This is a genomic window from Enterobacter cloacae complex sp. HYC033_NIDB (assembly GCF_056673335.1).
Genome location: NZ_CP115123.1, coordinates 4478233 through 4533986, shown reverse-complemented (window position 1 = coordinate 4533986; position 55754 = coordinate 4478233). Strand labels below are relative to the sequence as shown.

Genomic DNA, 55754 nt, shown 5'->3' with positions numbered 1-55754 from the left:
GAGTTCATCAACGAGCTGGGCAGCAAGAAGAATAACGTGGTGCCGATTGGCCCGCTGCACGTTACCTCCGACGAACCGGGCCACTTCCGCCTGTTCGTCGACGGCGAGAACATTATCGACGCCGACTACCGCCTGTTCTACGTCCACCGCGGCATGGAGAAGCTGGCGGAGACCCGCATGGGCTACAACGAAGTCACGTTCCTCTCTGACCGCGTGTGCGGCATCTGCGGCTTTGCCCACAGCACCGCCTACACCACCTCGGTGGAAAACGGCATGGGGATCGTGGTGCCGAAACGCGCGCAGATGATCCGCGCCATTCTGCTGGAGGTGGAGCGCCTGCACTCGCACCTGCTTAACCTCGGCCTGGCCTGCCACTTCGTCGGCTTTGACTCCGGGTTTATGCAGTTCTTCCGCGTGCGCGAGGCGTCGATGAAGATGGCGGAGATCCTTACCGGGGCGCGTAAAACCTACGGCCTGAACCTGATCGGCGGGATCCGCCGCGACCTGCTGAAAGACGACATGATCCAGACCCGCCAGCTGGCGCAGCAGATGCGGCGGGACGTGCAGGAGCTGGTGGACATGCTGCTCAGCACGCCAAACATTGAGCAGCGCACCGTCGGGATTGGTCGTCTTGACCCGGAAATCGCCCGCGACTTCAGCAACGTCGGCCCGATGGTGCGCGCCAGCGGCCACGCCCGTGATACCCGCGCCGATCACCCGTTTGTCGGCTACGGCCTGCTGCCGATGACCGTGCACAGCGAGCAGGGCTGCGACGTCATCTCCCGTCTGAAGGTGCGCATCAACGAGGTATTCACCGCGCTGAACATGATCGACTACGGCCTCGATAATCTGCCGGGCGGCCCGCTGATGGTGGAAGGCTTCACCTACATTCCAAACCGCTTTGCCCTCGGCTTTGCCGAAGCGCCGCGCGGGGACGACATCCACTGGAGCATGACCGGCGACAACCAGAAGCTCTACCGCTGGCGCTGCCGTGCGGCGACCTACGCCAACTGGCCAACCCTGCGCTACATGCTGCGCGGTAACACCGTCTCTGACGCGCCGCTGATCATCGGCAGCCTCGACCCGTGCTACTCCTGCACCGACCGCATGACCGTCGTGGACGTGCGCAAGAAGAAAAGCCAGGTGGTGCCGTACAAAGAGCTTGAGCGCTACAGCATCGAGCGTAAGAACTCGCCGCTGAAATAAGGACTCGCCATGTTTACCTTTATCAAAAAAGTGATCAAAACCGGCGTGCAGACCAGCAGTTATCCGCTGGAGCCGATCCCGGTGGATAAAAACTTTCGCGGCAAGCCGGAGCACAATCCGCAGCAGTGCATCGGCTGCGCGGCCTGCGTCAACGCCTGCCCGTCGAATGCCTTAACGGTGGAAACGGACCTGAAAACCGGCGAGCTGGCCTGGCAGTTTAACCTCGGGCGCTGCATCTTCTGCGGCCGCTGCGAGGAGGTCTGCCCGACGGTCGCCATTCGCCTGTCTCAGGAGTACGAGCTGGCGGTGTGGAAAAAAGAGGATTTTCTCCAGCAGTCGCGCTTCGCGCTGTGCAACTGCCGCGTCTGCAAGCGTCCGTTCGCCGTGCAAAAAGAGATCGACTACGCCATCGCGCTGCTGAAGCACAACGGCGACGTCCGCGCGGAGCATCACCGTGAAAGCTTCGAAACCTGCCCGGAGTGCAAGCGTCAGAAATGCCTGCTGCCGTCTGACCGCATCGATTTAACCCGCCATATGAGAGAGGCCAGCTGATGGAAAACTTACTCGGCCCGCGCGACGCTAACGGCATTCCGGTGCCGATGACGGTGGACGAATCCATCGCCAGCATGAAGGCGTCGCTGCTGAAAAAAATCAAACGCTCGGCCTACGTCTACCGCGTGGACTGCGGCGGCTGCAACGGCTGCGAGATCGAGATCTTCGCCACGCTGTCACCGCTGTTTGACGCCGAGCGCTTCGGCATCAAAGTGGTGCCGTCTCCGCGCCATGCGGACATTCTGCTGTTTACCGGGGCCGTCACCCGCGCCATGCGATCCCCCGCGCTGCGCGCCTGGCAGTCCGCGCCGGACCCGAAAATCTGCATCTCGTACGGTGCCTGCGGCAACAGCGGCGGCATCTTCCACGACCTGTACTGCGTCTGGGGCGGCACCGACAAAATCGTGCCGGTGGACGTCTACATTCCGGGCTGCCCGCCGACGCCCGCCGCCACGCTGTACGGTTTTGCCATGGCGCTCGGCCTGCTGGAGCAGAAGATCCACGCTCGTGAGCCGGGCGAGCTGGACAACCAGCCAGCCACTCTCCTGCACCCGGATATGGTGCAGCCGCTGCGGGTGAAGATCGACCGCACGGCGCGCAGGCTGGCGGGCTACCGCTACGGACGCCAGATTGCCGACGATTATCTGCGCCTGCTGAGCCAGGGCGACCATCAGGTGGCGCGCTGGCTGGAGGCGGAAAACGATCCGCGACTCAATGAGATCGTGGCGAACCTGAACAGCATCGTGGATGAGGCGCGTATCCGATGAGTGAAACGGTGGTGTTCAGCCAGCTGAGCCGTAAGTTTATTGATGAGAACGATGCCACGCCGGCTGCGGCGCAGCAGGTGGTCTATTACAGCCTGGCGATTGGGCATCACCTCGGGGTGATCGACTGCCTGGAGGCGGCGCTGAGCTGCCCGTGGGCCGATTACCTGGCGTGGATCGCCACGCTGGAGGAGGGCAGCACGGCGCGGCGCAAAATGGAAGGCGTGCCGAAGTACGGCGAGATCGTGATCGACGCCAACCACATTGCGATGCTCGCCAACGCCTTTGACGAGGCGCTGAGCAGGCAAACCCCCGAGCAGCAGGCGTGGAGCAAAACGCTGCTTAGCATGCTGCACGATATTCATCAGGAGAGCGCCATCTACCTGATGGTGAGGAGATTACGTGACTGACGTTTTACTGTGTGTCGGCAACAGCATGATGGGCGACGACGGCGCGGGCCCGCTGCTGGCGGAAAAGTGCGCTGCGAACCCGCCGGGCAGTTGGGTGGTGATTGACGGCGGCAGCGCGCCGGAAAACGACGTGGTGGCCATTCGTGAACTGCGCCCGGACAGGCTGTTAATCGTTGATGCCACCGATATGGGGCTCAACCCCGGTGAGATCCGCCTGATTGACCCGGACGACATCGCCGAAATGTTTATGATGACGACGCACAATATGCCGCTGAACTACCTGGTCGATCAGATTAAAGACGACGTGGGTGAGGTGCTGTTTCTGGGGATTCAGCCGGACATTGTCGGGTTCTATTACCCGATGACGCAGCCGGTGAAAGAGGCGGTGGACGTGGTCTATTCACGGCTTGCCGGGTGGGTTGGGGATGGGGGATTTTCTCAGCTCTGAGCAGTGCCGGGTGGCGGCTTCGCCTTACCCGGCCTACCAAACCCATCTCCCTCTCCCTGTGGGAGAGGGCTGGGGTGAGGGCAACAGGCTACTCCAGATCCCCCCCGTTACTCGCAATCACCTTCTTATACCACCAGAATGATTTCTTGCGCTTGCGGTCCAGCGTGCCGTTCCCGGCGTCGTCCCGGTCGACGTACACAAACCCGTAGCGCTTGCTCATTTCCCCCGTTGAGGCCGAGACAAGGTCAATGCAGCCCCAGGTGGTGTAGCCCAGCAGCGGTACGCCGTCCTCAATCGCATCAGCCATTGCGCGAATATGCTCGCGCAGGTAGCTGATTCGGTAGTCGTCGTTGATCTCGCCGTTTTCATCAATGACGTCCTTCGCTCCAAGGCCGTTTTCCACCAGGAACAGCGGCTTCTGGTAGCGGTCGTACATCATGTTCATGGTGATGCGCAGGCCGAGCGGGTCAATGCCCCAGCCCCATTCGCTCACCTGAATATGCGGGTTGCGCAGGGACTTCACGATGTTCGCCGCGCTGGTGTTTCCCGCGTTCATGTCCGCCGACGCGCAGCGCGAGGCGTAATAGCTGAACGAGACAAAGTCGACGGTGTTTTTCAGCAGTTCATCGTCGCCCGGGTCTTTCACAATCACCACGCCTTTCTCGCGGAACACGCGGGCAGAGTAAGCCGGATAGCTGCCGCGCGCCTGCACGTCGATAAAGAACAGGTTCTCGCGGTCTTTCTCCAGCGCCATCCACACGTCTTCCGGCTTGCAGGAGTACGGGTAAAAATTGCCGCCCGCCAGCATACAACCGACCTGGTTTTCCGGGTTCACCTCGTGGGCAATTTTGGTCGCCAGCGCGCTCGCCACCAGCTCGTGGTGCGCGGCCTGGTACTTCACCTGGTCCTCGTTTTCACCTTCTTCAAATACCAGCCCCGCGCCGGAGAACGGGCTGTGCAGCATGATGTTGATTTCGTTGAAGGTCAGCCAGTATTTCACCAGCCCGTTAAACGCCTCGAAGCAGGTGCGGGCGTAGCGGGCGAAGAAATCCACCATCTTACGGTTGCGCCAGGAGCCGTACTCCGTGACCAGGTGCATCGGCACGTCGAAGTGGCAGAGCGTCACCAGCGGCTCGATGTTGTACTTTTTACACTCCTCGAACACCGCGCGGTAGAAGGCAATGCCTTCCTGATTCGGCAGCGGTTCGTCGCCGTTCGGGTAGAGGCGGCTCCAGGCAATCGAGGTGCGGAACACCGTAAAGCCCATCTCCGCCATCAGGGCGATGTCTTCTTTGTAGCGATGGTAAAAATCAATCGCCTCGTGGCTCGGGTAGAATTCGTCGTCCCGCAACGAAAACCGTTTTTCCTTGCCGACTTTTACCGCCAGACGGTTTGCGCCGTGGGGGATCATGTCGACCGTCGTCAGTCCTTTGCCGCCTTCACGGTAAGCCCCTTCACTCTGGTTGGCGGCAAGCGCGCCGCCCCATAAAAATCCTTGTGGAAAAACAGACATTCTTACCTCGCTTTCAGTTTATGCTTCTGCTGCTTTGTTCTGTACCGGTGCGGTTTGCAGGGCGCGTGCTTTTTCGGCTTCGTCTTCTACCGGGATATCCTCAAACCCTAACAGCAGGGTTAGCACAAACGACAGCACTACCGCCAGACCCATCACGCCAAACACCCAGACGATGGTCATCGGGTTGGCCGGGTCGAAGAACTGCACGCTGGTAAACAGCCCCGGCGCCGCCATCGAATGGCTGGCAAGGCCTGCCATGCCTGCCACCGCGCCGCAGATAAAGCCGCTGATCAGGCTCGCAATCAGCGGACGCTTCAGGCGTACCGCTACGCCGTACAGGGCCGGTTCAGAGATCCCCGCCATGATGGCGGAGGCCGCCGCGGCCAGCGCCGTCTGGCGCAGCTCCGGATTTTTGGTTTTCCACGCCACCGCCAGCGACGAACCGCCGAGCGACAGGTTGGCGCCGATCTCCGACGGCATCACCATCCCTTCTTTGCCCGTTTCGGCAATGGTCTGGATGATGGTCGGCGTAAACACGCGGTGCATCCCGGTCATCACCAGCAGCGGCCACAGCGCGCCCATAATGGCAACGGAGAGCCAGCCCAGATAGCCGTGAATGGTGTAGACCAGCGCGGAGATGGCGCTGCCGATCCAGATCCCGAGCGGGCCAATCAGTACGATGGCGAGCGGGGCGGCAATCAGCACGATCAGCATCGGCTTGAGGAAGTTTTTGGTCACCGCCGGGGTAATGCGATCCACCCAGCGTTCGATGTATGACAGGCACCAGGTCATCACCAGGGCGGGGATCACCGTGTAGGTGTATTTCACCGCCGTCACCGGAATGAAGGCGAACTCAACGTGCTCGCCCTGCGCGGCTTTCGCCATCAGCTCGATAAAGCTCGGGTGAACCAGAACGCCCGCGATGGCGATTGCCAGCGACATGTTGGTTTTGAACTTCACCGCCGCGGACGCCGCCACCATCAGCGGCAGGAAGAAGAACGCGCCATCGCCGATAACGGTCAGGATCGTAAGCGTCGGGTCGCCTTTGCCCAGCACGCCGGTCATCTCAAGGATCATCGCCAGCAGCTTGACCATCGACCCGCCGATGATCGCCGGGATCAGCGGAGACATGGTGCCGATCAGCGCATCGAGGATCCCGGCACCAATGCGGCGCAGCGTGAGCTTCTGTGGACCTTCCGCTACGGCAGGTTGCAGGTTAGCGGGCAGCAGGCTCACCACTTCACGGTATGCCTGGGACACGGTGTTGCCGATGATCACCTGACACTGGTTGTCGTTGCGCACCACGCCGAGCACGCCGCTGATGCTTTTCAGGTGTGCGGCGTCGGTGAGGCTTTCGTCTTTCAGGACGAAGCGCAGTCGCGTCATACAGTGGGTGACGGCGACGATGTTCTCTTTGCCGCCCAGCGCGCTAACGACGTCGGTCGCCAGCGCAGCGTAATTTTTTGCCATCGGATGTGATCCTGTTATCGTTGTGAGAAGTGTAGGAAACCGGTTTCACACAATCATCATGAGTTTCTTTTAATGAAACAAGACCACTTTTTATGCATTTTTTCGTTTCGTGATGACGATCACTCGTGGCCGTAAAAAGCGTGATAACGCCGCTGCGACAATTTTTCTGCGGTGCAGTACACTGCGCCCATCAGGTTCAGACGGAATAATAATATGACCACGATGCTGGAAGTGGCGAAGCGGGCAGGCGTATCAAAAGCGACGGTCTCCCGGGTACTGTCGGGGAACGGTTACGTCAGCCAGGAGACGAAAGACCGGGTTTTTCAGGCCATCGAAGAGAGCGGGTATCGCCCCAATCTGCTGGCGCGAAACCTGGCGACCAAACGCACCCAGACCCTGGGGCTGGTGGTGACGAACACCCTGTACCATGGGGTCTACTTTAGCGAGCTGCTGTTTAACGCCGCGCGGATGACGGAAGAGAAGGGGCGTCAGCTGATCCTGGCGGACGGCAAGCACAGCGCCGAAGAGGAGCGCGAGGCGATCCAGTACCTGCTCGACATGCGCTGCGACGCGGTAATCATCTATCCGCGTTTTCTGAGCGTGGAAGCGCTGGACGAGATCATTGAGAAATGCGAGCAGCCGATCATGGTGCTCAACCGCCGTTTGCGGAAAAACAGCAGTCACAGCGTCTGGTCCGATCATAAAGCGTCGTGTCAGGACGCGGTATCGCAGCTGATTGAGAAAGGCCACCGGGAGATTGCGTTTATCACCGGTTCGCTGGATTCCCCCACCGGGGTGGAGCGTCTTTCCGGCTACAAGGACGCGCTGGCGCAGCACGGGATTGCAGTTCGCGACGCGCTGATCGCCGAAGGGAAGTGGAACCCGGCCAGCGGCGCGGCGGCGGTCTCTCAGTTGCTCACCCGCGGCGAAACGTTTACCGCGCTGGTGGCGAGTAACGACGACATGGCGATTGGCGCCATCAGGCAGCTGCACGAGAGCGGCGTCGCCACGCCGGGCGCAGTGTCCGTCATCGGCTTTGACGATGTGGCAATCGCGCCCTATATCGTGCCGTCCCTCTCCAGCGTGCGTATTCCAGTAACGGAGATGATTCAGGAGACCATCAGCCGTATGATTTTCATGCTCGACGGCGGTGAGTTTAAGCCTCAGCAAACCTTTTCCGGCGAGCTTATCCTGCGCGACTCCGTCATTGACGGCCCGCATCGCTGACGTCGACATCTGTCATCGTCACTAATGACGATGACAGATCCTTCTCTTTTAAATTTCCCTATAAAATCAATGAATTAAATATTGGCACGGTTTATGAATAGCTTCGCGCATAACAGTTATGCCGGAGAAGCAGATGAACCGTTTTATTATGGCCGATGCCAGCAAATGCATTGGTTGCCGTACCTGTGAAGTGGCGTGCGTGGTGTCCCATCAGGCAGAGCAGGATTGCGCCTCTCTCACCCCTGATACCTTCCTGCCGCGCATCCACGTCATTAAAGGCGTGAATATTTCTACCGCCGCTATCTGTCGCCAGTGCGAAGATGCGCCGTGCGCCAACGTCTGTCCGAACGGGGCGATTAAGCGCGAGAAAGGCTTCGTGCATGTGATGCAGGAGCGCTGCATCGGGTGCAAAACCTGTGTGGTGGCGTGTCCGTATGGCGCGATGGAGGTGGTGGTTCGCCCGGTGGTGCGCAACAGCGGTATCGGGCTGAGCGTGCGCGCGGAGAAAGCCGAAGCCAATAAATGTGACCTCTGCTACCACCGCGACGCCGGTCCGGCGTGTATGGAAGCCTGTCCGACACATGCGCTGGTCTGCGTCGATCGCGACAAGCTCGAACAGATGAGCGCCGAAAAACGCCGCCGCGCGGCGTTCGACACTTCGTCATCGCTGCTGTTTTAAATTGCGATGAGCGTTAACGGCGTACAGCTTCGGGTACGCGGCAAGGTGCAGGGGGTAGGATTTCGTCCTTTCGTCTGGCAGCTTGCGCAGCAGCTGGGGCAGGCAGGCGACGTCTGCAACGACGGAGAGGGTGTCCTGGTGCGTCTCGCGGGCAGTGGGGGTGACTTTACCGCGAGACTGCGCCAGGACTGCCCACCGCTGGCGCGCATCGATCGCGTTGAAACGCAGCCGTTCAGCTGGACGACGCTGCCGGACGAGTTTGTCATCCGCCACAGCGAGAGCGGGGCGATGGACACGCAAATCGTCCCGGATGCCGCTTCCTGTCCCGCATGCCTGGCGGAGATGCGCGATCCCCGCGAACGTCGCTACCGCTACCCGTTTATCAACTGCACCCACTGCGGGCCGCGGTTTACCATTATCCGCGCCATGCCCTATGACCGCCCGGCCACGTCAATGGCGCCATTCCCGCTCTGTGTGCCCTGTGAAACGGAGTACCGCAACCCGGCTGACCGGCGTTTTCACGCCCAGCCGGTGGCCTGCCCGGATTGCGGACCGCAGCTGGAGTGGCGAGCCGGGGAGGCTGCTGCCACCCGCGAATCGGCTTTAAGCGCGGCGGTGGCGATGCTGGAAGGCGGCGGGATTGTGGCGGTCAAAGGGCTGGGCGGTTTTCACCTGGTCTGCGACGCGCTTAACCCGCAGGCGGTTCGGAAATTACGGGCACGCAAGCAGCGCCCGACCAGGCCGCTGGCGGTGATGATCCCGCATGCGGACGATCTGCCGGAGGCCATCCAGACGCTGTTACGTTCACCCGCTGCGCCGATTGTGCTGACGCCAAAAGCCTGCCTTCCTGCGTTTCCTGAGGAGATTGCGCCGGGGCTGGATACGGTCGGCGTGATGCTGCCTGCGAACCCGCTCCAGCATTTGCTGATGCTGGACTGCCAGCGCCCGCTGGTGATGACCTCCGGCAACCTCAGCGGCCATCCACCCGCCATAAGCAACCAGCAGGCGCTGGAAGAACTCAGTGACATCGCTGACGGCTTCCTGCTGCACAACCGCGACATCCTGCAACGGATGGATGATTCAGTGATGGACCAGGAGGGCACGATGCTGCGTCGCGCACGCGGTTTTGTGCCGGATGCCATCACATTGCCCGCCGGATTCCGCGACATCCCGCCCATGTTATGCACCGGCGCGGAGATGAAAAACACCTTCAGCCTGGTGCGTGGCAACCAGGCGGTGCTGAGCCAGCATTTTGGCGATCTGAGCGACGAGGGGGTAGAGGCCCAGTGGCGCAGTGCGCTCTCGACGATGCAGGACATCTACGCCTTTCAGCCTGAGCGCGTGGTGTGCGATGCCCATCCGGGTTATCACGCCCGACTGTGGGCCCGGGCGCAGGCGCTGCCCGTTGAGACCGTGCTGCATCATCATGCGCATGCGGCAGCGTGTCTGGGGGAGAATGGCTGGCCGCTCGACGGCGGGGATGTTATTGCCCTGACCCTGGACGGGATCGGCATGGGCGAGAACGGTGCGCTGTGGGGCGGCGAGTGCCTGCGGGTGAACTATCGCGACTGCGAACGGCTGGGCGGTCTGCCAGCCGTTGCGCTGCCGGGGGGCGATCTGGCGGCAAAACAGCCGTGGCGCAATTTGCTCGCCCACTGTCTGGCGTTCGTACCTGACTGGCAGCAGTACCCGGAAACAGAGGTGGTACAGCGTCAAAACTGGCCGCTGCTGGCAACGGCTGTGTCGCGCGGTATCAATGCGCCGCGGGCCTCCTCCTGTGGTCGTCTGTTCGACGCCGTGGCCTGTGCGCTGGGCATTGAAACGCAACGCTATGAGGGCGAAGCCGCGTGCCGGCTGGAGGCGCTGGCCGAACGCTGCGCAGGGGTTGATCATCCGGTGACGCTCCAGACGGATAACCTTGCGCTGTTCTGGCAACAGTGGCTTACCTGGCGGGCGGAACCCGGCGAGCGTGCCTGGGCTTTTCACGATGCGCTGGCAAAAGGGCTGAGCGAACTGGCGGCAACGCATGCCCGCCGACGGTCGCTCACGACGGTGTGCTTCAGCGGCGGCGTCCTTCACAACCGCCTGCTGCGCGCGCGCCTTCGTCATTACCTTTCTGATTTCACGCTTCTTTTTCCTTCGCGCCTGCCCGCAGGCGACGGAGCGATCTCCTTCGGGCAGGCGGTGGTTGCTGCCGCCCGATCATGTTCACAAGGGATTTAAAATGTTACGACTTTTACGCAATGAACCTCGTGCAGCGTGCCTGCTGCTGGCTCTCGGGATGGCTAACCTGCTGGCCTGGTGGCTGGCGTGGCACACCTTTAGCGGCAGTACGGTGCTGATGGCGGCCAGCCTGCTGGCCTGGTGTTACGGACTGCGTCATGCGGTGGATGCCGACCATATCGCCGCGATTGATACCGTGACGCGTAAAATGATGCAGCAGGGCAAGCGCCCGTCCGGCGTGGGCGCATGGTTTTCCCTCGGACACTCCACCATCGTGGTGCTGGCCTCCATTGCTATCGCCGCTACCGCCACGGCGTTTCAGAAAAACATGGCATGGTTCCACGAAACCGGCAGCCTGATTGGCACCGCCGTCTCCGCCACCTTCCTGCTGGCGATGGCGCTGGTGAATATGGTGATCCTGCGCGGCGTCTGGCGCAGTTTTCAGGCGCTGAAACACGGCAATCCCGTGCAGGGCGACATCACGCTGCCTGCACAGGGCGGCGTCATGAACTGGCTGTTCGGCAAAACCTTCCGCCTCGTCAATAAAAGCTGGCAGATGTACCTGGTCGGTTTCCTGTTCGGCCTGGGGTTCGACACCGCCACCGAAATCGGCGTGCTGGGGATCTCCGCCGCCAGCGCCTCCAGCGGGATGTCGGTGTGGTCGATCATGATCTTCCCGGTGCTCTTCGCCAGCGGCATGGCGCTGGTGGATACGCTCGATAACCTGCTGATGGTGGGTGCCTACGGCTGGGCGTTTAACAAGCCGCAGCGCAAGCTCTACTACAACATGACCATCACCGGCACTTCGGTGGTGGTGGCGCTGTTTATCGGCGGCCTGGAAGCGCTGGGTCTGCTGATGGACAAGTTCGCCCTCAGCGGCGGCGTGTGGGATCTGATTGGCGCGGTAAACGATAACCTGGGCGATGCCGGATTTGTGGTGGTCGGGCTGTTTGTCGCCTGCTGGCTGATCTCGATGGCGAACTATCGCTGGCGCGGTTATGACGCGCTGGTGGTGCGCTCCTGACGCTGAAAGTGTAGCGATAAAAAAAGCCCCGGGACATCGGGGCGGTGGACAACAAAATCCAAAGGTTAAGTAAGCGTGGCAGTACTGTAGGCCGGGTAAGCGGAGCGCCACCCGGCATGACGAGGGTTAAGCTGGTAGCGATTTCAGCAGCGCGAAGGCCTCCTTCATTCTGTCTTCGCTGACGACAAAGGCGCGCATCTGACCGTCGGTATCGGTGCCGCGCGCCACCATGCCCTGAGGCGAAAGGACAATCTCCCAGTCCAGATCCTGACGCTGCGTTTCACCTGCGAGATGCAGCGGTAGTTCCGGCGTTTTTACCTTCACCAGCATGGCGGGTAATTTCACCGGGGCGTTGCCGCCGAGCAGATTTTTCGCCAGGAACATGGCGCTTAACTGAATCGGTTGCAGGAACGGCAGCACCTGGCCGTTAATTTCCGCGCAGTCGCCCAGGGCATAAATGTCCGGCTGGGTGGTTTGCAGGTAGCTGTCCACCTTCACGCCGCGATTGATCTCTGCGCCCGCGCGGTGCGCCAGCGCGGTTTCCGGGCGCAACCCCGTCGCCGCAATAACCACATCCACTTCAACGCTGCGGTTGCGGTCGAGCGTCGCACAAATGCCGGTTTCGGTTTTGCTCAGGCTCTGTAACTGCGATTTCAGCAGCAGATGCACGCCCATGTCGGTCAGACGATGCTGTAAGCGACTGCTTACTTCTGCTGGCATCAGCGCTGACAGAATGCTGGCCGCGTGGTCAACCAGGGTGACGGATTTTCCCGCCCGGCAGAAGTCCATCGCCAGCTCGGTGCCAATCAGTCCGCCGCCGACAATCATCACCCGCGTGGCGTCGCGTAACAGGGTCTCGCTGGCCTGATACTCCTGCTGGCTGTTGAGCGTGACCATCAGCTCGCGGCCCTCAACCGGCGGCACAAACGCCGATGCCCCCGTCGCCAGCACCAGTTTGTCGTACTGCCAGGTTTTATCTTTCGCGTTCACCACGTGGGCGTCGGCGTCGATATCGGTGACCCAGGTGTACGGAAACAGACGCAGGTTAAACTGTTCGGCAAACTCCCCCGCCGTCTGGCGGGTGAGATCGTCGGCGCGCTGATTCTGGCTAATAACGTGGCTTAAATCAGGCTTGTTGTACTCATCCATGCTGTCGGCGGCGATCACCGTCAACGGCACGTTAGCATCCTGTTTGCGGATATTTTTCACCAGCTGGCGGGCGGCAAAGCCCGAGCCGATAATGACGATGCCGTGGCTCATTTTGCCTCCGTTGCCAGTTCATCAAAGACGTCTTTCCCGAGGGAACATTCCGGGCAGAGGAAGTTGTCCGGTACCTCGCTCCACGGCGTACCCGGCGCGACATCCTGCAACGGCTCGCCCAGCTCAGGATCGTAAATCCACTGGCAGACGCTGCACTGCATGCAAGGGCCGAGGTCGGCAGCGGCAGGAGCGGCTTCTGCTACAGCTTCCGGCGTAACCGCCGCGTCGGGTGCGGTTTCCGGCAGCGGCGCAAGCGCCCACTGGCGGGCAATGTCGCGACCGTGCTGACGACAGATTTCCAGCGCGTCGAGATCCGGACGCCATTTCGCCTTCAGGCTCAGGGACATCTCAAAACCGGCATCCTGTAAACGGGTGGAGAGACGGTCTACCGCGCCGCCGCTCCAGCCGTGTGAACCAAAGGCGCTGGCGCGTTTGTTACGAAAGCGCAGGCCGGTCATCTCTTCCACCAGTCCGGCAATTTTCGGCATCATCACGTTATTCATGGTGGAGGTACCCACCAGCACGCCTTTGGAGCGGAAGACGTTGGTCAATACCTCATTCTTATCGCTGCGCGCCACGTTGAAGATTTTCACCGCCACGTTCGGGTCAACTTCGTTGATGCCCTGGGCAATGGCGTCCGCCATCATGCGGGTGTTGTTGGACATGGTGTCGTAGAAGATGGTGATGCGATCTTCCTGATAGTCCGCCGCCCACTTCAGGTACAGTTCGACGATCTGGGTTGGATTTTCACGCCATACCACGCCGTGGGAGGTGGCAATCATATCCACCGGCAGGTTGAAGCCGAGGATCTCGGTGATTTTTGGCGTGACCAGGCGGCTGAACGGGGTCAGGATGTTGGCGTAGTAGCGCTGGCACTGTTCGAACAGCTCGGTCTGATCCACTTCGTCGTTGAACAGACGTTCGTCACAGTAGTGCTGGCCGAAGGCGTCGTTACTGAACAGCACCGCGTCACCGGTCATGTAGGTCATCATGCTGTCCGGCCAGTGCAGCATTGGGGTTTCCACGAAGATCAGCTGTTTGCCATTGCCGATATCCAGCGTGTCGCCGGTTTTCACGGTGTGGAAGTTCCACTCCGGATGGTGGTGGTGGCCGTTGATGGAGTCAATGGCGTTGGTGGTGCAGTAGATCGGGGTATCCGGAATGTGGGACATCAGCTCGGTCAGCGCCCCGGCATGATCCTCTTCCGCGTGGTTGATGATAATGTAGTCGATCTCATTCAGATCGATTTCGCTGCGCAGGTTCTGCACGAACTCGCGGCTGAATTTGTGATCGACGGTATCGATCAGGACGTTTTTACCTTCACGAATGAGATAGCTGTTGTAGCTGCTGCCGCGCAGCGTTTTGTATTCCGTCCCGTGAAAATCACGTACTTCCCAGTCACGTTGACCCACCCAATGAATGTTATTTTTAACCAGAATAGACATAGCAACCTCAACTTAATACGGCGTTTTCAAATAAGATGACTGTCATATATCAAGTTGCGTGCCAACTTTTTAACTTGTTGAAAATAATGTGTTTTCGTTTCAACGCCCCCTAATGGGTAGTCATTTTGACTATCTTAAAAATTGTCAATATGACACTATGTATTGTCAAAATGACAGTGAGGCAGAGATGAGCTTTTCCGTAGATGTGCTGGCGAAGATCGCCATAGAACTGCAAACCGGTATTGGTCATCAGGACCGCTTTCAGCGGCTGATCTCCACGTTGCGCCACGTGCTGGATTGCGATGCGTCGGCGCTGCTGCGTTACGAAGGGCGGCAGTTTATTCCGCTGGCTATCGACGGTCTGGCGAAGGACGTACTCGGGCGGCGCTTTACCCTGGAGGGCCACCCGCGTCTGGAAACCATCGCCCGTGCGGGTGACGTGGTGCGTTTCCCGGCAGACAGCGATCTGCCCGATCCTTACGACGGCCTGATCCCCGGACAGGAGAGCCTGAAGGTGCACGCCTGTATCGGCCTGCCGCTGTTTGCCGGGCAGAACCTGATTGGCGCGTTAACCCTCGACGGCATGTCGCCTGATCAGTTCGATACCTTCAGCGATGAAGAGCTACGGCTGATTGCCGCGCTGGCGGCCGGGGCGCTGAACAACGCCCTGCTGATAGAACAGCTGGAGAGCCAGAATATTCTTCCGGGTAGCCCGACGGCGTTTGAGCAGGTGGCGCACACCGAAATGATCGGCCTTTCGCCGGGCATGGCGCAGCTCAAAAAAGAGATTGAGATTGTCGCCGCGTCTGATTTGAACGTGCTGATCTTCGGGGAGACCGGCACCGGTAAAGAGCTGGTGGCAAAAGCGATCCACGAAGCCTCGCCCCGTGCGGTGAATCCGCTGGTCTATCTCAACTGCGCGGCGTTGCCGGAAAGCGTGGCGGAAAGCGAGCTGTTCGGACACGTCAAAGGGGCCTTTACCGGGGCGATCAGCAACCGCAGCGGCAAGTTCGAAATGGCTGATAACGGCACGCTGTTCCTCGATGAAATTGGCGAACTCTCCCTTTCGCTTCAGGCCAAACTGCTGCGGGTGTTGCAGTATGGCGATATTCAACGCGTGGGAGACGATCGCAGCTTACGCGTGGATGTGCGCGTGCTGGCGGCGACGAACCGCGATCTGCGCGAAGAGGTGCTGGCGGGGAATTTCCGCGCCGATCTGTTCCACCGTCTGAGCGTGTTCCCGCTCACGGTGCCGCCGCTGCGCGAGCGGGGCGAGGATGTGGTTCTGCTGGCGGGCTTTTTCTGCGAACAGTGTCGGCTCAAAATGGGGCTTTCCCGCGTGGTGCTAAGTCCCGGCGCGAGGACGCACCTGCTGAGCTACGGCTGGCCGGGTAACGTGCGTGAACTGGAACATGCGATCCACCGCGCGGTGGTGCTGGCGCGGGCAACGCGTTCGGGGGATGAAGTGGTTATTCATGCGCGCCATTTCGCGCTGCATGAGGAAACGATGCCGCCCGTGAAGCCGGTGATACCTGAGAGCGTGAACGAAAACCTGCGCGAGGCGACGGATGCGTTCCAGCGTCAGATGATCGCCCGCGCGCTGGAGCAGAATAACCGCAGCTGGGCGGCGTGCGCGCGGGCGCTGGAGATGGACGTCGCCAACCTTCACAGGCTGGCGAAACGTCTGGGGCTGAAGGGTTAAATAATCCCCGCCTGGTAGAAGTCTTGCAGGTTGATCGCGCCGCACAGCCTGCCGTGCTCGTCCACCACCGGCGCGGCGGTGATTTTGCGCTTCATCAGCACCTCTTTGGCTTCAATCGCGCGGCTGTCGGCATTCAGCGTCAGCCCGCCCTGGGTCATTGCTTCGGATACCCGCGCCTCCAGCTTGCCGCCGCCCACCAGCCAGCGGCGCAGGTCGCCGTCGGTGAAGACGCCCTTCACCTGGCGGTCATTGTCGCATACCGCAACCAGCCCCAGCCCGGTGCGGCTCAGCTCCAGCATGGCGTCCATCACGCTGGTGTCGAGTTTGACCTGAGGAATGGCATCGTCCGTGCGCATCAGGTGGTGAACTTTGTTGAGCAGACGAGCCCCAAGCGCGCCCGCAGGATGGGAACGGGCGAAATCTTCCTCATTAAAACCGCGCGCCTGCATCACCGCCATCGCCAGGGCGTCACCCATCATCAGCGTGTTGACGGTGCTGGAGGTCGGTGCCAGGTGCATCGGACAGGCTTCGCGCTCAACGGAAATATCCAGCGTTGCTTTCGCGGCCAGCGCCAGCGGCGAACGGGATTTGCCGGTCATCGCTAACAGGGCCACCGATTTTTCTTGCAGGCGAGGGATGATGAGATCCAGCTCTTTGGCTGAACCGGAGTAGGAGATAAACAGCATCACGTCGCGGCTTTCGATCATCCCCAGATCGCCGTGCAGCGCTTCGGCAGGATGCACGAAGAACGCCGGGGTGCCGGTGCTGGCAAGCGTCGCGGCAATCTTCTTGCCGATATGACCGGATTTACCGATACCCGCCACGATCACTTTGCCCTCGCAGTGGATAATGGTGTTGGCTGCACGAACAAAATCCTCACCCAGACGTTCCGGCAGGCGGCTGGCTTCCTGTAGCTCCAGCAGCAGGGTCTGACGGCCTGCGTTTAACAGAAAATCACTCATTTTTCTCTCCGGTTACGATCACGTCGATGCCCTTCGCTTCCAGCGCTTTTTTAAATGCCGGATCGATACCTGCGTCGGTAATCAGCTTATCGACGCTTTCAAGGCTACAGACAATGTTGGGGCTTTTACGGCCAAACTTCGACGAGTCCGCCATCAAAATCACTTCCCGCGCGGCGTTGCACATCGCTTTGCTGACGCTGAACACCTCGTTGAAGGTGGTCACGCCCGCGTTGAGGTCGATGCCGTCCGTGCCCATAAACAGCTTATCGAAGCTGAAGTGGTCGAAGGCATTCTCCGCCAGCTGCCCGTGAAACGACGCCGATTTTTTACGAAAGGTGCCGCCGGGCATCAGGATGGTCTGCTCGCTGTCGAACTCTGACAGGGCATTGACGATGTGCAGGCTGTTGGTCATCACGGTGATGTTATTAAAGCGGCTGAGCAGCGGGATCATCTGTAGGACGGTACTGCCTGCGTCGAGGATAATGGAATCGCCGTCCTGGATAAATTTGACGGCGGCTTCGGCAATCAGCGCTTTCTGGTGAGTATTGATCAGCGTTTTGTGGTCGATAGGCGGGTCGGCTTCGTCTTTATTGAGCACCACGCCGCCGTAGGTACGAATGACGGCGCCGGAGTTTTCGAGCAACACCAGGTCCTTGCGTATTGTCGTGCCGGTGGTGTCAAAGTAGTGGGCCAGATCCTCTACCGAGCACTTTCCCTGCTTTTGCAGATGCTCAAGTATGGCCGCCTGCCGCTGACGTGGTTTCATAGGCGCTTCGTTCCTTACGTTGCGAAATGATAATTCCGCAAGTTTATAACTTTCACAACGAAATTATCCATGTTTCAGATTAAGCGCTAATGATAGTGCATTCTGACAGAGTGAATCATGGGGGAAGATCACATCAGGTTGTAATTCATGCAGCGAAATGCCGTCGATCGCCTGGATTTTGGTCGGACGGGCAAACACCGTTACGCCGCGCATGATGAGGGAATCGCAAACCATATTGTTTTCATCCAGCGCAACAGCGACGACAACCCGCGGTTTGAAGCGTCCCCCGGAACGCCCGACGCCCACGCGTCCCTTCTGACACAGGGCATCAAAGGCGCGGTTAAACTGACGGATTTGCCAGCCGCCAAACGCCATCTGGCAAAGCCAGGCGAGGGCGGCGACGGTGATGAGTGCAGTGACCATATCGGCTCCTTAACTGCCGGGTGCGTCTTACCCGGCCTACGGGGATTGTAACCCCGGTAAGCGCAGCGCCACCGGGGAATGAACTCAGAACATCACCTGCCCACCGGTAACGTTAATCGACTGCCCGGTGCAGTACGAGGCTTTCGGGCTGGCGTAAAACAGCAGCATGTTCAGCACGTCCTGATAATCGCACCCGCGCTTCAGCGGCACTTTGTCGATGTAGTACTGTTCGACGTCCTCTGCTTTGATGCCAAGTTTGGCGGCATACTGCGGCAGCAGGGACTGGAACATCGGGGATTTCAGCAGATTACCCAGCATCAGCGCGTGCACGGTTATGCCGTATTCGGCCAGATCCAGCGCCAGAGACTGCGTCAGCCCGACGCCGCCAAACTTCGCCGCGCTGTAGCCGGAGTTGTGCTTGCTGCCCACTTTCCCCGATTTTGAGTTGATCTGAATGATGCGACCCTGAATACCGTCGCGGATCATCAGACGGGAAAATTCGCGGGCGCAGAGGAAATAGCCCACCAGATTCACCTGCAACGAGCGATCAAAATCCCCCAGTTCGAAATCGCTGATAAAGGCCGCTTTCGCAATCCCCGCGCTGTAGACCAGCAGATCGGTGCGACCAAAAATCTCATCCACGCCGCGGGCCAGCGCCATCACGCTCTGCTCGCTGGTGGCGTCGGCGCCAAATCCATACGCCATCCCTTCGCCAAATTCGGTGTTGATGGCGTCCGCTACGCGGGCGGCTTTCTCACTCTGAATATCCACGACCGCCACGCGGTAGCCCTCTGCGGCAAGCCCATGGCAGAGGAACTCGCCTAAGGTTTGTCCCCCACCAATGACAACGGCAACCTGACTCATGTGTCTCTCCTTTATTACGAAATAAATTTTAACGTGCAGCCTGGGGTGACAGCCTGCGGAACCGGCCCCTCAACGTGAACCGTGCCGGGATACTCCGCCCGCGGCTGGCCGTCGAAACGCAAGGTGATGTGCCCCAGCTCGCGCAGGTTTTGCTCGGCGACGTCACCGACGGCGGTTACGGCATAGCGCGCCTTGCCCAGCTCCAGCTGGCCACCGGCCTTCAGCTCGCCGTTTAACTCGCCGTGGCAGTGGATAAAGCAAAACTCTTCGATATCTGCCGGGGCGCCTTCGCGGAAGGTGATCAGCATCTGGTCGCTCAGCGCATCGGCCGCGCTCTGGCCGATGCGGGTAATGGTGGTCTGGTAAATCACGGTCATGGCAGGAACCTCTTATTGATAAATAAAGCCGGAGACAAACCAGGCAATTAGCACCGTTGGCGCGCCCGTCAGGAAGCGGCTCACCAGCACGGAGGGGACGCCCACGCGCACGGTCTCCTGGCGCGCTTCCGCCAGCGACAGCCCGACGGGGATGAAGTCGCACGCCGCCTGAGCGTTAATGGCAAACAGGGCGGGCAGGGCGAGGTGCGGGGGAATATTCCCCAGACCAATCTGCACGCCAATCAGCACGCCGATGACCTGGGCAATCACCGCGCCCGGGCCAAGAAACGGCGACAGCAGCGGGAAGGAGCAGATCAGCGCCAGCGTCACCAGGCCGAGCGGGTGGCTGGCGAGCGGGGCGAGGCCGTGGGCAATCCAGTCGCCGAGGCCGGAGGCCATGATGATGCCGATCAGCGCCGAGACGAACGCCATAAACGGCAGAATGGTTTTCAGCACCGTGTCGATGGTGTCGCGCCCGGACTGAAACAGCACCGCCACGGCGGACCCCATCCCCATCCCGACCTTCGCCAGCAGGCCGTCGCTCTGCTCGGTGATTTTTTTGCTGGTGTCGTAGTCGCGCGGGGATGCTTTTTGCGGCGCGGGTGTGCCATTCACCAGCGTGATGTTGTCCTCCTTCACGCCCGAGACATAAATGTCCTCAAGGATGTACTGCGCCAGCGGGCCTGATTTGCCCGTGGAGTGAATATTCACCGTCGGAATGCGGCGCTTCGGGTAGATGCCGCAGCGCAGGGTGCCGCCGCAGTCGATTACCGCCACGCCGATTTCCGCTTCCGGCGGCTCACCCTCTTTGAAGCCGTCGACTGCTTCCCAGCCGGTCAGCTCGCGCAGCGTGTCGACGATCGCCGGGCGCGTGCCCGCGGTGATGTAGACGATCTTTTTGCCTTCGGTAGCGTCGAACTCCAGCGGGCCGCCCCAGCCGCCCGTGCCTTTCTCTATGCGGATCCGGTTCATACTGTGGCTCCCGAAAGCTGGACTTTCTCATCAAGCTGAATGCCCATTTTTTTCTCAAAAATGGCGGTAGTGAGGTCCGTTACCCAGCCGCGGAAGAAGTTGGTCACCAGGCCGACCAGCAGATAGCTCACCGCCAGCGGGCCGAGCGGCAGTCCCAGCGTAGTGAGACCGCTGGCAATCCCGAGGTAAACAAACAGCTCGCCGGGGTTAATGTGCGGGAACAGGCCGTTCATTGAATGGCAGCTGTAGGAGGCGGCGGCGTAATAACTCGGCTTGTACTTCTCTGGCATAAAGCGGCCGAGGCTTAAGGTCATCGGGTTGCAGAACACAAAGGTGCCGATGAAGGGCAGGATCAGATAGCGGGACAGCGGATTGCCGGCACAGCGCTGGGCGAAGCGTTCAATACGCTGCTGGCCGATAAAGTTAATCAGGGCGTTCATGATCACCAGCAGGCTGATCAGCAGGGGCAGGATCCCGGTCACCATGCCGGTGAATACCTCGCCGCCTTTCTGAAACAGCCCGATGAACCACTCGGCGCCGTGGGTGATGGTTTCTATCATTCTTCTCTCCTGTAGGGCGTTTGTTTTTGTCTATCTGCGGCTAATAATAATCACTTTGAAAGGTTTTAAAGTGTTAATCAGATCTCACAATGAAAGAAAAATGTATTATTTTGAAAGTTTATTGGTGAGGTGAATAATTTTTGGTGGAAAAAAGCACGGATTTGCGTCGGGGAGGTGCGTACCGCTTCCTTGAGGAGTTGGGGATGCTTTACCATACTGGGTTCTTACCGAACTCGTTAAATGGATGCCACATGTTCAAGCGTCGTTATGCAGCGCTGTTGCCTGCGCTTATTCTCCTGTCCGCCTGTAGTAGCAAACCCAAGACCGAAGCCGCTCAGCCAACGGCGGGCGCGCCTTCCGGAGGATTCCTGCTGGAGCCGCAGCACAATATGATGCAGATGGGCGGCGACTTCGCGAATAACCCTGCGGCCGAACAGTTCATCGATAAAATGGTGAGCAAGCACGGTTTTGACCGCCAGCAGCTGCATGCCATTTTGTCTCAGGCGAAGCGTCTGGACTACGTGCTGCGCCTGATGGACAGGCAGGCGCCGACAGCCCAGGTGCCGACCGGGCCAAACGGCGCGTGGCTGCGCTATCGCAAACAGTTTATTACCCCGGACAACGTGCAGAATGGCGTGGTGTTCTGGAATCAGTATGAAGACGCCCTGAACCGTGCGTGGCAGGTCTATGGCGTGCCGCCGGAGATCATCGTCGGTATTATTGGGGTCGAGACCCGCTGGGGACGCATTATGGGTAAAACCCGCATCCTTGATGCGCTGGCGACGCTCTCCTTCAACTACCCGCGCCGCGCCGAGTATTTCTCTTCCGAGCTGGAAACCTTCCTGCTGATGGCGCGAGACGAACAGGACGATCCGCTCGATCTGAAAGGGTCGTTCGCCGGGGCAATGGGCTACGGCCAGTTTATGCCGTCCTCCTATAAGCAGTACGCGGTAGATTTTAACGGGGATGGTCACATCAACCTGTGGGATCCCGAAGACGCCATTGGCAGCGTGGCCAACTACTTCAAAGCGCATGGCTGGACGCCGGGCGGCCAGGTGGCGGTGCAGGCGAACGGCGAGGCGTTTGGTCTGGAAAACGGATTTAAAACCAAATACAGCGTGGCGCAGCTGGCAGCGGCAGGCTTAACGCCGTCGCAGCCGCTGGGCAATGTTGACCAGGTGAGCCTGCTGCGCCTGGATGTCGGAACCGGTTATCAGTACTGGTTCGGGCTGCCGAACTTCTACACCATTACCCGCTACAACCACAGCACGCACTATGCGATGGCGGTGTGGCAGCTGGGGCTGGCGGTGTCTCAGGCGCGTGTGCCGGCAGCGTCACCGTTTAGCCAGTAAGTTACCCTGACGGGTAGGCCGGGTAAGGCAACGCCGCCACCCGGCATGGCTGCCCGCACCCTGACCCTCTCCCACGGGAGAGGGAAGTTTGCAGAAACATTTCGCCACACTCCCATTTCACTCCCACCGTTTACATCTTAACCGTCTTTCATTATTGTTATGTTATAACATTATTTTTGAATTGAGATATCCATGTCCCTGTTTTCTCTCTCATCCCCGGTTCGGCTGCTGCTGGCGCTGGTGCTCATTCTGTTTCTCGGCCTGGCCGTGCGCTGGGCGGTGGCGTTGCCATGATCGTGATGAACGACCTGGTGGCGGGTTACGATCGCCAGCCCGTTACGCGCGCGCTGTCCGGCGTGATTGAACGCGGGAGCATGACCGCTATCGTCGGGGCCAACGGCTGCGGCAAATCCACGCTGCTGAAAACGCTCGCCGGCTTTATTCCGCCCGTCAGCGGTACGTTTCGCTGGCAGGGGAGACGTCCGGTGGTGGGCTGGCTGGCGCAGCGTCACGCGCTGGAGGCGCAATTTCCTCTGACCGTGCAGGACGTGGTGAGTATGGGCTGCTGGCCAGCAATCTCACTGTTTGCCGGTTTTCGTCGGGATACCCGCATGCGCATTGCCGGCGCGCTGGAGCGCGTGGGGCTGGAGTCCATGGCGTTCTCTACCATAGATGAACTTTCCGGCGGCCAGTTTCAGCGCATGCTGTTTGCCCGCGTTTTGGTGCAGCAGGCGCCGCTGGTGATGCTGGATGAGCCTTTCACCGGCGTCGATGAAGCGACCTGCAACGTGCTGATGGATCTGATGCTGGAGATGTATATCCAGGGGCAGACCCTGCTGGCGGTACTGCACGACAGCGAACGCGTCTCGCGCCACTTCCCACAAACGCTGCGGCTGGATGCTGATACGCCGCACTGGAAAACCGAGCGGGTGAGGGTGGCATGATCTGGCATCTCTTCTTCCAGCCGTTTATTGAGTACGGCTTTATGCGGCGCGCGCTGGTGGTTTGCCTGGCGCTCTCCGTCAGCACCACTGCGCTGGGCGTATTTCTTCAGCTGCGTCGGATGAGCCTGATGGGGGACGCCCTTTCTCACGCCATTTTGCCGGGTGTCGCGGTGGGCTATCTGCTCAGCGGGATGTCGCTGCTGGCAATGACTGTCGGCGGGTTTATTGCCGGGATCGCCGTTGCGCTGGTGGCCGGGCTGGTCAGCCGCCGCACGCCGCTTAAAGAGGATGCCAGCTTCGCGGGGTTTTACCTGGGCTCGCTGGCGCTGGGCGTCACGCTGGTGTCGCTGCGCGGTTCAAATGTCGATCTGCTTCATCTTCTGTTTGGCTCCATTCTCGCCGTGGATAGCGCGTCAGCCCTGTTCGTGACGGGCGTTTGCATGTTCACGCTCCTCACGCTGGCGATTTTTTATCGGGGGCTGGTCAGCGAAGCGTTTGATACCGCGTGGTTGCAGGTGAACGCGCGCTGGCTGCCCGGGATGTTACACGGTCTGTTTCTGGCGCTGCTGGTGCTCAACCTGGTAGCCGGTTTTCAGGTGCTCGGCACGCTGATGGCCGTCGGGCTGATGATGTTACCCGCCGTGGCGGCACGCTGCTGGGTGCGCACACTGCCAGGGTTACTTTTGATGGCGGGTATCAGCGGTATTTTTTGCGCGTGGCTGGGCTTAAGCCTTTCCTGGGCAGTGAGTCTGCCCGCCGGGCCCTCCATTGTGCTGACCGCCAGCGCATTGTTCTTTATTTCAGTTTTATTTGGCACGCGCAGCAGGCTGGCGGATAGCCTGCGGGCGCTTTTTTAACGCAAGGGGAAACGATGAAACGTACAGGATTAGCCGTGGCGCTCGCGCTCGGCATGATGACGCACGGCGTAATGGCGAAAACGCTTAATGTGGTGACCAGCTTTTCCATCCTGGGAGACATCACGCAGCAGGTTGGCGGCGATCGTGTGAAGGTGACGACGCTGGTGGGGCCGGACGGTGATCCCCATACTTTCGAACCCTCGCCCAAAGACAGCGCGGCGCTGAGTAAAGCTGACGTGGTGGTGGTCAATGGGCTGGGGCTGGAGGGCTGGCTCGACCGTCTGGTGAAAGCCTCCGGATTCAAAGGCCAGCTGGTGGTTGCTTCGGACGGCGTGAAAACGCACACGCTGGAAGAGGACGGTAAAACCGTGACCGATCCGCACGCGTGGAACAGCGCGGCGAACGGCGCGCTGTATGCGCAAAATATTCTCTCAGGGCTGGTGAAGGCCGATCCTGAAGATACGGCGGCGCTTGAATCTACCGGTAAACCCTATATTGCGCAGCTCTCTCAGCTGGACGGTTGGGCTAAAAAGCGTTTCAGCGACATCCCACAGGCGAAGCGCAAAGTGCTGACCAGCCACGACGCCTTCGGCTATTTCAGCCGCGCCTACGGCGTGACGTTTATGGCGCCGCAGGGGCTGTCGTCTGAGAGTGAAGCCAGCGCGGCGCAGGTAGCGGAGATCATCAATCAGATTAAAGCTGACGGCGTGAAAACCTGGTTTATGGAAAACCAGCTTGACCCACGCCTGGTGAAGCAGATTGCGACCGCCACGGGCGCCCAGCCGGGTGGTGAACTTTACCCGGAAGCGCTGTCCGCGAAGGGCGGCGTGGCGGACACCTACGTCAAGGCATTTCGCCACAATGTGGACACCCTCGCTAACAGCATGAAATAAGCGTCTCTCTGGCCGATGCGCCCGCATCGGCTTTTTTCTGAAGCCCCCTCGTAAAACCCGACGCGCATCCCCATATTTGATGAGAAAGTGCTATCTTGTGCTGCATGTTTTTCTAAGGCCTGGAGCGAGAATGACTGACCATGAATTGATGCAGCTAAGCGAAGTGGTGGGGCTGGCGCTGAAACAGCGCGGCGCGACTCTCACGACCGCAGAATCCTGCACCGGCGGCTGGGTGGCGAAAGCAATTACCGATATTGCTGGCAGTTCCGCCTGGTTTGAACGCGGCTTTGTGACCTACAGTAACGAGGCGAAAGCGCAGATGATCGGCGTGCGTGAAGCCACGCTTGAGCAGCATGGCGCGGTCAGCGAGCCGGTGGTGATCGAGATGGCGATTGGCGCGCTGAAAGAGGCGCGCGCAGATTACGCTATCTCCATCAGCGGTATCGCGGGGCCGGACGGCGGCAGCGACGTGAAGCCTGTCGGCACCGTCTGGTTTGGCTTTGCCACCTCAAAAGGTGAAGGGATCACCCGCCGGGAATGCTTCAGCGGCGACCGCGAAAGCGTGCGTCGTCAGGCAACGGAATACGCGTTAAAAACGCTCTGGCAACAATTTCTACAAAATACTTGATACTGTATGACTATACAGTATAATTGCCTCAACAGAACAGAAGTCCATGGTGAAGCGCAGTTGCTTCTCCCGGCATGACAGGAGTAATAATGGCTATCGACGAAAACAAACAGAAAGCGTTGGCGGCAGCACTGGGCCAGATCGAAAAGCAATTCGGTAAAGGCTCCATCATGCGCCTGGGTGAAGACCGTTCCATGGATGTGGAAACTATCTCCACTGGTTCGCTTTCTCTTGATATCGCACTGGGCGCTGGCGGTTTGCCGATGGGCCGTATCGTAGAAATCTACGGTCCGGAATCCTCGGGTAAAACTACCCTGACGTTGCAGGTTGTTGCGGCGGCACAGCGCGAAGGTAAAACCTGTGCGTTTATCGATGCCGAGCACGCGCTGGACCCGGTCTATGCCCGTAAACTAGGCGTTGATATCGACAACCTGCTGTGCTCCCAGCCGGACACCGGCGAGCAGGCACTGGAAATTTGTGACGCGCTGGCGCGCTCAGGCGCGGTTGACGTGATCATCGTCGACTCCGTTGCGGCGCTGACGCCAAAAGCGGAAATTGAAGGTGAAATCGGTGACTCTCACATGGGCCTCGCGGCACGTATGATGAGCCAGGCGATGCGTAAGCTGGCGGGTAACCTGAAGCAGTCCAATACGCTGCTGATCTTCATCAACCAGATCCGTATGAAAATTGGTGTAATGTTCGGTAACCCGGAAACCACCACCGGCGGTAACGCTCTGAAATTCTACGCTTCTGTCCGTCTGGATATCCGCCGTATCGGTGCGGTGAAAGAGGGGGATAACGTAGTCGGTAGCGAAACCCGCGTGAAGGTTGTGAAGAACAAAATCGCAGCACCGTTCAAACAGGCTGAGTTCCAGATCCTCTACGGCGAAGGTATCAACTTCCTCGGCGAGCTGGTTGACCTGGGCGTGAAAGAGAAGCTGATTGAAAAAGCGGGCGCATGGTACAGCTACAACGGTGACAAGATTGGTCAGGGTAAAGCGAATGCTATCTCCTGGCTGAAAGAGAACCCGGCGGCGGCGAAAGAGATTGAGAAGAAGGTGCGTGAACTCCTGCTGAACAACCAGGACTCTAAACCTGATTTCGTGGTCGACGGCGCGGATGCTGAAGAAACCAACGAAGACTTTTAATCCTCTCGGATAAAAATGAAGGGCTGCTGATGCGGCCCTTTTTGCATTTCTGAATCGACAGGTTTTTTATGAGTGAACCGACATCACGCCGACCAGCCTACTCACGCTTGCTGGATCGGGCCGTGCGTATTCTTGCCGTGCGTGACCATAGCGAACAGGAGCTGCGGCGGAAACTGTCAGCGCCCGTCATGAGCAAAAACGGTCCGGAAGACATTGATGCCACCGCGGAAGATTATGACCGCGTGGTTGCCTGGTGCTACGAGCATCACTATCTGGATGACGGCCGTTTTGCCGCTCGCTTTCTTGCCAGCCGTGGTCGTAAAGGCTATGGGCCAGCGCGTATCCGCCAGGAGCTGAACCAGAAAGGCGTAGCCCGTGAATCGATTGAAAAAGCCATGCGCGAAAGTGAAATTGACTGGTGCGAACTGGCGCGTGAGCAGGCGGTACGAAAGTACGGTGAGCCGCTGCCGCGTGAATTTTCAGAAAAAGTTAAAATCCAGCGCTTTTTGCTCTACCGCGGCTTCCTGAAGGAAGATATTCAGGATATCTGGCGTAATTTTACCGATTGAACGCATGCGGGATTTTACTTCCCACTAAAGAAAACTTATCTTATTCCCACTTTTTCCAGTAGCTGGTCCGTCCAACTGTTTACAGATACAGATCTGCTGCGACATTTCGTTAGCTTGATTTCAGGATAATTATGAGCAAGAGCACCGCTGAGATCCGTCAGGCGTTTCTCGATTTTTTCCATAGTAAGGGACACCAGGTTGTTGCCAGCAGCTCCCTGGTACCGAACAATGACCCGACTCTGCTGTTTACCAACGCCGGGATGAACCAGTTCAAGGATGTGTTCCTTGGTCTCGACAAGCGTAATTATTCCCGCGCCACAACCTCACAGCGTTGCGTGCGTGCGGGCGGTAAACACAACGATCTGGAAAACGTCGGTTACACCGCGCGCCACCACACCTTCTTCGAAATGCTGGGTAACTTCAGCTTCGGCGACTATTTCAAACACGATGCCATTCAATACGCGTGGGAACTGCTGACCGGTGAAAACTGGTTCAATCTGCCGAAAGAGCGTCTGTGGGTGACCGTGTATGAGACCGATGACGAAGCGTTCGACATCTGGGAAAAAGAAGTGGGTATCCCGCGCGAACGTATCATCCGTATCGGTGACAACAAAGGCGCGCCTTACGCGTCTGATAACTTCTGGCAGATGGGCGACACCGGCCCTTGCGGTCCGTGCACCGAGATCTTCTACGATCATGGCGACCACATCTGGGGTGGCCCTCCGGGAAGCGCGGAAGAAGATGGCGATCGCTACATTGAGATCTGGAACATCGTCTTCATGCAGTTCAACCGTCAGGCCGACGGCACCATGGAGCCGCTGCCAAAACCGTCCGTAGATACCGGTATGGGCCTTGAGCGTATCGCGGCCGTTCTGCAACACGTTAACTCCAACTATGAGATTGACCTGTTCAGCACCCTGATCAAAGCCGTTGCTGAGGTAACGGGCGCAACCGATCTGAGCAACAAATCACTGCGCGTTATCGCAGACCATATTCGTTCCTGTGCGTTCCTGATTGCTGACGGCGTTATCCCGTCGAATGAAAACCGTGGCTATGTGCTGCGTCGTATCATTCGTCGTGCGATCCGCCATGGCAACATGCTGGGCGCGAAGGACACCTTCTTCTATAAACTCGTTGGGCCACTGATTGGCGTGATGGGCTCTGCCGGTGACGAGCTGAAACGCCAGCAGGCGCAGGTTGAACAGGTTCTGAAAACCGAAGAAGAGCAGTTTGCCCGTACGCTGGAGCGCGGTCTGGCGCTGCTGGACGACGAGCTGGCGAAACTCAAGGGCGACACGCTGGATGGCGAAACCGCTTTCCGCCTGTACGACACCTACGGCTTCCCGGTTGACCTGACCGCGGACGTTTGCCGCGAGCGCAACATCAAAGTTGACGAAGCAGGCTTTGAAGCCGCAATGGAAGAGCAGCGTCGTCGTGCGCGTGAATCCAGCGGTTTTGGCGCGGACTACAACGCGATGATCCGCGTTGATAGCGCGTCTGAATTTAAAGGCTACGAAGAGCTAGCCCTGACCAGCAACGTAACCGCGCTGTTTGTTGACGGTAAAGCCGTAGACAGCATTAGCGCGGGCCAGGAAGCGGTTGTTATCCTGGATAAAACGCCGTTCTATGCGGAATCGGGCGGCCAGGTTGGCGATAAAGGCGAACTGAAAGGCAATGGCTTCAGCTTCAGCGTAAGCGATACCCAGAAATACGGTCAGGCAATTGGTCACCAGGGCAAACTGGTTTCCGGCTCTCTGAAAGTGGGCGAGGGCGTTCAGGCCAACGTTGACGAAGCTCGCCGCGCGCGCATTCGTCTGAACCACTCGGCAACCCACCTGATGCACGCAGCCCTGCGCGAAGTGCTGGGTACGCACGTTGCACAGAAAGGTTCTCTGGTTAATGACAAAGTGCTGCGTTTCGACTTCTCGCATTTTGAAGCGATGAAGCCGTCTGAAATTCGTGCGGTGGAAGACCTGGTGAATGCCCAGATCCGTCGTAACCTGCCAATCGAAACCCACATCATGGATCTCGAGGCAGCGAAGAAGAAAGGTGCGATGGCGCTGTTTGGCGAGAAATATGACGACCGCGTTCGCGTGCTGAGCATGGGCGACTTCTCTACCGAACTGTGTGGCGGTACTCACGCATACCGCACCGGTGACATCGGCTTGTTCCGCATCGTTTCCGAGTCGGGGACGGCGGCAGGCGTGCGTCGTATTGAGGCGGTGACCGGGGAAGGCGCGATTGCCAGCCTGCATGCGCAGAGCGACCAGCTGCACGAGATCGCGCAGCTGCTGAAAGGCGATAGTCAGAACCTGGGCGAAAAAGTGCGTGTCGCGCTGGATCGTACCCGTCAGCTGGAAAAAGAACTCCAGCAGCTGAAAGAACAGGCTGCGGCGCAGGAGAGCGCAAACCTCTCCAGCAAAGCGGTAGACATTAAGGGCGTCAAACTGCTGGTCAGCGATCTGGCGGGCGTTGAGCCTAAGATGCTGCGTACCATGGTCGACGATCTGAAGAACCAGCTTGGTTCGACAGTTATCGTGCTGGCAACGGTCGCAGAGGGTAAGGTTTCTCTGATTGCGGGCGTCTCTAAGGATGTGACGGATCGTGTTAAAGCAGGGGAACTGATTGGCATGGTCGCCCAGCAGGTGGGTGGCAAAGGTGGCGGTCGTCCGGACATGGCGCAAGCCGGTGGTACGGATGCGGCGGCACTTCCCGCGGCATTAGCCAGCGTTGAAAGCTGGGTAAGCGCGAAACTGTAATAACTACAAAGCACAAGCAGACGCCATAGCGGTAACGTTATGGCGTCTTGCTCACTGCGCTATCGATAACGATAAAGTCAGGTTGAGTTTGTGTATATCGGCTAAACTTACGTTTAACAGAATGTGATGCCGTGACTGCTTACACTTTACGTGTTTGTCATCGCTTACTTTTTGGCGTTATATGATGGATAATGCCGGGATACAAGAGACCCGACTCTTTTAATCTTTCAAGGAGCAAAGAATGCTGATTCTGACTCGTCGAGTTGGTGAGACCCTCATGATTGGGGATGAGGTCACCGTGACAGTTTTAGGGGTAAAGGGTAACCAGGTACGTATTGGTGTTAACGCTCCTAAAGAAGTATCTGTCCACCGTGAAGAGATCTACCAGCGTATCCAGGCTGAAAAATCACAGCAGTCCAGTTACTGATATTGTCGCGTCTCGCTGTCGGGCGAGACGCAACCCTCCTGCTATTTTTCCTGCATAAAGTTACCGTTCTATTTCAAACGCTTCGTTTTTGACCACTCTCATAATCTTATCTCATCCAAAAGACGCGCTTCTCTCAACACAATTCTGTGAAGATGCCTGCAAAATCCGCTTATAAAACACTCTCTTTGCGGCTTTTACATGCGAATTGGGTGCGAATTGTGCAAACGAAAAAAGCATGTGGAAAATTGTTTGACTTATAAGTCCCAGAAAGTAATATATGCGCCACGCAGCGACGAGAAGCTCTTAACGAGTTGCTCGAAGCACTCGAAAGAGGCGTTGTGTGGTGAGGTGGCCGAGAGGCTGAAGGCGCTCCCCTGCTAAGGGAGTATGCGGTCAAAAGCTGCATCCGGGGTTCGAATCCCCGCCTCACCGCCATTTTGCATCCGTAGCTCAGCTGGATAGAGTACTCGGCTACGAACCGAGCGGTCGGAGGTTCGAATCCTCCCGGATGCACCATCTATTACTTCATATTGCTTTCGAAGTGATATGAATATCGAGCAGTACAGTAGTAAATCCCGATGCATCCGTAGCTCAGCTGGATAGAGTACTCGGCTACGAACCGAGCGGTCGGAGGTTCGAATCCTCCCGGATGCACCATTTACTATTTCTGAAAGCAGTTCCCTGATGCATCCGTAGCTCAGCTGGATAGAGTACTCGGCTACGAACCGAGCGGTCGGAGGTTCGAATCCTCCCGGATGCACCATTTACTGTTTCTGAAAGCATTTCCCCGATGCATCCGTAGCTCAGCTGGATAGAGTACTCGGCTACGAACCGAGCGGTCGGAGGTTCGAATCCTCCCGGATGCACCATATTCTCCCCCTTTGTTTATTCCTTCGACGTTTCGTCAGCAATCACTCTCTCTGTCAGCGACAAAAATCCCCTTTTACGATAAAGTAATGCTTTGTTAATCGTTTAGCGAGAGCACGATGTACGCACAGTATGACGGTTTGATCTTCGACATGGACGGCACCCTCCTGGATACCGAACCCACGCATCGTCAGGCCTGGACCGAAGTCCTGGGCCGTTACGGTATGCGTTTCGATTTACAGGCGATGATTGCCCTCAACGGATCGCCCACCTGGCGTATCGCACAGGCCGTGATTGAGCTGAATCAGGCCGATCTCGACCCGCATCAGCTCGCGCGTGAAAAAACCGACGCGGTAAAAGCCATACTGTTAGACACCGTGCAGCCTTTACCACTCATTGACGTCGTCAAGGAGTGGCACGGGCGTCGTCCTATGTCTGTCGGTACGGGCAGCGAGAGCGCGATTGCTGAAGCGCTACTCAACCACCTTGGCCTGCGCCACTATTTTTCTGCCGTCGTTGCCGCCGATCATGTTAAACATCACAAACCCGCACCGGATACCTTCCTGCTCTGTGCAGAATTAATGGGTGTTCCACCTGCAAAATGCGTGGTGTTTGAAGATGCTGATTTTGGCATTCAGGCCGCGCGTGATGCCGGAATGGCGGCGGTGGACGTTCGCTTACTGTGAGTGACGCGCTGTCACTCGCTTCATTATTCGCCAGCAGTTTTTTAAGCTCCACCCTCTTACCGGGGAATTCGGAAGTGGTGCTGGTGGCGATGCTGTTGTCCGGCGTAAGTCAGCCCTGGTTGCTGGTCTTAATAGCAACAATGGGTAATAGCCTTGGAGGGCTGACTAACGTTATTCTTGGACGTTTCTTTCCGCTACGCGAAAAATCTCGCTGGCAGGAAAAGGCAGTCGGCTGGCTAAAACGCTATGGCGCTGCCACGCTGTTATTAAGCTGGATGCCTGTAATAGGCGATTTACTGTGTCTGCTGGCGGGATGGATGCGCATTTCCTGGGGACCGGTGCTCTTTTTTTTGTGCCTTGGCAAGGCGTTACGCTATGTTTTACTGGCATGGGTAACACTACAGGGTATGACGTGGTGGCACTAATTGGTGGAATGAATTCGCGACCTTCAATCGTCAACCATTACAATTATGCTGAGTGACAATTTTTTGACAGGCGGGAGGTCAAATTGATCCCGGACGTATCACAGGCGCTGGCCTGGCTGGAAAATCACCCTCAGGCACTGAGGGGTATTCAGCGTGGGCTTGAGCGCGAAACGCTGCGCGTAAATGCGGATGGTAGCTTAGCGACTACGGGACACCCGAAGGCGTTAGGCTCGGCGCTGACACATAAATGGATCACAACCGATTTCGCCGAAGCGCTGCTGGAGTTCATCACGCCAGTAGACGGTGATATTGATCATATGCTGACGATCATGCGCGACGTGCATCGCTTCACCGCCCGCAACCTCGGCGACGAGCGTATGTGGCCGCTCAGCATGCCGTGCTATATCGAGCAGGGGCAGGATATCGAGCTGGCGCAGTACGGCACCTCGAATATTGGTCGGCTAAAAACGCTGTATCGCGAAGGACTGAAAAATCGCTACGGCGCACTGATGCAGACGATCTCTGGCGTGCACTACAACTTTTCTCTGCCGATGGCGTTCTGGCAGGCGAAGTGCGGTGAAACGGATAAAGAAGCGATCTCCGCGGGTTACTTCCGCCTGATCCGCAACTACTACCGTTTTGGCTGGGTTATTCCGTATCTGTTCGGCGCGTCACCGGCCGTCTGTTCTTCGTTCCTGCAAGGGAAACCGACCACGCTGCCGTTCGAGAAGACCGAATGTGGCATGTATTACCTGCCGTATGCGACCTCCCTGCGCCTGAGCGACCTTGGCTATACCAATAAATCGCAAAGCAATCTCGGAATTACGTTTAACGATCTGCACGAATATGTGGCAGGCTTGAAGAGGGCGATTAAAACCCCGTCGGAAGAGTACGAAAAAATCGGCCTCGAGAAAGACGGTAAGCGCCTGCAAATTAACACCAACGTGTTGCAGATTGAAAATGAACTGTATGCGCCGATTCGTCCGAAGCGCGTGACGCGCAGCGGTGAAACGCCGTCGGATGCGCTACAGCGCGGCGGGATCGAATACATTGAAGTGCGCTCGCTGGATATCAACCCGTTCTCACCGATTGGCGTTGACGAGCAGCAGGTTCGCTTCCTTGACCTGTTTATGGTCTGGTGCGTACTGGCTGATGCGCCGGAAATGAGTTCCGACGAACTGCTGTGTACCCGTGCCAACTGGAATCGCGTGATTCTGGAAGGGCGCAAGCCGGGTCTGACGTTAGGTATTGGCTGTGAAACGGCTCAGTTCCCACTGTCTAAGGTAGGGAAGGATCTGTTCCATGACCTGAAGCGCGTAGCCCAGACGCTGGACAGCGTGTACGGCGGCGAAGCTTACCAGAAGGTCTGCGACGAACTGGTTGAAAGCTTTGATAACCCGGAACTGACATTCTCAGCACGTATTCTGCGTTCTATGATTGAGCAGGGAATTGGTGGCACAGGGCGTTCACTCTCAGCGGAGTACCGTGAGATGCTGATGCAGGAGCCGTTAGAGATCCTGAGCGAAGCGGATTTTGTGACAGAGCGTGATGCGTCCGTTGTGCGTCAGAAAGAGGTCGAAGCGGCGGATACGGAGTCGTTTGAGGCGTTTCTGGCGAAGCAGGCCTGAACCAAAAGAAAAAGGCCACATCGCTGTGGCCAAAATATACATCTCTGAATTCAGGGATGATGATAACAAATGCGCGTCTTTCATATACTCAGACGCGCATTCTGTAGAAGAGTTCAGTTTATTTTAAAAAAATCACTATCGGAGGTGACGTATGCCGTTATTAGATAGCTTTACTGTCGACCATACCCGTATGGAAGCACCAGCAGTCCGCGTGGCGAAGACCATGAACACGCCGCACGGCGACACGATCACCGTTTTCGACCTGCGCTTCTGCGTGCCCAATAAAGAAGTGATGCCAGAGAAAGGCATTCACACGCTGGAACACCTGTTCGCCGGATTCATGCGCGACCACCTGAACGGCAACGGCGTGGAGATCATCGATATCTCTCCGATGGGCTGCCGCACCGGTTTCTACATGAGCCTGATTGGTCAGCCTGATGAGAAACGCGTCGCGGATGCGTGGAAAGCGGCGATGGAAGACGTGCTGAAGGTGAAAGAGCAGAACCAGATCCCTGAGCTGAACGTTTACCAGTGCGGCACTTACCAGATGCACTCTCTGGAAGAAGCTCAGGAGATTGCCCGTCATATCATCGAACGTGATGTTCGTGTAAACAGCAATGACGAGCTGGCCCTGCCAAAAGAAAAACTTCAGGAACTGCACATTTAGTATCGTGCCTGTGGATGCCCGGTGGCGCTTCGCTGACCGGGCCTACAATCCTGATGACGACAACCACCACCTTCTCCTTTACCCATCGCCCGCTTGTGCCGTTTTCGCATGATTATGCTCATGGCGACAGCGAGCCGTGGCATCAGCACGACTGCGCGCAGCTCCTGCACAGCCTCACCGGCGTCGTGCGGGTCGATACCGCATCCGGCTGCTGGGTGGTGCCGCCCGGTCGCGGCGTCTGGCTACCTGCGGGTACGCAGCACGCCTTGCGCATCACCGGCAACGTTGCTGCCCGCACGCTGTTTATCGACCCGCTGGCGCGCGCCGATCTTCCGGCGACCTGCCAGATCGTGCAGATCTCGCCCCTGCTGCGCGAGCTGATCCTGACCTCCCTTACGCTTCCTGAATCTTACGCACCCGGAAGCCGCGATGAACGTGTTTATGAGCTGATCCTCGATGAAATTCGCCTCATGCCGGTACTGCCGTTTCACCTGCCCGAGCCGGAAAGCGAAGCGCTGCGCCACCTCTGCCAGCAGATTCGAATGGCCCCGGGAGAAAGCTGGAGCAGCGCCCAGGCCGCAGGTATTGTGGGGATGAGCGAACGCACGCTGAACCGCCATTTTCAGCAGCAGACAGGCCTGAGCTACGGCGAGTGGGTGAGAAGGGCGCGACTGCTGGAAGCCTTAGTGCGGCTGGCGCAGGGCCAGCCGGTATTACGCGTGGCGCTGGATCTGGGGTATGGCAGCCACAGCGCCTTTACGGCAATGTTTCGCCGGGTAATGGGTCTCTCACCCAGCGATTACTTCAGGAACGACTGACCGCGTTAAAAAGCGCCTGAATCGACGCGCGTGCCACGTCGCTGTCGATGCCCACGCCCCAGCGGCTGGTCCCATCCTGGAACAGGCAGCGGATATAGGCCACCGAGCGGCTGTCGCTGCGTTCGCCTAACGTATGTTCGTGATAATCCTTGATCACAAACGGTGCGTTGATCCAGCGGCTTAAGCCGTGAGCGGCGGCGGAGAGCAAACCGTTTCCCTGGCCTTCCAGCTGGCGGGTGCCCCCTTGCGTGGCGACGCTTGCCGTCAGCCGCAGCTGGCCGTCCTGCTGGCTGTCGCTGCGGTACGATTGCAGCGCTAATGGCGGGCTCGCCACCAGGCCGTAGCGGGCGCGGAACAGCTGCCAGAGCGCATTCTGCGTCATCTCTTTTCCATGGTTATCCGTTTCCTGCTGCACGTGCTGGCTAAAATCCTGTTGCAGGGCGCGAGGCAATTTCAGGCCGTGGTTTTGCTCAATAAGCCAGGCGCTTCCGCTTTTTCCTGACTGGCTGTTCACGCGGATCACCGCTTCATAGGTACAGCCAATATCCTGCGGGTCGACGGGCAGATAGGGCATCTCCCAGCGTTCGCCAGGCTTACGGGCATCGAAACCTTTCTTGATGGCATCCTGGTGCGAGCCGGAGAAGGCGGTGTAAGCCAGACGACCCGCCCACGGATGGCGCGGATGGACGGGCAGCTGGTTGCAGGTTTCTACCGTTTCAACCACCCGATTCATATCACTGAAATCCAGATTCGGGCTAATGCCCTGGCTGTAGAGGTTCATCGCCAGCGTCACCAGGCAGACGTTGCCCGTGCGCTCACCGTTACCAAACAGGCAGCCCTCCACGCGGTCAGCCCCGGCCATGACGGCCAGCTCTGCGCTGGCGACGCCGGTACCGCGATCGTTATGCGGGTGCACGCTGATACAGACGTCACTGCGGCGGCTGAAGTGGCGGCAGAAATACTCGATCTGGTCGGCATAGACGTTCGGCGTGCTCACTTCGACGGTAGCGGGCAGGTTGACGATCATCGGACGCGCCGCGCACGGCTGCCAGATCTCCGCTACGGCTTCACAAATCTCCAGCGCAAACTCCGGTTCGGTAAAGCAGAAGGTTTCCGGGGAGTACTCGTACTGCCAGCGGGTGTCAGGGTTCTCTTCACACAGCTGACGAATCAGGCGCGTCGCGCGCGTCGCCAGCTCGACGATTTGCGCTTTCTCCATGCCGAATACCAGACGGCGGAACAGCGGGGCGGTGGCGTTATACAGATGGACGGTGGCCTGTTTCGCACCGCGCAGGGAGTCGAAAGTGCGACGGATAAGATCGTCCCGCGCCTGCGTTAACACCTGAATGGTGACGTCATCCGGGATGCGGTTCTCCTCAATAAGCTGACGCACAAAATTGAAGTCCGTCTGCGAGGCGGACGGGAAGGCGACTTCGATTTCTTTAAACCCGCAGCTCAGCAGCAGATCCCAGAATTGCAGCTTGCGCGCGCTGTCCATCGGCTCGGCCAGCGCCTGGTTACCGTCGCGTAAGTCGGTCGAGAGCCAGCGCGGGGCGCGGGTGATAATCTGCTCCGGCCAGCGGCGGTCGGGCAACGAAAGGGTGGGGTAAGGCTGGTATTTGTCGGCGGGTGTGTTCAGCATGGTGCGCTCCTGTTGTCTTTTCACTATCGTGAATCGATTTCAGGCGCGCTGCTTTATCGGAACTGACAATCGCTGTCGCGTTTTGGACAAGGGGGGCGATTGTTGCCCGGTGGCGCTGCGCTTACCGGGCCTACGATCGTAGGCCGGGTAAGGCGTAGCCGCCACCCGGCAACCCGTGCACAGGGCTAGTGCGCCCCACCGCCCCCGCTACCGGCCCCAAACGGTGGTTTGGCAAACCACACCAGCCCCAGCAGGACGATGAAGATCCCCGCCGATATCCAGAAAATCTCGTTTGCCGAGATAATCAGCCCCTGGTTGGTGATCTGCTGGGCAAGCCAGCCGGACGCCTGCTGCTCCGTCATCCCCATCCCCTCAAGCTGGCTATACATCTGCTGAGCGTTAGGGTTGAACGGGTTCACCGCTTCGGTGAGTTGAGCATGGTGCATCGATTCCCGGTTGGTCCACAGCGTGGTGGTGATCGAAGTCCCGATGGAGCCCGCCAGCGTACGGGTGAAGTTCGACAGGCTCGATGCCGCCGCCATCCGCTCAGGCGGTAAGCCGGAAAGCGTAATGGTGGTCAGCGGCATAAAGAAGCACGCTACGGCGAAGCCCTGAATAAACTGCGGCCACGCGGAGGCGCCAAAGTCCATTCCCGGTTCAAACGTATACGCGCGCCAGTAGAAGCACACGGCGTACATGATGAAGCTGAACGTCACCAGCCTGCGCATGTCGAGCTTATGGGCGAAACGGCCAATAATCGGCGACAGCAGAACCGGAATTAACCCCACCGGCGCGGAGGCCAGCCCCGCCCAGGTTGCGGTATAGCCGTACACCTCCTGCAACAGCTGCGGCAGCAGAACAATCGCGCCGAAGTAGAGCATATAGGCGAGACTGATACAGAGGCAGCCGATGGTGAAGTTTCGCGATTTAAACAGCGAGAGGTCGACTATCGGATTATCGTCCGTCAGCTCCCAGACAATCAGGAAGCTGATGGCCACCACGGCGACCACCGTCAGCACAATGATTTCCGTAGAGGCAAACCAGTCCAGCTCTTTGCCGCGGTCGAGCATGATTTGCAGGCTGCCGATGCCGACAACCAGCAGTGCCAGCCCGATGCCGTCGATCCGCCGCTGTTCGGTCCGCGTTTCGCGACCACGCAGAGACTGTAGCGTCATCAGCACCACCAGCGCACCGATGGGCACGTTGATGAAGAAGATCCAGCCCCAGTGATAGTTATCGCTGATATAGCCGCCGAGGATTGGCCCGCAAATTGGGGCGACGATCACCGTCATCGACCACAGCGCGAGCGCGATGGAGCGCTTGGCGGGCGGATAGTTGTTCAGCAGCAAACTCTGCGACAGCGGAATCAACGGCCCGGCGACAATCCCCTGGATGACGCGGAAGAAAATCAGCATCGTCAGGCTGCTGGACATGCCGCAGGCCCAGGAGGCCAGCACGAACAGGATCGTCGACCAGAGGAACAGCTTCACTTCACCGACGCGCTTCGCCAGCCAGCCGGTGATGGGAATGGAGATGGCGTTCGCCACCCCGAACGAGGTAATGACCCAGGTCCCCTGGCTCAGCGATGAGCCAAGGTTCCCGGCGATCGTAGGGATCGCCACGTTTGCGATGGTGGAGTCCAGCACCTGCATGAATGTCGCCAGCGACAGCGCAATGGTCATAATGACCAGCTGCGCCCCCTCCAGCGGTTTTTGCGGCTTTTGCTGTTGCATAACGCTCACCTTCGGCTTAACCGGCGTTTGCCTTCACGATGTCATCGATCAGCTTATTGACCGGATCGAGGCTAATTTCACGGGCGTTACTTTCATAAGCTGGCGTACTGCGCACCTGGCTTGCGAGGATCTGACCGTCGCGGTTGGCGGTATCGACCGTCACCAGCGTGGAAAGGCCAATTCGCAGCGGATGGTCTGCCAGCTGCTTAGGATCCAGCTCGATACGCACAGGCAAGCGCTGTACCACTTTGATCCAGTTGCCGGTGGCGTTCTGTGCAGGCAGCAGGCTGAACGCGCTGCCGGTCCCCATGTCCAGACCGACCACTTTTCCGGTGTACTTGACGTCATCGCCGTAAATATCGCTGACCACGGTCGCGGTCTGGCCGATACGCATATGCGCCAGCTGGGTCTCTTTGAAGTTCGCATCGACCCACAGATTGTTTGCCGGAACGACCGCCATCAGCGGCGTGGTGGTGCTAATCTGCGCCCCTGGCTGTACGGAACGACGGGAAACGTAGCCGGTCATCGGGCTGACGATTTTGGTACGTTGCAGGGCAAGCCATGCGTTACGCACTTCGGTCGCCGCCTGTTTCACCGCTGGCTGGTTTTCCAGAGAGGTACCCAGCACCATCGCCTGATTAGCGTTGTACTGTTGGATCGCCACGTCCAGTTGCGCCTGTGCGCTGGCCACCGCGTCGCGGGCGTGCTGCAACTCTTCACGGCCAATCAGGTTGGCGGTGCCGAGAGGAACACGACGATTGAGGTCGCTCTGCGCCTGAGCCAGGGCCGTTTTCTGCACGTCGATATTGGCCTGAAGCTGCTTGCTGTTGATCATCAGCTGGCGGGTCTGGCGAACGCTGGAGGCCAGCGCCGTCTGTGCTTTTTCAAACGCCTGTTGGGCGTCGGTCGGGTCGAGCGTGACCAGCACATCGCCTTTTTTCACAAAGTCGGTGTTATCAGCCCAGACTTTCGTCACGCTGCCTGACACCTGGGCCATGATTTGAACCTGATTCCCTGCCACGTATGCATCGTCTGTCTCTTCAACATGACGCAAGACTAAAAACCAATAGATCCCATATGCCACGGCAATAATAATAAAGAGCAAGGTCAGCAGAATAAGGGCGCTCTTACGTTTGCCCTTTTTGTTGGCCGGTTGCTGCGGGAGGGTGTTCTCCGCATTTGCGCTCATTGTTGTTCTCCACGATCTTTTTATTTTCACATCGGCTGAGCCGACCTGTTGTCAGAAAGGCCAGCAGTTTCACGTGCTGGCCTGTCAGTTTTTCTTTTTAGCAATCTGGAATGTTGAGCGGATCGTCGCGTTAGCGCAGCGCCTCAAGGATGACGCCGTCTTCATCCATCTGGTCCAGACGGGTGAGCAGCTTGCGAGTAATGTGCTCAAGCTGGTCGCGCTCGGCGGTGCTGAGGGCAGACCAGAGCTGGTGCAGGCAGTTGTGCTGCGGTGGCAGCACTTCGCGCAAGAATTCGTGACCTTTCTCGGTCAGTTGCAGATGCAGGCAGCGGCGATCGTTATCGCTTTCACGGCGTTCAATCCAGCCGCGCTTTTCCAGTTCATCCGCGATACGGGTCGCATTGGTACGGGATGACCCCAGCGCACAGCTCAGTTCCGACGGCTGAATGCTGTGATTTTCCTGAGACTCCAGCGTAATCAACGCCATAAACAACGTCTCGTTAATCCCCTGCGCTTTCAGCATCTTGTTACGATTTTCCAGCAGCTTACCCTGCATGTGCATGCACAGGCGGGTCAGCAGGATTTCCTGATACGGGAAGTCCTCATGACGACTGGCGCGGAACTTAAGCATTTGTTCAATGGGCGTAAACGAACTATCCATTTTGGGCATAACCTCATTAATTACAGCCGATATAGTAACGACAGTGACAAATAATGTAAATGAATTATTTGTGCGGTTATATCCGCCAAACGTATGTCACCATCAGAAAGCGCCGGGTAAATCCGTGACCCGGTGAGCACAGAGAGCGTGGGGTGTGTACCCGCGAAAGAGGGGATGTGAGGACAGGGGTCTGAACTATTCATGCCGGTAGTAAATATGTCACCCACAGTAAAATTTCTGGGATAAATGATTACCGTTACCTTAACAGATGCAGGCCCCCTTTACACCCCAGGGGGCCCAAAGCAATGTAAAACTTAGTGAATTGCTTCCTGACGGTGATAGCCGCGCCACCATACCAGCAGATTTATCGCCGCGACGATGGCGCCGATGGCGCATACGCCCGTCCAGCCCGCGTGCTGCCAGGCGGAGGCTGAGATTAGCGAACCCGCCGCGCCGCCGATAAAGTAGCTGGTCATGTACCCGGCCGTCAGACGGTTACGGGCATCCGGCTTCACGCGGTAAATCACGGTCTGGTTGGTGATATGTACACCCTGCACGGTGAGGTCGAGCACCAGAATACCGACAATCAGCGCCAGCACAGATACGTGTCCGTACCAGATGGCCGCCCAGGAGAGCAGGAGTAAAACCAGCCCTGCGGAGGTGGTCATATGAGATTTGCCTTTGTCGGCCAGCCCACCCGCCGGGCGCGCGCCCAGTGCGCCAGCCGCGCCTGCCAGCCCGAACAGGCCAATCACGCCTTCTGAGTAGTTAAACGGCGGCGCGGCGAGCAGAAACGCCATCGACGTCCATAAGATGCTGAAGTTAGCGAAGGTGAGACACCCCAGAATGGCGCGCGTGCGCAGGAGTTTATCCCGGGTAAAGAGGCTGAAAACGGAGGCGAGGAGCTGCGGATAGTTCAGGTGATTTTCCTGCTTCACCTTTGGCAGGCCGCGCCACAGGGCCAGCGCCATGATAACCATCAGCACGCTCGCCACCCAGTAAACGGTGCGCCAGCCGCCGAGGCTCGCCAGCAGCCCGGCAACGGTTCGCGCGAGCAGGATGCCCAGCAGCAGGCCGCTCATGATAGTGCCGACCACTTTGCCGCGTTTTTCCGGGGAAGCCAGCGTCGCGGCGAGGGGAACCAGAATTTGCGCCACCACCGAGAACAGCCCCGTCAGCGCGGTGCCGATAATCATCATCGTTAACGACTGGCTGCTGGCGGTGATCAACATCCCGCCCGCCGCCAGCAGTGTCATGGAGACGATAAGCATCCGGCGCTCAAACATATCGCCTAATGGCACCAGGAACAGCAGCCCGGCCGCATAGCCGAGCTGTGCGGCGGTGACAATAAACCCGGCGGAGCTGGCTGAAAGATCGAAGGCGCGTGCGATGGTGTCGAGCAGTGGTTGTGCGTAATAGTTGCTGGCGACGGCCAGACCCGTTGCCACGGACATTAAAAGGATGAGTGCGGGGCTAAGCCCTTGAGTTGTTTTTGTCATTAGTTTCAGGAATCGTGAGTTAAGTGATTATTTTTCCGGAAACATAATAACCAATGATGGTGAATGTTGGGGAATTGTTACGTGGTGGATTGTGCGGTTAAGGTTGGGTGCGGTTTGATCCCCTCACCCCGACCCTCTCCCAGGGGGAGAGGGTGGTCATCGTTCCCTCTTCCCCTGGGAGAGGTTAGGGTGAGGGAAAATGTTTTACTTCTGCGCCTCAAGCGCCTCTTTCACCCAGCCATCGAACTGCTGCTGGTGGGCTTTGATCCAGCCATCCACGTGGCCTTTGATATCAGCTTCGGATGATTTACCCGCGTGCATCATCGCGTTCTGGGCGTTAATGTCTGCCAGCGGCAGTTTCATCACCGAGAACAGCTTCGCCGCCGCCGGGTTTTTCTCGGCCCAGGCTTTGTTCGCCACAATATGCATGGTGTTCACCGGGAAGCCATAGTTCATGCCGTTTGGCAGTTTGGTGTCGATATCTTTCTGCTCGCCTGGCAGGGAGGAGAAGGGCACCTGCAACCACACCACGTCTTTGCCCGGCTTCAGCACGTCGCTCACCCAGTACGGCGTCCAGGTGTAGTAGATCACCGGCTTGCCTTCTTTAAAGCGGGCGATGGTGTCGGCCATCATCGCAGAGTAATTGCCGTGGCTCACGTCGACGGTCTTCGCCAGATCGAAGGCTTTGTTCTGGTGGTTAATCACCGCTTCACAGCCCCAGCCCGGCGAACAGCCCATCATGTCGGCTTTACCGTCACCGTTGGTATCAAACAGTTTTGCGATCTTCGGATCTTTCAGCTGTTCAATATTGGTGATGTGATATTTATCGGCGGTTTTCTTGTCGATCAGATATCCCTGCGCAGCGCCGGTCACAAAGGTGCCTTCGCGGTAGAATTTCTTGTCACCGCCTGCGGCGGCATACATGTCGTCGTGCAGCGGCTGCCAGTTCACGGCGGTAAAGGTGGCATCACCGGAGGCAATGGAGGTATAGCCCACGTTGTAATCCACTTCGCTGGCGGTATTCACCGTATAGCCCAGTTTCTCCAGCGCACGGCTGACAATCTGGGTCTGGAAGGACTCTTCCGAAATGGTGCTCTGCACCGGCTGCACGGTAATGCCTTTGCCCGGCAGGTCAGCGGCAACTGCGCTGGTGGAGACAAGGGTCGCAAACGCTGTGGCAAAAAGTACGTTATTTCGCATCGTTGTTCCTTATTTTGTAAATGGGCGGGTGAGTAACCCGACAGGGCCGGTGGTGTACCAGCGACGGTTGCCGCGACTACGTGAATCACGACCGACAGCCTGGGTCAGGCGGTCAAGAATGATGGCGAGGATCACAATCCCGACGCCGCCGACGGTCGCCAGCCCCATATCGAGACGGCCAATGCCGCGCAGTACCATCTGACCTAACCCGCCAACGGCAATCATCGAGGCGATCACCACCATCGACAGCGCCAGCATCAGCGTCTGGTTAACACCTGCCATAATGGTCGGCATCGCCAGCGGAAGCTGAACCTTAAACAGCATCTGACGCGGGCTGGCGCCGAACGAGCGCGATGCCTCTATCAGATCCGCAGGCACCTGGTTAATGCCCAGAATGGTCAGGCGAATAATCGGTGGCAGGGCGAAGATAATGGTCACGACCACCCCCGGTACGTTACCGATGCCGAACAGCATCACGATAGGCACCAGGTAAACGAACGCTGGCGTGGTCTGCATCGCATCCAGCAGCGGGCGGATAATCTTCGCGGCCCTGGGGCTGCGCGCCAGCCAGATCCCCATCGGCAGGCCGATCACCACGCAGAACAGCAGGGCGGTCAGCACCAGCGCCAGGGTGATCATCGCCTGAGACCACGCGCCAATCGCGCCGATGGCAATCAGGGAGATGAGCGTGGCGATCCCCATACCCGCGCTGCCGAACTGCCATGCGATCAGCGAGAACAGGATAATCGCCACCGGCGCGGGCATGCCCAGCATCAGTTGCTGGAAGCCGTTCAGGATGTAATCCACCGGGATGCGGATCCCCTGGAACACCGGACGGAAGTGGGTAACGACCCAGTCGATCCCCTCCGTTACCCAGCTATCCAGCGGGATCAGCGTCTTGTGGAACGGATCCATAATATTGAAATGCTCTGGGGCAGGCGCTGGTGCGCTGTTGAGCCAGTCTGCCGCGCCGCCGCCATCGGCAGGCGCAGGCGTCGACCCCCACGCATCGGCAGATTGCGCCGCGCTGTCCGCTGCTTCAGTGGTGCCCCATGGGTTTGATTGATCAGCCATTGTTTGTCCCCTCGCGATCTAAAGCCTGTAGCAGCATCCGTTTTGAGATGATGCCAACGTACTGTTGTTCTTCACCTACGACCGGCACGGCGCACGGCGCCTGACCCACGTGAGAGAGCAACTCGCTGAGCGGCGTTTCGGCGTCCACGGCAAGCGGAGCGTCAATCAACGCCGCATCGATTCCCTGGTTTTCGCTCAGGGCGGTTTTCAGAGAGTCAATGGAGACCACGCCACCAGATAACCGTATTCACGGTCTTCGTCCTGCAACAGCTTCAGCGCGGAGCGCGGGCCAAAACCTGGCGTTTTACGAATAATGCCGTTTGGTGTTCGACGGGCAATATCTTTCGCACTGAATACGTGGCTAATATCCACGCCGCGGAAGAAGGTGCGCACATAATCATTCGCCGGATTATTGAGAATTTCATCCGGTGTGCCGACCTGCACCACTTCACCATTTTGCATAATGGCGATACGGTCGCCAATACGCATGGCTTCATCCAGATCGTGAGAAATAAAAACAATGGTGCGCTGATGTTTGGCCTGTAATTTTACCAGCTCATCCTGCATCTCGGTGCGAATTAAGGGATCGAGCGCTGAGAAGGCTTCGTCCATTAATAAGATGTCCGGATTAATCGCTAATGCGCGCGCTAATCCCACACGCTGACGCATACCGCCGGAGAGTTCATCCGGATACGCATGAGCATAATTTTCCAGCCCGACCTGACGCAGTGCATCAAGGGCTTTTTCCTGACGTTCCTGAGCGGGCGTGCCGGCTAACTCCATGCCAAAGGCGGTATTATCGAGTACCGTCATGTGCGGCATCAGTGCAAATGACTGAAACACCATCGCAATTTTCTTTCTGCGCACCTCGCGGAGATCTGCGTCTGATATTCTGGCGATATCCACGCCGTCTATCAGCACCTGTCCGCGGGTGGGTTCAATCAGGCGATTGAGAAGGCGAACCATAGTGGATTTACCCGAACCGGATAATCCCATGATGACAAAAATCTCGCCTTCTTCAATGGCCAGACTGGCGTCTTTAACGCCAAGCGATAGCCCGGTTTTTTCCAGAATTTGCTCTTTCGTAAGGCCTTTCTCAATATATTTGAATGCGCGCTGCGGGTGCTCGCCAAATACTTTATAAAGATTTTTCACTTCTAATTTAATTGCCATGCAATAGAGAGTGTCCTGTTATTTGTTTATGTCGATATGATTACCATGGTAAATAGTTAACTGGCATTACCCTAACATACTCAGAATCTGAGACAACCCTGGACCGGCCTGAGGGCGGAATTTTGCCGCAAGCGAAACGGCTGAATTTCCCATGAATAAAGGGCTGAGGGCGGTTTGAATTTTTCTCAATTTTTTGCTGCTGCATCGGGAAATTTCGCCTGAATCGGTGTGATTCAGGCGAATATGACGGGGAAATTACAGTGTAGTACGTAGTGGAATATTCGGCTGGAAATAATGAAATGCAGAGTTAATTAATGAACGTTAATTCATTCATTAAAAATCCCAGTCCTCGTCTTGCGTTTCCACCGCTTTACCCATCACGTACGACGAGCCGGACCCGGAAAAGAAGTCGTGGTTTTCATCGGCGTTGGGCGACAGCGCCGCGAGGATCGCCGGGTTCACCTCCGCCATTTCTGGTGGGAATAACGCTTCGTAGCCCAGGTTCATCAGCGCCTTGTTGGCGTTATAGCAGAGGAAGGCTTTTACGTCCTCTTCCCAGCCCGTTCCGGCGTACAGCTCTTCGGTATAGCTCAGCTCGTTGTCATACAGATCCATCAGTAAATCGAGGGCAAAACCTTTGAGTTCCTCGCGTTTTTCCGCGCTGACTTTCTCCAGCCCTTTCTGATACTTATAGCCGATGTAATACCCGTGTACCGCTTCATCGCGGATGATGAGGCGAATCAAATCGGCGGTGTTGGTGAGCTTGCCCCGGCTCGACCAGTACATAGGCAGCCAGAAGCCGGAATAGAAGAGGAAAGATTCCAGGAACACGCTGGCGATCTTCTTCTTCAGCGGCTCGTCGGCCCGGTAATATTCCAGCACCAGATCTGCCTTGCGCTGCAATGACGCGCTCTCTTCACTCCAGGCGTAGGCCGCGTCCACGTCTCTGGTCTGGCACAGGGTGGAGAAAATCGAGCTGTAGGAGCGGGCATGGACCGCCTCCATAAAGCTGATATTCGACATTACCGCCTCTTCGTGCGGGGTTAACGCATCACTCATCAGCGCGGGCGCACCCACGGTATTCTGAATGGTGTCCAGCAGCGTCAGGCCGGTAAAGACGCGGATTGTCAGCTGCTGCTCGGCATGGCTCAGGGTTTGCCAGGCCGGAATATCGTTGGAGAGCGGGACCTTTTCCGGCAGCCAGAAGTTGCTGGTCAGGCGGTTCCAGACCTCCAGGTCTTTATCATCCTGAATTTTGTTCCAGTTAACGGCGCTTACGCGTGACAGTTTCATCCTTTCTCCTTACAGCGCGCAGGACACGCAGCCTTCAATTTCGGTGCCTTCCAGCGCGAGCTGGCGCAGGCGAATGTAGTACAGCGTTTTGATGCCTTTCTTCCAGGCATAGATCTGCGCTTTGTTGATATCCCGCGTGGTGGCGGTGTCCGGGAAGAAGAGCGTCAGCGACAGCCCCTGATCCACATGTTTAGTCGCCTCGGCGTAGGTATCAATGATCTTTTCCGGGCCAATCTCATAGGCGTCCTGGTACAGCGCCAGATTCTCGTTGGTCATAAACGGGGCGGGGTAGTAGACGCGCCCGGTTTTGCCTTCCTTACGGATTTCAATCTTCGACACGATGGGGTGGATGCTCGACGTGGCGTGATTGATATAGGAAATGGAGCCGGTTGGCGGCACCGCCTGAAGGTTCTGGTTATAAATGCCGTAGCGCATCACCTCTTCACGCAGCTGTTGCCACATCTCACGCGTCGGCAGGGTGATGCCAGCGCGGGCAAACAGCGCGTGTACTTTTTCGGTTTTCGGCTGCCAGTCGCCTTCCAGATACTGGCTGAAATACTCTCCGCTGGCGTAGCGGGACTGCTCAAAGCCTGCGAACCGCTGGTGGCGTTCGCGCGCCAGCATCATCGAGGTATGCAGCGCATGCCAGGTGATGGTGTAGAAATAAAGGTTGGTGAAATCCAGCCCTTCCGGGCTACCGTAGGCGATGCCCTCCCGCGCCAGATAGCCGTGCAGGTTCATCTGCCCAAGGCCGATGGCATGCGACGCGGCGTTGCCCGCCTCAATGGACGGTACGCTGCGGATGTGGCTCATGTCCGATACCGCCGTCAGCCCGCGAATGGCGGTCTCTACCGTGCGGCCAAAATCGGGTGAATCCATGGTATGGGCAATATTCAGCGACCCGAGGTTACAGGAGATATCCTTGCCCACGTCCGCGTAGTCGAGGTTTTCGTCGTAGGTGGACGCGCTGTTGACCTGCAAAATCTCCGAGCACAGATTGCTCATGTTGATGCGCCCGGCAATCGGGTTAGCGCGGTTCACCGTGTCCTCGTACATGATGTACGGATAGCCGGACTCAAACTGAATTTCAGCCAGCGTCTGGAAGAAATCGCGGGCGTTGATGGTTTTTTTGCGAATGCGATCGTCGGCCACCAGCTCGTCGTACAGCTCGCTTATCGCCACGTCGCCAAAGGCTTTGCCGTAAATCCGCTCAACGTCATACGGTGAGAAGAGCGCCATGTCGGCATTCTCTTTAGCCAGCTTAAACGTGATATCCGGGATCACCACGCCAAGCGACAGGGTTTTGATGCGGATCTTTTCGTCGGCGTTTTCACGTTTGGTATCCAGAAAACGCAGAATGTCCGGGTGGTGCGCGTGCAGATAAACCGCACCCGCGCCCTGACGTGCGCCAAGCTGGTTGGCGTATGAGAAGGCATCTTCCAGCATCTTCATCACCGGGATGACGCCGGAAGACTGGTTTTCGATGCGCTTAATCGGCGCGCCCGCTTCCCGCAGGTTCGAAAGCAGAAACGCCACGCCGCCGCCGCGTTTCGAAAGCTGTAGCGCCGAATTCACCGCACGGCCAATCGACTCCATATTGTCTTCAATACGCAGCAGGAAGCAGGAGACCAGTTCGCCGCGCTGGGCTTTCCCACAGTTAAGGAACGTTGGCGTGGCGGGCTGGAAGCGACCGGAGAGGATCTCCTCCGTGAGTCTTTCGGCCAGCGCTTCATCGCCCTGCGCCAGCGTCAGCGCCACCATCACCACCCGATCTTCAAAGCTTTCTAAATAGCGTTTGCCGTCAAAGGTTTTCAGGGTGTAGCTGGTGTAATACTTCCACGCGCCGAGAAACGTCTGGAAGCGAAAACCGCTGGCGTGCGCCCGTTCAAACAATGCCACCACGAAGGCGCGGTCGTAGCGTGTCAGGACACGCTCTTCGTAATAACCCTCTTTTACCAGCCAGTCGAGACGTTCCTGCTGGCTGCCAAAGACGACGCTGTTCGGGCGTACATGAGCGGCAAAAAAGGCGTCCACCGCCTCATGATCTTTGCCAAACTGAATGCGCCCCTCGCGGTCATAGAGGTTTAGCATGGCGTTTAATGCGTGGTAATCCGGCGTCGCCTGAATCACGCGTTCTGCGGTTGTCGTTGCCAAAATTCGTTCACTCCTTTACGCACGTTCTCTACGTCCTGCTGTGTCCCCATCAGTTCAAAACGATAGAGATACGGCACGCCGCATTTTTGAGAGATGACATCCCCGGCGCGGGCAAAGGCCTCGCCGAAGTTGCGATTGCCTGCGGCGATCACGCCGCGAATCAGCTGCCGGTTATGGGGATCGTTCAGAAAGCGGATCACCTGACGAGGCACAGCCCCTGCGGTGCCGCCACCTCCATAGCTGGGCACCACCAGAATGTAGGGTTCGTCTACCTGAATACGCTCCCGCTCGTTCAGCGGAATGCGTATCGCGGGCAGCCCGAGACGCTCCATAAACCGAAGCGTGTTTTCCGAGCTGCTGGAAAAGTAGACCAGCGTGCTCATGCACTGACGCCCTGAGCGGCAAGGCGGTTGATCATGTCCGGACGGAAGCCAGACCAGCTGGTGTCGCCGGCAACGACAACCGGAAGCTGACGGAAACCCTGCGCCCGCAGGGTGTCTGCCGCGTCGGGCACCTGATCAATATTGACCATCTCAAATGCCACGCCGCGGCTCTCCATCGCCCGTTTCGTGGCGTGGCACTGAACACAATCGTTACGAGTGTAAATAATAATGCTCATGATTCGTATTTCCATTTAGAATGAGAGAACGGCGCGAGTAAACGCGTCATGTTGTGTGTGTCTTTCTAAAGGGAATACTAGATGTAGTTGCGATAAGTTTCAACCACACAAGATATGGGAAATACAGATTAATAAGGCCCCAACGATGAGCCTGGCGGGGCAGGGCGGGCTGTGCGGGTTTTTCAGGCTGTCAGGCAAAGAAAAGCCCCGGCGCCTGAGGCGACCGGGGCTGAGAACGCGCGCTTACTTACGCAAGCTAAGCAGGGCGCCGACAAAAATCCCGACCGCCGCGACCGTTCCCAGCGTACAAAGTGGTTTTTCACGTACGAAGGTGGTGGCGCAGCTGGCCATGTCGCAGGCCGCCTGAGTGGTACGTGAGCGGCCATTCATCCTTGCCCGCGTTTCACGCAGCAGAGACTGAGCCTTACGTTTCGCGGCATCTGCTTCGTCCTTCGCGTCAGAGCCCCAGGATTTCAATACGGCTTCCAGCGTGTCCGCTAATTGGCTGACATCGTTACGAATATCCTGTGTGTCGTCATTAATATCGTTTCGGTTCGGTCTGTTAAACATACGATCCTCCATAATTTGTGTTCCCGTTTAGTTTAGTCCAGAAATGTAATATCTGAAGCGAGTCACGGCTTATCGGGCAGTTTATGGAATATTCTGAAAGCCCTGCTAATGCTGAATACTGTAAGGTTGCCGGGCAGGAATGATAATGAGGAAAAGATATGTATTTACGACCCGATGAGGTGGCGCGCGTTCTTGAAAAAGAAGGGTTCACCATGGATGAGGTAACATCAAAAGCGTACGGATATCGCCGTGGTGAGAATTATGTTTACGTCAACCGTGAAGCAAGAATGGGGCGTACTGCTCTCATTATTCACCCGACACTCAAAGACAGAAGCCTGTCATTTGCTGAGCCCGCCTCGGATATTAAAACCTGCGATCATTATCAGCAATTTCCGCTCTATTTAGGCGGCGAGACGCATGAACATTATGGTATTCCGCACGGTTTCAGCTCGCGTATGGCGCTGGAGCGGTTCCTGAAAGGGCTGTTTGGCGACGTACAATAACTCTGCGACTGGCCTGAGCCAGTCGCCTTACCTTACGCTTTTGCCTGGCTATAAGGGCTGACTTTAAACAGGCGGCGGCAGTAGTCAAGAAAGTAACCGTACACCGCACCCATCAGCATGGATACCACGATATTTGAACTTACCGCAGCGGCGATTTGATGCCAGTCTGCGCCCACCGTCAGCAAAATAACCACATACACCGGGGACTGGAACGTTACGTAAGCCAGCACGTCCGCCAGGTTTTTTACCCAACCCGCCGGGCTAATACGCCGGGCTAAACGCATCACTGCATCGCGATACAGGCCGTACGGCCAGGCAATCATGATATTCACCGGAATGGCCACCAGGCGCGACGAGAGGGATTGCTCAAAGGACATTCCCGACAGGAAAATTTCAATCAGCATATTCACGACGGAACAGTAAACGACCATCGCGAACGTATCCGCTACCGCATGGCGCAGGCGAGACTGCGGTGAGAACATGTCTGAACTCCTCGAACAGGACAAAAAAGTGGCGTTTTACCTGCGGCCTTTAGTGCTTTAGGTTGGTTTGATATGAGTGTATAGCGTATCTCTCTGGCTTTTAACTAACAAGTAGTGATTAATTTTTATTTGAAGGCGCTTTAGCCATAAAATTCTCTAAAGTTGTGCGTTTTTTGCGCGCTTCGTTATTTTCTCTCCCTGTCCATCTTTTGTTAAAATAAATCAATGGATTAGTTTATCAGTGCGCGTGTAAAACCTCTGTTGTGTGGGAGAGTGGAGGCGGTTTTTTGAACTGTTTTAAACAGGGGTTTTTGGCCTGGGGAAGGGCGGTATATTACGCATTAAAACAGACATATATTTCGGGGTTATATTAACGGGATATTCTAAAACATTTACAATAATGTCAAAACGTCAGGGTGGGTAGATATCAGAACAAAAATCAATTATTCTGTTGCCTGATTTATGTTATACACACGAAGAAAGGTTTTTCATTATTATGGCTTTAACGTTACAGAATCTTAATAATATTCGTACCCTCCGGGCGCTGGCACGTGAATTATCCATGGATGTTCTGGAAGAAGTGCTGGAAAAATTCCGGATTGTCACTGAAGAAAAACGCAGCGAGCAGGCTGAATTAGAGCGTCAACGCGCTGAACAGCAGGATAAAATTAATGCTCTGCTGGAACTGATGAAAGCTGACGGTATTTCTCCGAGCGATCTGTTAGGCAGTGATCTGGCGCAGGCGGGTCAGCCGACGAAAAAACGTAAAGCGCGTGCGGCGAAATATCGTTTTACTGACGCGAACGGTGAAGAAAAAACCTGGACCGGCCAGGGGCGTACGCCAAAGCCAATTGCAACCGCACTGGCAAACGGTAAATCGCTGGACGATTTCCTGATCTGATGATTATTCGGGCGGTGTATTCCGCCCGATTATTGACTTAGCAGACGCCAAAGTCACCGTCTTCGGAGTACAGAACCACGTCCGCCGCTTTCAGGTGATATTTCTCGCCCTGCTCATTGCTGGCCTGCACAGCCACAATGTTTTCACCATTCACTTCGAGCACTTTCAGTTTCGGACCGCCCTGACGCGGTTGGACATAATCACCGACAGAAAACATAGCACCTCCTCATCATTGTCATGATCTTCACCATAGCCCACGTCCGGGGGCGGGGTACAGCCTAATCTTTCAGATACTCCTTATCAGGTACGTCGGTTCCACGGCATCACTTTCAGCAATCAGCGCGTTTGCCTGCTGCGGCGAAATAAGAGGAAGAGACATTGCGTTTCCTTACGGTCAATTTCAGAACAGTAGAGCATTTAAGGCGGGGGTTTAAGCCAGTGTAAAGAGGGTAAAGGCAGGTAAAAGCGCGAGAGACGCATGGCAGTTAACCGTAAACTGGCTACGCTTAGAGAAGTGTCTTTTATAATTTTCAATTGGTTAGCTTGCACGGAGTTTTTTATGGGTTTTTGGCGCGTTGTTTTTACGATTATTCTCCCGCCGCTGGGCGTGCTGCTTGGCAAGGGGCTGGGCTGGGCGTTTATTCTGAATATCCTTCTGACCATCCTGGGCTACTTCCCCGGTCTTATCCACGCGTTTTGGGTTCAGACGAAGAGCTAGGTACGCCACAGTAAGTCACTGTAGATCCGGGTCAGCACGCCTTCGGGGCCAAACTGCTGTTTGATCCAGCGCGTGACCTGACCGGTCGCCGCATGCTGCGTGGCGAGCAGCATGCGCGAATCCTGACGTGGATTATTGATCCGCCGCGTTACCAGCAGCCCGTCCTCCACCGCCTCACGCGTCATATATTCCGGTAAAAAGCCAATACCTTCCCCCAGGATCTGACACTGGCATTTCGTGTTGAAGTCCGGCACCAGAATCGCCTCCTGACCGTGAAGCAGCCAGCCCACCTTCTTGTTGATGGTATGCGCGGTGTCCTCGACCATGATATTGGGATACAGACGCAGCTGACTTTCGGAAATGGGCTCCGGGGCGAACGCCAGCGGATGCGTGGGCGCGATGGAAAATACCCAGCGGATCGCCCCTATCTCGGTGTAATCAATGCCGCCGCCGTCCAGCAGCGTATCCGGCGCGCCAATGGCGATATTGGCCTGATTATTAATGATGGAATCCCAGACGCCGTTATACACCTCGGTCGTCACCGTGATCTGGCAGGTGGGAAACTGTTTTTTCAGCACCTGGAGCAAACGCGCGGTATGGCGTGGCGTATACAAAAGCTGGTTTATGCAGATGCGCACCCGCGTCTCAATGCCCTGAGAAATGGTATCAATCCCGCGCTTGATGGCATGAAAGTCATTCAGCAGGTCGGTCGCTTTACGATAAAAATAAAAACCGGATTCGGTCAGCTCAATGCTGCGCGTGTTGCGTACAAACAGCACCACGTCCAGTCCGGTCTCCATGCGTTTGATGGTGTAACTGATGGCGGAGGTGGTCACGCCCAGCTCGGCAGCCGCTTTGCTAAAACTGCCAAAACGTGCCGCGGTGGTGAAGGCCAGCAAATTCTCTTCGGTAAAGATGGAATTCATATTATGGCTCCTGGTGACCATCAGTTTTGAACATATTTTAACAGCGGCGTTACATCATAGTTGATGTCGATCACAGTTCTGGATTTTTACGTAGAACCGCGCTGTGTAAGGCTTTTTCAGCCATAAGGATAATGCAGCCTGAAGCGCATAAAAGCGGTAAAACATAAGAAAAAGGTTGCACAGACGCACATTTCTCCCGGACTGTTGAATTTAACTCAACAATGAATTGCGTGTCGATGAATCATTTTTAAGCGGATTCTTTTATGACCAGGCTGTTGCTATTCTCAGGTCATCAGAAGTGAAACATAGGGAGTCTGAATATGTCTGCAACTGCACTGGTTACAGAATTTCTGCTGGCGGCAGAAGAGGGCAATATCGACGCGCTAAAAGCCTGCCTGGAGAAAGGCGTGGATATTAACGCGACCAACCGCCAGAAAAGAACCGCCATTATTATTGCCAGCCTGAAAAAGCATTACGCCTGTGTGGAGTTTTTAATTGCCGCCGGGGCGGATATTGATAAACAGGACCAGACCTGTTTTAACCCCTTCCTGATCGGCTGCCTGACCAATGATTTAACCCTGCTGCGCATTGTCCTTCCGGCAAATCCGGATCTCGATCGTCTGACGCGCTTTGGCGGCGTGGGCATTACCCCTGCCAGTGAAAAAGGGCACGTTGAAATCGTGCGTGAGCTGCTGGAAAAAACCGACATCAACGTCAACCACACCAATTTTGTCGGCTGGACGCCGCTGCTGGAGGCCATCGTATTAAACGACGGCGGCGCAAAGCAGCAGGAAATTGTGAAGCTGCTGCTCGATCACGGCGCGAACCCGCACATGACCGATAAATACGGCAAAACCCCGCTCGAACTGGCGCGGGAAAAAGGCTTCAACGCGATCGCAGACCTGCTGCTGGCGGCAGGCGCATAGTGCATTCGGTCAGCCTTCCCCTGGCTGGCCGTTAATCAATAAACGCATTGTTACCGACGTGCATTTAGCACGACGGCGGCCCCCTTTTATCTTAAACAGGTGAAAATAATGCCAACCAAAATCGTCATAAAAAAGAATACGTATTTCGATTCGGTTTCCTTAATGTCGGTTTCCACCAAAGCCAATAAATTGCCGGGCGTCGAGCAGGCGTTTGTGGCGATGGCGACGGAAATGAACAAAGGGGTATTAAAAAACCTCGGGCTATTAACGCCGGAATTAGCGGACGCGAAAAACGGCGACCTGATGATCGTTATTAAAGGCGACGCGGCGAATGAGGAAACCCTGGCCGCCATTGAAGCGCTATTCACGCGTAAAGAGCGCACTGGCTCCCATGATGCACGCTACGCGACGATTGCCAGCGCCAAAACCCATCGTCCGGACAGCAACCTTGCGGTGATTTCCGTCAACGGCACCTTCGCCGCACGGGAAGCGCGCCAGGCGCTGGAAAACGATCTTAACGTGATGCTGTTCTCCGATAACGTATCGCTCGACGACGAGCTGGCGCTGAAGCAGCTGGCGCATGAAAAGGGTCTGCTGATGATGGGGCCAGACTGCGGCACCGCCATTATCAACGGCGCGGGGCTGTGCTTCGCCAACGCGGTGCGTCGCGGGCAGATTGGCATCGTTGGCGCCTCCGGCACCGGCAGCCAGGAGCTGAGCGTGCGCATTCACGAGTTCGGCGGCGGCGTGTCGCAGCTGATTGGCACCGGCGGACGCGATCTCAGCGAGAAGATCGGCGGCCTGATGATGCTCGATGCCATCGACATGCTGGAGGCGGACGACGCGACCCGGGTGATAGCGCTCATCTCCAAACCGCCTGCACCCGCGGTGGCTGAGAAAGTACTGGCCCGGGCTCGCGCCTGCCGCAAGCCTGTGGTTGTGTGCTTCCTGGGCAGCAACGAACCGCCAGCCGATG

55 protein-coding genes, 5 tRNA genes and 1 pseudogene (2 of these 61 only partly in view) are annotated in these 55754 nt (G+C 57.4%); 34 read left to right on the top strand and 27 right to left on the bottom strand.

Features of this window, described 5'->3' with window-relative positions:
- The 5 genes in view from hycE to hycI are tightly spaced (at most 9 nt apart) and all read left to right on the top strand, a layout consistent with a single transcriptional unit that may run on beyond the window.
- Positions 1 to 1206 carry the 3' portion of a formate hydrogenlyase subunit HycE gene (gene hycE, locus O1721_RS21675; RefSeq protein ID WP_032649302.1) on the top strand. Its footprint begins 504 nt before the window's first position, so only the last 1206 of its 1710 coding nucleotides appear in the window; its start codon lies off the left edge, out of view; the stop codon is at positions 1204 to 1206.
- Between the two features lie 9 nt (positions 1207 to 1215).
- A complete protein-coding gene (locus O1721_RS21670; protein WP_032104349.1) occupies positions 1216 to 1758 on the top strand; it encodes a formate hydrogenlyase complex iron-sulfur subunit in 543 nt (180 codons plus the stop codon).
- Positions 1758 to 2525 carry an NADH-quinone oxidoreductase subunit B family protein gene (locus tag O1721_RS21665; protein ID WP_032104350.1) on the top strand — a complete coding sequence of 256 codons (768 nt, stop codon included), beginning with the start codon at positions 1758 to 1760 and terminating at the stop codon, positions 2523 to 2525. The genes O1721_RS21670 and O1721_RS21665 overlap by 1 nt, the downstream gene beginning before the upstream one ends.
- A complete protein-coding gene (locus tag O1721_RS21660) occupies positions 2522 to 2932 on the top strand; it encodes a formate hydrogenlyase maturation HycH family protein (protein WP_017382798.1) in 411 nt (136 codons plus the stop codon). Before O1721_RS21665 ends, O1721_RS21660 begins: the two co-directional genes overlap by 4 nt.
- On the top strand, positions 2925 to 3380 hold the full coding sequence (gene hycI / locus O1721_RS21655) for a hydrogenase maturation peptidase HycI (RefSeq protein WP_032104351.1): 456 nt from the start codon (positions 2925 to 2927) through the stop codon (positions 3378 to 3380). The genes O1721_RS21660 and hycI overlap by 8 nt, the downstream gene beginning before the upstream one ends.
- Positions 3381 to 3468: 88 nt before the next feature.
- Here the strand turns inward: hycI and O1721_RS21650 are convergent, their stop codons facing one another.
- Together O1721_RS21650 and ascF are read right to left on the bottom strand one after the other, a co-directional pair.
- Positions 3469 to 4893, bottom strand: a complete 1425-nt coding sequence (locus tag O1721_RS21650; RefSeq protein WP_017382796.1) for a 6-phospho-beta-glucosidase — start codon at positions 4891 to 4893, stop codon at positions 3469 to 3471.
- Positions 4894 to 4911: 18 nt separating this feature from the next.
- The gene (gene ascF, locus O1721_RS21645; RefSeq protein ID WP_032649298.1) at positions 4912 to 6363 is read right to left on the bottom strand and encodes a PTS cellobiose/arbutin/salicin transporter subunit IIBC; all 1452 of its coding nucleotides are present in this window, start codon (positions 6361 to 6363) and stop codon (positions 4912 to 4914) included.
- A gap of 189 nt (positions 6364 to 6552) precedes the next feature.
- On the opposite strand from ascF, the gene O1721_RS21640 reads away from it, so the two are divergent.
- The 4 genes from O1721_RS21640 (at position 6553) to O1721_RS21625 (ending at position 11516) form a co-directional block, all read left to right on the top strand.
- Complete coding sequence (locus O1721_RS21640) at positions 6553 to 7590, top strand: LacI family DNA-binding transcriptional regulator (RefSeq protein ID WP_323132051.1); 1038 nt, start codon at positions 6553 to 6555, stop codon at positions 7588 to 7590.
- Positions 7591 to 7723: 133 nt separating this feature from the next.
- Complete coding sequence (gene hydN, locus O1721_RS21635) at positions 7724 to 8269, top strand: electron transport protein HydN (protein ID WP_017382793.1); 546 nt, start codon at positions 7724 to 7726, stop codon at positions 8267 to 8269.
- Positions 8270 to 8275: 6 nt separating this feature from the next.
- The gene (hypF, locus tag O1721_RS21630) at positions 8276 to 10492 is read left to right on the top strand and encodes a carbamoyltransferase HypF (RefSeq protein WP_032649295.1); all 2217 of its coding nucleotides are present in this window, start codon (positions 8276 to 8278) and stop codon (positions 10490 to 10492) included.
- A gap of 1 nt (position 10493) precedes the next feature.
- Positions 10494 to 11516 carry a HoxN/HupN/NixA family nickel/cobalt transporter gene (locus O1721_RS21625; RefSeq protein ID WP_032649293.1) on the top strand — a complete coding sequence of 341 codons (1023 nt, stop codon included), beginning with the start codon at positions 10494 to 10496 and terminating at the stop codon, positions 11514 to 11516.
- Positions 11517 to 11642: 126 nt separating this feature from the next.
- Here O1721_RS21625 and norW read toward each other — a convergent pair whose 3' ends face one another.
- On the bottom strand, positions 11643 to 12776 hold the full coding sequence (gene norW, locus O1721_RS21620) for an NADH:flavorubredoxin reductase NorW (RefSeq protein ID WP_015571680.1): 1134 nt from the start codon (positions 12774 to 12776) through the stop codon (positions 11643 to 11645).
- Positions 12773 to 14221, bottom strand: coding sequence for an anaerobic nitric oxide reductase flavorubredoxin (gene norV / locus O1721_RS21615; RefSeq protein ID WP_032649290.1), 1449 nt, complete (start codon positions 14219 to 14221; stop codon positions 12773 to 12775). The genes norW and norV overlap by 4 nt, the downstream gene beginning before the upstream one ends.
- 187 nt (positions 14222 to 14408) lie before the next feature.
- Between norV and norR the strand changes: the two genes are divergently transcribed.
- Entirely contained in the window at positions 14409 to 15923 is a 1515-nt protein-coding gene (gene norR, locus O1721_RS21610; RefSeq protein WP_017382788.1) for a nitric oxide reductase transcriptional regulator NorR, read from the top strand.
- On the opposite strand, the gene gutQ is transcribed toward norR, so the two are convergent.
- The 7 genes from gutQ to srlA form a co-directional block, all read right to left on the bottom strand.
- A complete protein-coding gene (gene gutQ / locus O1721_RS21605; protein WP_015571677.1) occupies positions 15920 to 16885 on the bottom strand; it encodes an arabinose-5-phosphate isomerase GutQ in 966 nt (321 codons plus the stop codon). The two genes, norR and gutQ, sit on opposite strands and share 4 nt — an antisense overlap.
- On the bottom strand, positions 16878 to 17651 hold the full coding sequence (srlR, locus tag O1721_RS21600) for a glucitol operon DNA-binding transcriptional repressor SrlR (protein ID WP_015571676.1): 774 nt from the start codon (positions 17649 to 17651) through the stop codon (positions 16878 to 16880). The genes gutQ and srlR overlap by 8 nt, the downstream gene beginning before the upstream one ends.
- Before the next feature lie 63 nt (positions 17652 to 17714).
- Positions 17715 to 18074 (bottom strand): transcriptional regulator GutM, encoded by a 360-nt coding sequence (gutM, locus tag O1721_RS21595; RefSeq protein ID WP_015571675.1) that lies wholly within the window; start codon positions 18072 to 18074, stop codon positions 17715 to 17717.
- An 84-nt stretch (positions 18075 to 18158) separates the two neighbouring features.
- Complete coding sequence (gene srlD, locus O1721_RS21590) at positions 18159 to 18938, bottom strand: sorbitol-6-phosphate dehydrogenase (RefSeq protein ID WP_017382786.1); 780 nt, start codon at positions 18936 to 18938, stop codon at positions 18159 to 18161.
- A gap of 14 nt (positions 18939 to 18952) precedes the next feature.
- A complete protein-coding gene (srlB, locus tag O1721_RS21585) occupies positions 18953 to 19315 on the bottom strand; it encodes a PTS glucitol/sorbitol transporter subunit IIA (RefSeq protein WP_017692786.1) in 363 nt (120 codons plus the stop codon).
- 12 nt (positions 19316 to 19327) lie between these two features.
- A complete protein-coding gene (gene srlE, locus O1721_RS21580; RefSeq protein ID WP_023295318.1) occupies positions 19328 to 20287 on the bottom strand; it encodes a PTS glucitol/sorbitol transporter subunit IIB in 960 nt (319 codons plus the stop codon).
- Positions 20284 to 20847: a PTS glucitol/sorbitol transporter subunit IIC gene (srlA, locus tag O1721_RS21575; RefSeq protein WP_015571673.1), complete on the bottom strand. Its 564-nt coding sequence runs from the start codon at positions 20845 to 20847 to the stop codon at positions 20284 to 20286. The genes srlE and srlA overlap by 4 nt, the downstream gene beginning before the upstream one ends.
- 251 nt (positions 20848 to 21098) lie before the next feature.
- On the opposite strand from srlA, the gene mltB reads away from it, so the two are divergent.
- The 19 genes from mltB (at position 21099) to O1721_RS21480 (ending at position 35515) form a co-directional block, all read left to right on the top strand.
- Positions 21099 to 22199 carry a lytic murein transglycosylase B gene (gene mltB / locus O1721_RS21570; RefSeq protein WP_015571672.1) on the top strand — a complete coding sequence of 367 codons (1101 nt, stop codon included), beginning with the start codon at positions 21099 to 21101 and terminating at the stop codon, positions 22197 to 22199.
- A 290-nt stretch (positions 22200 to 22489) separates the two neighbouring features.
- Positions 22490 to 23143, top strand: coding sequence for a metal ABC transporter ATP-binding protein (locus O1721_RS21565; RefSeq protein WP_032649285.1), 654 nt, complete (start codon positions 22490 to 22492; stop codon positions 23141 to 23143).
- Complete coding sequence (locus tag O1721_RS21560; protein ID WP_015571669.1) at positions 23140 to 24000, top strand: metal ABC transporter permease; 861 nt, start codon at positions 23140 to 23142, stop codon at positions 23998 to 24000. Before O1721_RS21565 ends, O1721_RS21560 begins: the two co-directional genes overlap by 4 nt.
- Positions 24001 to 24014: 14 nt before the next feature.
- The gene (locus O1721_RS21555; protein ID WP_015571668.1) at positions 24015 to 24893 is read left to right on the top strand and encodes a metal ABC transporter substrate-binding protein; all 879 of its coding nucleotides are present in this window, start codon (positions 24015 to 24017) and stop codon (positions 24891 to 24893) included.
- A gap of 130 nt (positions 24894 to 25023) precedes the next feature.
- On the top strand, positions 25024 to 25521 hold the full coding sequence (gene pncC, locus O1721_RS21550) for a nicotinamide-nucleotide amidase (protein WP_003862172.1): 498 nt from the start codon (positions 25024 to 25026) through the stop codon (positions 25519 to 25521).
- A gap of 89 nt (positions 25522 to 25610) precedes the next feature.
- Complete coding sequence (gene recA / locus O1721_RS21545; RefSeq protein ID WP_015571667.1) at positions 25611 to 26669, top strand: recombinase RecA; 1059 nt, start codon at positions 25611 to 25613, stop codon at positions 26667 to 26669.
- A 68-nt stretch (positions 26670 to 26737) separates the two neighbouring features.
- Positions 26738 to 27238: a recombination regulator RecX gene (recX, locus tag O1721_RS21540; protein WP_479953389.1), complete on the top strand. Its 501-nt coding sequence runs from the start codon at positions 26738 to 26740 to the stop codon at positions 27236 to 27238.
- Between the two features lie 131 nt (positions 27239 to 27369).
- Positions 27370 to 29997, top strand: coding sequence for an alanine--tRNA ligase (alaS, locus tag O1721_RS21535; RefSeq protein ID WP_032649282.1), 2628 nt, complete (start codon positions 27370 to 27372; stop codon positions 29995 to 29997).
- Between the two features lie 241 nt (positions 29998 to 30238).
- Positions 30239 to 30424, top strand: coding sequence for a carbon storage regulator CsrA (gene csrA / locus O1721_RS21530; RefSeq protein ID WP_000906486.1), 186 nt, complete (start codon positions 30239 to 30241; stop codon positions 30422 to 30424).
- Positions 30425 to 30766: 342 nt separating this feature from the next.
- Positions 30767 to 30859: transfer RNA gene (locus tag O1721_RS21525), tRNA-Ser, on the top strand.
- A gap of 4 nt (positions 30860 to 30863) precedes the next feature.
- Positions 30864 to 30940, top strand: a tRNA-Arg gene (locus O1721_RS21520).
- 64 nt (positions 30941 to 31004) lie between these two features.
- Positions 31005 to 31081: transfer RNA gene (locus tag O1721_RS21515), tRNA-Arg, on the top strand.
- Positions 31082 to 31110: 29 nt separating this feature from the next.
- Positions 31111 to 31187 (top strand) — tRNA-Arg (locus tag O1721_RS21510).
- A gap of 29 nt (positions 31188 to 31216) precedes the next feature.
- Positions 31217 to 31293: transfer RNA gene (locus O1721_RS21505), tRNA-Arg, on the top strand.
- A gap of 117 nt (positions 31294 to 31410) precedes the next feature.
- The gene (gene yqaB / locus O1721_RS21500) at positions 31411 to 31977 is read left to right on the top strand and encodes a fructose-1-phosphate/6-phosphogluconate phosphatase (protein WP_015571665.1); all 567 of its coding nucleotides are present in this window, start codon (positions 31411 to 31413) and stop codon (positions 31975 to 31977) included.
- Positions 31974 to 32402 carry a YqaA family protein gene (locus tag O1721_RS21495; RefSeq protein WP_017692791.1) on the top strand — a complete coding sequence of 143 codons (429 nt, stop codon included), beginning with the start codon at positions 31974 to 31976 and terminating at the stop codon, positions 32400 to 32402. The genes yqaB and O1721_RS21495 overlap by 4 nt, the downstream gene beginning before the upstream one ends.
- 83 nt (positions 32403 to 32485) lie before the next feature.
- Complete coding sequence (gene gshA / locus O1721_RS21490) at positions 32486 to 34030, top strand: glutamate--cysteine ligase (RefSeq protein ID WP_032649280.1); 1545 nt, start codon at positions 32486 to 32488, stop codon at positions 34028 to 34030.
- Positions 34031 to 34181: 151 nt separating this feature from the next.
- A complete protein-coding gene (gene luxS / locus O1721_RS21485) occupies positions 34182 to 34697 on the top strand; it encodes an S-ribosylhomocysteine lyase (RefSeq protein ID WP_017382778.1) in 516 nt (171 codons plus the stop codon).
- Positions 34698 to 34750: 53 nt separating this feature from the next.
- Entirely contained in the window at positions 34751 to 35515 is a 765-nt protein-coding gene (locus O1721_RS21480) for an AraC family transcriptional regulator (RefSeq protein ID WP_003862181.1), read from the top strand.
- On the opposite strand, the gene leuA is transcribed toward O1721_RS21480, so the two are convergent.
- The 13 genes and pseudogenes from leuA to O1721_RS21415 all read right to left on the bottom strand — a co-directional run bounded on the left by leuA (position 35502) and on the right by O1721_RS21415 (position 50322).
- Positions 35502 to 37157, bottom strand: a complete 1656-nt coding sequence (leuA, locus tag O1721_RS21475; protein WP_032649278.1) for a 2-isopropylmalate synthase — start codon at positions 37155 to 37157, stop codon at positions 35502 to 35504. The two genes, O1721_RS21480 and leuA, sit on opposite strands and share 14 nt — an antisense overlap.
- Positions 37158 to 37342: 185 nt before the next feature.
- The gene (emrB, locus tag O1721_RS21470) at positions 37343 to 38890 is read right to left on the bottom strand and encodes a multidrug efflux MFS transporter permease subunit EmrB (RefSeq protein WP_006811709.1); all 1548 of its coding nucleotides are present in this window, start codon (positions 38888 to 38890) and stop codon (positions 37343 to 37345) included.
- A gap of 16 nt (positions 38891 to 38906) precedes the next feature.
- Positions 38907 to 40079: a multidrug efflux MFS transporter periplasmic adaptor subunit EmrA gene (gene emrA, locus O1721_RS21465; RefSeq protein WP_017382776.1), complete on the bottom strand. Its 1173-nt coding sequence runs from the start codon at positions 40077 to 40079 to the stop codon at positions 38907 to 38909.
- 130 nt (positions 40080 to 40209) lie between these two features.
- The gene (gene emrR / locus O1721_RS21460; protein WP_017694792.1) at positions 40210 to 40740 is read right to left on the bottom strand and encodes a multidrug efflux transporter EmrAB transcriptional repressor EmrR; all 531 of its coding nucleotides are present in this window, start codon (positions 40738 to 40740) and stop codon (positions 40210 to 40212) included.
- Positions 40741 to 41054: 314 nt separating this feature from the next.
- Positions 41055 to 42239 (bottom strand): MFS transporter, encoded by a 1185-nt coding sequence (locus O1721_RS21455; protein ID WP_017382775.1) that lies wholly within the window; start codon positions 42237 to 42239, stop codon positions 41055 to 41057.
- A 204-nt stretch (positions 42240 to 42443) separates the two neighbouring features.
- On the bottom strand, positions 42444 to 43439 hold the full coding sequence (proX, locus tag O1721_RS21450; protein ID WP_045324714.1) for a glycine betaine/L-proline ABC transporter substrate-binding protein ProX: 996 nt from the start codon (positions 43437 to 43439) through the stop codon (positions 42444 to 42446).
- Positions 43440 to 43448: 9 nt separating this feature from the next.
- On the bottom strand, positions 43449 to 44513 hold the full coding sequence (proW, locus tag O1721_RS21445) for a glycine betaine/L-proline ABC transporter permease ProW (RefSeq protein ID WP_015571659.1): 1065 nt from the start codon (positions 44511 to 44513) through the stop codon (positions 43449 to 43451).
- Positions 44506 to 45686, bottom strand: a pseudogene (gene proV / locus O1721_RS21440) (glycine betaine/L-proline ABC transporter ATP-binding protein ProV). Before proV ends, proW begins: the two are co-directional and overlap by 8 nt.
- 333 nt (positions 45687 to 46019) lie before the next feature.
- Positions 46020 to 46979 carry a class 1b ribonucleoside-diphosphate reductase subunit beta gene (gene nrdF, locus O1721_RS21435; RefSeq protein WP_017382773.1) on the bottom strand — a complete coding sequence of 320 codons (960 nt, stop codon included), beginning with the start codon at positions 46977 to 46979 and terminating at the stop codon, positions 46020 to 46022.
- Positions 46980 to 46988: 9 nt separating this feature from the next.
- A complete protein-coding gene (gene nrdE / locus O1721_RS21430) occupies positions 46989 to 49133 on the bottom strand; it encodes a class 1b ribonucleoside-diphosphate reductase subunit alpha (RefSeq protein WP_032649274.1) in 2145 nt (714 codons plus the stop codon).
- Entirely contained in the window at positions 49106 to 49516 is a 411-nt protein-coding gene (gene nrdI / locus O1721_RS21425; protein WP_015571656.1) for a class Ib ribonucleoside-diphosphate reductase assembly flavoprotein NrdI, read from the bottom strand. The genes nrdE and nrdI overlap by 28 nt, the downstream gene beginning before the upstream one ends.
- Positions 49513 to 49752 carry a glutaredoxin-like protein NrdH gene (gene nrdH / locus O1721_RS21420; RefSeq protein WP_017382770.1) on the bottom strand — a complete coding sequence of 80 codons (240 nt, stop codon included), beginning with the start codon at positions 49750 to 49752 and terminating at the stop codon, positions 49513 to 49515. Before nrdH ends, nrdI begins: the two co-directional genes overlap by 4 nt.
- A gap of 243 nt (positions 49753 to 49995) precedes the next feature.
- Positions 49996 to 50322: an ElaB/YgaM/YqjD family protein gene (locus tag O1721_RS21415; protein WP_017382769.1), complete on the bottom strand. Its 327-nt coding sequence runs from the start codon at positions 50320 to 50322 to the stop codon at positions 49996 to 49998.
- A gap of 158 nt (positions 50323 to 50480) precedes the next feature.
- Here O1721_RS21415 and O1721_RS21410 point away from each other — a divergent pair, with 158 nt between their 5' ends.
- Positions 50481 to 50825, top strand: a complete 345-nt coding sequence (locus O1721_RS21410; RefSeq protein ID WP_006811693.1) for a DUF2002 family protein — start codon at positions 50481 to 50483, stop codon at positions 50823 to 50825.
- 32 nt (positions 50826 to 50857) lie between these two features.
- Here O1721_RS21410 and alaE read toward each other — a convergent pair whose 3' ends face one another.
- Positions 50858 to 51307: an L-alanine exporter AlaE gene (gene alaE / locus O1721_RS21405; RefSeq protein WP_015571653.1), complete on the bottom strand. Its 450-nt coding sequence runs from the start codon at positions 51305 to 51307 to the stop codon at positions 50858 to 50860.
- Between the two features lie 496 nt (positions 51308 to 51803).
- Here alaE and stpA point away from each other — a divergent pair, with 496 nt between their 5' ends.
- Entirely contained in the window at positions 51804 to 52208 is a 405-nt protein-coding gene (stpA, locus tag O1721_RS21400) for a DNA-binding protein StpA (RefSeq protein WP_015571652.1), read from the top strand.
- A 37-nt stretch (positions 52209 to 52245) separates the two neighbouring features.
- Here the strand turns inward: stpA and O1721_RS21395 are convergent, their stop codons facing one another.
- Positions 52246 to 52425 (bottom strand): YodC family protein, encoded by a 180-nt coding sequence (locus tag O1721_RS21395; protein WP_015571651.1) that lies wholly within the window; start codon positions 52423 to 52425, stop codon positions 52246 to 52248.
- Positions 52426 to 52767: 342 nt separating this feature from the next.
- Here O1721_RS21395 and O1721_RS21390 point away from each other — a divergent pair, with 342 nt between their 5' ends.
- Positions 52768 to 52926: a YqaE/Pmp3 family membrane protein gene (locus tag O1721_RS21390; RefSeq protein WP_003862203.1), complete on the top strand. Its 159-nt coding sequence runs from the start codon at positions 52768 to 52770 to the stop codon at positions 52924 to 52926.
- Here the strand turns inward: O1721_RS21390 and O1721_RS21385 are convergent.
- Positions 52923 to 53852, bottom strand: a complete 930-nt coding sequence (locus O1721_RS21385) for a LysR substrate-binding domain-containing protein (RefSeq protein ID WP_032649270.1) — start codon at positions 53850 to 53852, stop codon at positions 52923 to 52925. The genes O1721_RS21390 and O1721_RS21385 overlap by 4 nt on opposite strands.
- 320 nt (positions 53853 to 54172) lie before the next feature.
- On the opposite strand from O1721_RS21385, the gene O1721_RS21380 reads away from it, so the two are divergent.
- Entirely contained in the window at positions 54173 to 54778 is a 606-nt protein-coding gene (locus tag O1721_RS21380) for an ankyrin repeat domain-containing protein (RefSeq protein ID WP_015571649.1), read from the top strand.
- Between the two features lie 108 nt (positions 54779 to 54886).
- Positions 54887 to 55754 carry the 5' portion of an acyl-CoA synthetase FdrA gene (fdrA, locus tag O1721_RS21375; RefSeq protein ID WP_032649268.1) on the top strand. Its footprint extends 674 nt past the window's final position, so the window shows 868 of its 1542 coding nt (coding positions 1-868); the start codon lies at positions 54887 to 54889; its stop codon lies off the right edge, out of view.

Excerpts from the sequence above, each read along its gene's own strand:
- O1721_RS21670 (WP_032104349.1), top strand. The coding sequence starts at position 1,216 with ATGTTTACCTTTATCAAAAAAGTGATCAAAACCGGCGTGCAGACCAGC.
- O1721_RS21665 (WP_032104350.1), top strand. The coding sequence starts at position 1,758 with ATGGAAAACTTACTCGGCCCGCGCGACGCTAACGGCATTCCGGTGCCG.
- O1721_RS21660 (WP_017382798.1), top strand. The coding sequence starts at position 2,522 with ATGAGTGAAACGGTGGTGTTCAGCCAGCTGAGCCGTAAGTTTATTGAT.
- O1721_RS21650 (WP_017382796.1), bottom strand. The coding sequence starts at position 4,893 with ATGTCTGTTTTTCCACAAGGATTTTTATGGGGCGGCGCGCTTGCCGCC.
- ascF (WP_032649298.1), bottom strand. The coding sequence starts at position 6,363 with ATGGCAAAAAATTACGCTGCGCTGGCGACCGACGTCGTTAGCGCGCTG.
- hydN (WP_017382793.1), top strand. The coding sequence starts at position 7,724 with ATGAACCGTTTTATTATGGCCGATGCCAGCAAATGCATTGGTTGCCGT.
- hypF (WP_032649295.1), top strand. The coding sequence starts at position 8,276 with ATGAGCGTTAACGGCGTACAGCTTCGGGTACGCGGCAAGGTGCAGGGG.
- O1721_RS21625 (WP_032649293.1), top strand. The coding sequence starts at position 10,494 with ATGTTACGACTTTTACGCAATGAACCTCGTGCAGCGTGCCTGCTGCTG.
- norW (WP_015571680.1), bottom strand. The coding sequence starts at position 12,776 with ATGAGCCACGGCATCGTCATTATCGGCTCGGGCTTTGCCGCCCGCCAG.
- norV (WP_032649290.1), bottom strand. The coding sequence starts at position 14,221 with ATGTCTATTCTGGTTAAAAATAACATTCATTGGGTGGGTCAACGTGAC.
- norR (WP_017382788.1), top strand. The coding sequence starts at position 14,409 with ATGAGCTTTTCCGTAGATGTGCTGGCGAAGATCGCCATAGAACTGCAA.
- gutQ (WP_015571677.1), bottom strand. The coding sequence starts at position 16,885 with ATGAGTGATTTTCTGTTAAACGCAGGCCGTCAGACCCTGCTGCTGGAG.
- srlR (WP_015571676.1), bottom strand. The coding sequence starts at position 17,651 with ATGAAACCACGTCAGCGGCAGGCGGCCATACTTGAGCATCTGCAAAAG.
- gutM (WP_015571675.1), bottom strand. The coding sequence starts at position 18,074 with ATGGTCACTGCACTCATCACCGTCGCCGCCCTCGCCTGGCTTTGCCAG.
- srlD (WP_017382786.1), bottom strand. The coding sequence starts at position 18,938 with ATGAGTCAGGTTGCCGTTGTCATTGGTGGGGGACAAACCTTAGGCGAG.
- srlB (WP_017692786.1), bottom strand. The coding sequence starts at position 19,315 with ATGACCGTGATTTACCAGACCACCATTACCCGCATCGGCCAGAGCGCG.
- srlE (WP_023295318.1), bottom strand. The coding sequence starts at position 20,287 with ATGAACCGGATCCGCATAGAGAAAGGCACGGGCGGCTGGGGCGGCCCG.
- srlA (WP_015571673.1), bottom strand. The coding sequence starts at position 20,847 with ATGATAGAAACCATCACCCACGGCGCCGAGTGGTTCATCGGGCTGTTT.
- mltB (WP_015571672.1), top strand. The coding sequence starts at position 21,099 with ATGTTCAAGCGTCGTTATGCAGCGCTGTTGCCTGCGCTTATTCTCCTG.
- O1721_RS21565 (WP_032649285.1), top strand. The coding sequence starts at position 22,490 with ATGATCGTGATGAACGACCTGGTGGCGGGTTACGATCGCCAGCCCGTT.
- O1721_RS21560 (WP_015571669.1), top strand. The coding sequence starts at position 23,140 with ATGATCTGGCATCTCTTCTTCCAGCCGTTTATTGAGTACGGCTTTATG.
- O1721_RS21555 (WP_015571668.1), top strand. The coding sequence starts at position 24,015 with ATGAAACGTACAGGATTAGCCGTGGCGCTCGCGCTCGGCATGATGACG.
- pncC (WP_003862172.1), top strand. The coding sequence starts at position 25,024 with ATGACTGACCATGAATTGATGCAGCTAAGCGAAGTGGTGGGGCTGGCG.
- recA (WP_015571667.1), top strand. The coding sequence starts at position 25,611 with ATGGCTATCGACGAAAACAAACAGAAAGCGTTGGCGGCAGCACTGGGC.
- recX (WP_479953389.1), top strand. The coding sequence starts at position 26,738 with ATGAGTGAACCGACATCACGCCGACCAGCCTACTCACGCTTGCTGGAT.
- alaS (WP_032649282.1), top strand. The coding sequence starts at position 27,370 with ATGAGCAAGAGCACCGCTGAGATCCGTCAGGCGTTTCTCGATTTTTTC.
- csrA (WP_000906486.1), top strand. The coding sequence starts at position 30,239 with ATGCTGATTCTGACTCGTCGAGTTGGTGAGACCCTCATGATTGGGGAT.
- yqaB (WP_015571665.1), top strand. The coding sequence starts at position 31,411 with ATGTACGCACAGTATGACGGTTTGATCTTCGACATGGACGGCACCCTC.
- luxS (WP_017382778.1), top strand. The coding sequence starts at position 34,182 with ATGCCGTTATTAGATAGCTTTACTGTCGACCATACCCGTATGGAAGCA.
- O1721_RS21480 (WP_003862181.1), top strand. The coding sequence starts at position 34,751 with ATGACGACAACCACCACCTTCTCCTTTACCCATCGCCCGCTTGTGCCG.
- leuA (WP_032649278.1), bottom strand. The coding sequence starts at position 37,157 with ATGCTGAACACACCCGCCGACAAATACCAGCCTTACCCCACCCTTTCG.
- emrB (WP_006811709.1), bottom strand. The coding sequence starts at position 38,890 with ATGCAACAGCAAAAGCCGCAAAAACCGCTGGAGGGGGCGCAGCTGGTC.
- emrA (WP_017382776.1), bottom strand. The coding sequence starts at position 40,079 with ATGAGCGCAAATGCGGAGAACACCCTCCCGCAGCAACCGGCCAACAAA.
- emrR (WP_017694792.1), bottom strand. The coding sequence starts at position 40,740 with ATGGATAGTTCGTTTACGCCCATTGAACAAATGCTTAAGTTCCGCGCC.
- O1721_RS21455 (WP_017382775.1), bottom strand. The coding sequence starts at position 42,239 with ATGACAAAAACAACTCAAGGGCTTAGCCCCGCACTCATCCTTTTAATG.
- proX (WP_045324714.1), bottom strand. The coding sequence starts at position 43,439 with ATGCGAAATAACGTACTTTTTGCCACAGCGTTTGCGACCCTTGTCTCC.
- proW (WP_015571659.1), bottom strand. The coding sequence starts at position 44,513 with ATGGCTGATCAATCAAACCCATGGGGCACCACTGAAGCAGCGGACAGC.
- nrdF (WP_017382773.1), bottom strand. The coding sequence starts at position 46,979 with ATGAAACTGTCACGCGTAAGCGCCGTTAACTGGAACAAAATTCAGGAT.
- nrdI (WP_015571656.1), bottom strand. The coding sequence starts at position 49,516 with ATGAGCACGCTGGTCTACTTTTCCAGCAGCTCGGAAAACACGCTTCGG.
- nrdH (WP_017382770.1), bottom strand. The coding sequence starts at position 49,752 with ATGAGCATTATTATTTACACTCGTAACGATTGTGTTCAGTGCCACGCC.
- O1721_RS21415 (WP_017382769.1), bottom strand. The coding sequence starts at position 50,322 with ATGTTTAACAGACCGAACCGAAACGATATTAATGACGACACACAGGAT.
- O1721_RS21410 (WP_006811693.1), top strand. The coding sequence starts at position 50,481 with ATGTATTTACGACCCGATGAGGTGGCGCGCGTTCTTGAAAAAGAAGGG.
- alaE (WP_015571653.1), bottom strand. The coding sequence starts at position 51,307 with ATGTTCTCACCGCAGTCTCGCCTGCGCCATGCGGTAGCGGATACGTTC.
- stpA (WP_015571652.1), top strand. The coding sequence starts at position 51,804 with ATGGCTTTAACGTTACAGAATCTTAATAATATTCGTACCCTCCGGGCG.
- O1721_RS21395 (WP_015571651.1), bottom strand. The coding sequence starts at position 52,425 with ATGTTTTCTGTCGGTGATTATGTCCAACCGCGTCAGGGCGGTCCGAAA.
- O1721_RS21390 (WP_003862203.1), top strand. The coding sequence starts at position 52,768 with ATGGGTTTTTGGCGCGTTGTTTTTACGATTATTCTCCCGCCGCTGGGC.
- O1721_RS21385 (WP_032649270.1), bottom strand. The coding sequence starts at position 53,852 with ATGAATTCCATCTTTACCGAAGAGAATTTGCTGGCCTTCACCACCGCG.
- O1721_RS21380 (WP_015571649.1), top strand. The coding sequence starts at position 54,173 with ATGTCTGCAACTGCACTGGTTACAGAATTTCTGCTGGCGGCAGAAGAG.